General features: G+C 56.0%; 55 protein-coding genes (1 of these 55 running past the window's edge). 27 read left to right on the top strand and 28 right to left on the bottom strand.

The features are described from left to right. The 3 genes from EV680_RS04725 to EV680_RS04715 form a co-directional block, all read left to right on the top strand. Positions 1-1675, top strand: the 3' portion of a protein-coding gene (locus EV680_RS04725; RefSeq protein ID WP_207894289.1) for a GMC oxidoreductase. It extends 41 nt beyond the left edge of the window; only the last 1675 of its 1716 coding nucleotides appear in the window; its start codon lies beyond the left edge, outside the window; it ends in the stop codon at positions 1673-1675. After that, positions 1672-3072: a coniferyl aldehyde dehydrogenase gene (locus tag EV680_RS04720; RefSeq protein ID WP_132953590.1), complete on the top strand. Its 1401-nt coding sequence runs from the start codon at positions 1672-1674 to the stop codon at positions 3070-3072. Before EV680_RS04725 ends, EV680_RS04720 begins: the two co-directional genes overlap by 4 nt. 288 nt (positions 3073-3360) lie before the next feature. Then, positions 3361-3549 (top strand): hypothetical protein, encoded by a 189-nt coding sequence (locus tag EV680_RS04715; protein WP_132953589.1) that lies wholly within the window; start codon positions 3361-3363, stop codon positions 3547-3549. A gap of 158 nt (positions 3550-3707) precedes the next feature. Here EV680_RS04715 and EV680_RS04710 read toward each other — a convergent pair whose 3' ends face one another. The 4 genes from EV680_RS04710 to trpC form a co-directional block, all read right to left on the bottom strand. After that, positions 3708-6752, bottom strand: coding sequence for a valine--tRNA ligase (locus EV680_RS04710; protein WP_132953621.1), 3045 nt, complete (start codon positions 6750-6752; stop codon positions 3708-3710). A gap of 159 nt (positions 6753-6911) precedes the next feature. Further along, on the bottom strand, positions 6912-7196 hold the full coding sequence (locus EV680_RS04705; protein WP_132953588.1) for a helix-turn-helix domain-containing protein: 285 nt from the start codon (positions 7194-7196) through the stop codon (positions 6912-6914). Between the two features lie 280 nt (positions 7197-7476). After that, positions 7477-8253, bottom strand: coding sequence for a type I methionyl aminopeptidase (map, locus tag EV680_RS04700; protein WP_132953587.1), 777 nt, complete (start codon positions 8251-8253; stop codon positions 7477-7479). 277 nt (positions 8254-8530) lie between these two features. After that, entirely contained in the window at positions 8531-9313 is a 783-nt protein-coding gene (trpC, locus tag EV680_RS04695) for an indole-3-glycerol phosphate synthase TrpC (RefSeq protein WP_132953586.1), read from the bottom strand. Between the two features lie 452 nt (positions 9314-9765). On the opposite strand from trpC, the gene EV680_RS04690 reads away from it, so the two are divergent. Next, on the top strand, positions 9766-11949 hold the full coding sequence (locus tag EV680_RS04690) for a TonB-dependent receptor (RefSeq protein ID WP_132953585.1): 2184 nt from the start codon (positions 9766-9768) through the stop codon (positions 11947-11949). A 387-nt stretch (positions 11950-12336) separates the two neighbouring features. After that, complete coding sequence (locus EV680_RS04685; RefSeq protein WP_132953584.1) at positions 12337-13017, top strand: Fe2+-dependent dioxygenase; 681 nt, start codon at positions 12337-12339, stop codon at positions 13015-13017. Between the two features lie 243 nt (positions 13018-13260). Here the strand turns inward: EV680_RS04685 and EV680_RS04680 are convergent, their stop codons facing one another. The 8 genes from EV680_RS04680 to EV680_RS04645 form a co-directional block, all read right to left on the bottom strand. Further along, positions 13261-13866 (bottom strand): trimeric intracellular cation channel family protein, encoded by a 606-nt coding sequence (locus tag EV680_RS04680; protein ID WP_132953583.1) that lies wholly within the window; start codon positions 13864-13866, stop codon positions 13261-13263. Between the two features lie 147 nt (positions 13867-14013). After that, positions 14014-14967 carry a YheT family hydrolase gene (locus tag EV680_RS04675; protein ID WP_132953582.1) on the bottom strand — a complete coding sequence of 318 codons (954 nt, stop codon included), beginning with the start codon at positions 14965-14967 and terminating at the stop codon, positions 14014-14016. A gap of 303 nt (positions 14968-15270) precedes the next feature. Then, a complete protein-coding gene (locus tag EV680_RS04670; protein ID WP_132953581.1) occupies positions 15271-15918 on the bottom strand; it encodes a phosphatase PAP2 family protein in 648 nt (215 codons plus the stop codon). A 529-nt stretch (positions 15919-16447) separates the two neighbouring features. Beyond that, complete coding sequence (locus tag EV680_RS04665) at positions 16448-16951, bottom strand: GNAT family N-acetyltransferase (protein ID WP_132953580.1); 504 nt, start codon at positions 16949-16951, stop codon at positions 16448-16450. A 54-nt stretch (positions 16952-17005) separates the two neighbouring features. Beyond that, positions 17006-17551 carry an isochorismatase family protein gene (locus EV680_RS04660; protein ID WP_132953579.1) on the bottom strand — a complete coding sequence of 182 codons (546 nt, stop codon included), beginning with the start codon at positions 17549-17551 and terminating at the stop codon, positions 17006-17008. 326 nt (positions 17552-17877) lie between these two features. Continuing rightward, complete coding sequence (locus EV680_RS04655; RefSeq protein WP_132953578.1) at positions 17878-19113, bottom strand: transferrin-binding protein-like solute binding protein; 1236 nt, start codon at positions 19111-19113, stop codon at positions 17878-17880. A gap of 248 nt (positions 19114-19361) precedes the next feature. Then, positions 19362-20582, bottom strand: coding sequence for a bifunctional glutamate N-acetyltransferase/amino-acid acetyltransferase ArgJ (gene argJ, locus EV680_RS04650; protein WP_132953577.1), 1221 nt, complete (start codon positions 20580-20582; stop codon positions 19362-19364). After that, positions 20583-21983, bottom strand: a complete 1401-nt coding sequence (locus EV680_RS04645; protein WP_132953576.1) for a chloride channel protein — start codon at positions 21981-21983, stop codon at positions 20583-20585. Positions 21984-22400: 417 nt separating this feature from the next. On the opposite strand from EV680_RS04645, the gene dtd reads away from it, so the two are divergent. Then, on the top strand, positions 22401-22862 hold the full coding sequence (gene dtd / locus EV680_RS04640) for a D-aminoacyl-tRNA deacylase (protein WP_132953575.1): 462 nt from the start codon (positions 22401-22403) through the stop codon (positions 22860-22862). A 76-nt stretch (positions 22863-22938) separates the two neighbouring features. On the opposite strand, the gene EV680_RS04635 is transcribed toward dtd, so the two are convergent. The 3 genes from EV680_RS04635 to pmbA form a co-directional block, all read right to left on the bottom strand. Next, positions 22939-23430 carry a disulfide bond formation protein B gene (locus tag EV680_RS04635; RefSeq protein WP_132953620.1) on the bottom strand — a complete coding sequence of 164 codons (492 nt, stop codon included), beginning with the start codon at positions 23428-23430 and terminating at the stop codon, positions 22939-22941. Positions 23431-23474: 44 nt separating this feature from the next. Continuing rightward, complete coding sequence (locus EV680_RS04630; protein WP_132953574.1) at positions 23475-23795, bottom strand: hypothetical protein; 321 nt, start codon at positions 23793-23795, stop codon at positions 23475-23477. A gap of 600 nt (positions 23796-24395) precedes the next feature. Continuing rightward, positions 24396-25724 (bottom strand): metalloprotease PmbA, encoded by a 1329-nt coding sequence (gene pmbA, locus EV680_RS04625; protein ID WP_132953573.1) that lies wholly within the window; start codon positions 25722-25724, stop codon positions 24396-24398. Positions 25725-25839: 115 nt separating this feature from the next. On the opposite strand from pmbA, the gene EV680_RS04620 reads away from it, so the two are divergent. Together EV680_RS04620 and yjgA are read left to right on the top strand one after the other, a co-directional pair. Further along, positions 25840-26850 carry an NADP-dependent oxidoreductase gene (locus tag EV680_RS04620; protein ID WP_243650335.1) on the top strand — a complete coding sequence of 337 codons (1011 nt, stop codon included), beginning with the start codon at positions 25840-25842 and terminating at the stop codon, positions 26848-26850. Positions 26851-26958: 108 nt separating this feature from the next. Further along, on the top strand, positions 26959-27513 hold the full coding sequence (gene yjgA / locus EV680_RS04615) for a ribosome biogenesis factor YjgA (protein ID WP_132953572.1): 555 nt from the start codon (positions 26959-26961) through the stop codon (positions 27511-27513). A 188-nt stretch (positions 27514-27701) separates the two neighbouring features. On the opposite strand, the gene EV680_RS04610 is transcribed toward yjgA, so the two are convergent. The 3 genes from EV680_RS04610 to glnK all read right to left on the bottom strand — a co-directional run bounded on the left by EV680_RS04610 (position 27702) and on the right by glnK (position 29874). Next, on the bottom strand, positions 27702-27806 hold the full coding sequence (locus tag EV680_RS04610) for an ammonium transporter (RefSeq protein WP_132953571.1): 105 nt from the start codon (positions 27804-27806) through the stop codon (positions 27702-27704). Between the two features lie 374 nt (positions 27807-28180). Continuing rightward, positions 28181-29458: an ammonium transporter gene (locus EV680_RS04605; protein WP_424580111.1), complete on the bottom strand. Its 1278-nt coding sequence runs from the start codon at positions 29456-29458 to the stop codon at positions 28181-28183. 77 nt (positions 29459-29535) lie between these two features. Beyond that, positions 29536-29874, bottom strand: coding sequence for a P-II family nitrogen regulator (gene glnK, locus EV680_RS04600; protein ID WP_132953569.1), 339 nt, complete (start codon positions 29872-29874; stop codon positions 29536-29538). A 605-nt stretch (positions 29875-30479) separates the two neighbouring features. On the opposite strand from glnK, the gene EV680_RS04595 reads away from it, so the two are divergent. Next, a complete protein-coding gene (locus EV680_RS04595; RefSeq protein ID WP_132953568.1) occupies positions 30480-31325 on the top strand; it encodes a GNAT family N-acetyltransferase in 846 nt (281 codons plus the stop codon). A 78-nt stretch (positions 31326-31403) separates the two neighbouring features. On the opposite strand, the gene EV680_RS04590 is transcribed toward EV680_RS04595, so the two are convergent. Beyond that, on the bottom strand, positions 31404-31880 hold the full coding sequence (locus EV680_RS04590) for an FxsA family protein (protein WP_132953567.1): 477 nt from the start codon (positions 31878-31880) through the stop codon (positions 31404-31406). A gap of 218 nt (positions 31881-32098) precedes the next feature. On the opposite strand from EV680_RS04590, the gene EV680_RS04585 reads away from it, so the two are divergent. Then, positions 32099-32788 (top strand): peptidoglycan DD-metalloendopeptidase family protein, encoded by a 690-nt coding sequence (locus tag EV680_RS04585; protein ID WP_132953566.1) that lies wholly within the window; start codon positions 32099-32101, stop codon positions 32786-32788. An 84-nt stretch (positions 32789-32872) separates the two neighbouring features. On the opposite strand, the gene EV680_RS04580 is transcribed toward EV680_RS04585, so the two are convergent. Then, complete coding sequence (locus EV680_RS04580; RefSeq protein ID WP_132953565.1) at positions 32873-33112, bottom strand: TM2 domain-containing protein; 240 nt, start codon at positions 33110-33112, stop codon at positions 32873-32875. Here EV680_RS04580 and EV680_RS11915 point away from each other — a divergent pair. Then, positions 33111-33278, top strand: a complete 168-nt coding sequence (locus EV680_RS11915; protein WP_165870906.1) for a hypothetical protein — start codon at positions 33111-33113, stop codon at positions 33276-33278. The two genes, EV680_RS04580 and EV680_RS11915, sit on opposite strands and share 2 nt — an antisense overlap. 106 nt (positions 33279-33384) lie before the next feature. Here the strand turns inward: EV680_RS11915 and EV680_RS04575 are convergent, their stop codons facing one another. Then, positions 33385-33966: a 5-formyltetrahydrofolate cyclo-ligase gene (locus EV680_RS04575; RefSeq protein WP_132953564.1), complete on the bottom strand. Its 582-nt coding sequence runs from the start codon at positions 33964-33966 to the stop codon at positions 33385-33387. Positions 33967-34154: 188 nt separating this feature from the next. Here EV680_RS04575 and EV680_RS04570 point away from each other — a divergent pair, with 188 nt between their 5' ends. The 14 genes from EV680_RS04570 to lpxA all read left to right on the top strand — a co-directional run bounded on the left by EV680_RS04570 (position 34155) and on the right by lpxA (position 47660). Continuing rightward, positions 34155-34352 carry a hypothetical protein gene (locus EV680_RS04570; RefSeq protein WP_132953563.1) on the top strand — a complete coding sequence of 66 codons (198 nt, stop codon included), beginning with the start codon at positions 34155-34157 and terminating at the stop codon, positions 34350-34352. Positions 34353-34511: 159 nt separating this feature from the next. Beyond that, positions 34512-35246 (top strand): 30S ribosomal protein S2, encoded by a 735-nt coding sequence (gene rpsB, locus EV680_RS04565; RefSeq protein ID WP_132953562.1) that lies wholly within the window; start codon positions 34512-34514, stop codon positions 35244-35246. A gap of 118 nt (positions 35247-35364) precedes the next feature. After that, positions 35365-36240, top strand: a complete 876-nt coding sequence (gene tsf, locus EV680_RS04560; protein WP_132953561.1) for a translation elongation factor Ts — start codon at positions 35365-35367, stop codon at positions 36238-36240. A gap of 276 nt (positions 36241-36516) precedes the next feature. Next, a complete protein-coding gene (pyrH, locus tag EV680_RS04555) occupies positions 36517-37236 on the top strand; it encodes a UMP kinase (RefSeq protein WP_132953560.1) in 720 nt (239 codons plus the stop codon). A 237-nt stretch (positions 37237-37473) separates the two neighbouring features. Beyond that, entirely contained in the window at positions 37474-38031 is a 558-nt protein-coding gene (frr, locus tag EV680_RS04550) for a ribosome recycling factor (protein ID WP_132953559.1), read from the top strand. An 18-nt stretch (positions 38032-38049) separates the two neighbouring features. Beyond that, the gene (locus EV680_RS04545) at positions 38050-38793 is read left to right on the top strand and encodes an isoprenyl transferase (protein ID WP_132953558.1); all 744 of its coding nucleotides are present in this window, start codon (positions 38050-38052) and stop codon (positions 38791-38793) included. 3 nt (positions 38794-38796) lie between these two features. Next, positions 38797-39594: a phosphatidate cytidylyltransferase gene (locus EV680_RS04540; protein WP_132953557.1), complete on the top strand. Its 798-nt coding sequence runs from the start codon at positions 38797-38799 to the stop codon at positions 39592-39594. 138 nt (positions 39595-39732) lie between these two features. Next, positions 39733-40920 (top strand): 1-deoxy-D-xylulose-5-phosphate reductoisomerase, encoded by a 1188-nt coding sequence (gene ispC, locus EV680_RS04535; RefSeq protein WP_132953556.1) that lies wholly within the window; start codon positions 39733-39735, stop codon positions 40918-40920. 8 nt (positions 40921-40928) lie between these two features. Then, positions 40929-42266, top strand: a complete 1338-nt coding sequence (rseP, locus tag EV680_RS04530) for an RIP metalloprotease RseP (protein WP_424580110.1) — start codon at positions 40929-40931, stop codon at positions 42264-42266. Between the two features lie 7 nt (positions 42267-42273). After that, positions 42274-44682 (top strand): outer membrane protein assembly factor BamA, encoded by a 2409-nt coding sequence (bamA, locus tag EV680_RS04525; protein WP_132953554.1) that lies wholly within the window; start codon positions 42274-42276, stop codon positions 44680-44682. Positions 44683-44720: 38 nt separating this feature from the next. After that, entirely contained in the window at positions 44721-45233 is a 513-nt protein-coding gene (locus EV680_RS04520) for an OmpH/Skp family outer membrane protein (protein WP_132953553.1), read from the top strand. 59 nt (positions 45234-45292) lie between these two features. Next, the gene (gene lpxD, locus EV680_RS04515; protein ID WP_132953552.1) at positions 45293-46336 is read left to right on the top strand and encodes a UDP-3-O-(3-hydroxymyristoyl)glucosamine N-acyltransferase; all 1044 of its coding nucleotides are present in this window, start codon (positions 45293-45295) and stop codon (positions 46334-46336) included. Between the two features lie 4 nt (positions 46337-46340). After that, positions 46341-46796, top strand: coding sequence for a 3-hydroxyacyl-ACP dehydratase FabZ (gene fabZ, locus EV680_RS04510; RefSeq protein WP_132953551.1), 456 nt, complete (start codon positions 46341-46343; stop codon positions 46794-46796). Between the two features lie 87 nt (positions 46797-46883). After that, entirely contained in the window at positions 46884-47660 is a 777-nt protein-coding gene (gene lpxA / locus EV680_RS04505; protein ID WP_132953550.1) for an acyl-ACP--UDP-N-acetylglucosamine O-acyltransferase, read from the top strand. Positions 47661-48018: 358 nt separating this feature from the next. Here lpxA and EV680_RS04500 read toward each other — a convergent pair whose 3' ends face one another. From EV680_RS04500 to aldA, 3 genes are all read right to left on the bottom strand, one after another. Beyond that, positions 48019-48597 (bottom strand): DJ-1/PfpI family protein, encoded by a 579-nt coding sequence (locus tag EV680_RS04500; protein ID WP_132953549.1) that lies wholly within the window; start codon positions 48595-48597, stop codon positions 48019-48021. Between the two features lie 11 nt (positions 48598-48608). Then, complete coding sequence (locus EV680_RS04495; protein ID WP_165870905.1) at positions 48609-49031, bottom strand: copper resistance protein NlpE; 423 nt, start codon at positions 49029-49031, stop codon at positions 48609-48611. Between the two features lie 216 nt (positions 49032-49247). Beyond that, positions 49248-50690, bottom strand: coding sequence for an aldehyde dehydrogenase (gene aldA / locus EV680_RS04490; protein ID WP_132953547.1), 1443 nt, complete (start codon positions 50688-50690; stop codon positions 49248-49250). 223 nt (positions 50691-50913) lie between these two features. Between aldA and lpxB the strand changes: the two genes are divergently transcribed. After that, positions 50914-52095: a lipid-A-disaccharide synthase gene (gene lpxB, locus EV680_RS04485; RefSeq protein WP_132953546.1), complete on the top strand. Its 1182-nt coding sequence runs from the start codon at positions 50914-50916 to the stop codon at positions 52093-52095. Between the two features lie 327 nt (positions 52096-52422). Then, a complete protein-coding gene (rnhB, locus tag EV680_RS04480) occupies positions 52423-53013 on the top strand; it encodes a ribonuclease HII (protein WP_132953545.1) in 591 nt (196 codons plus the stop codon). A gap of 72 nt (positions 53014-53085) precedes the next feature. Here rnhB and EV680_RS04475 read toward each other — a convergent pair whose 3' ends face one another. The 4 genes from EV680_RS04475 to EV680_RS04460 all read right to left on the bottom strand — a co-directional run bounded on the left by EV680_RS04475 (position 53086) and on the right by EV680_RS04460 (position 56434). Further along, a complete protein-coding gene (locus EV680_RS04475; RefSeq protein WP_132953544.1) occupies positions 53086-54096 on the bottom strand; it encodes a quinone-dependent dihydroorotate dehydrogenase in 1011 nt (336 codons plus the stop codon). A gap of 141 nt (positions 54097-54237) precedes the next feature. Further along, the gene (locus EV680_RS04470; protein ID WP_132953543.1) at positions 54238-55230 is read right to left on the bottom strand and encodes a S49 family peptidase; all 993 of its coding nucleotides are present in this window, start codon (positions 55228-55230) and stop codon (positions 54238-54240) included. A 71-nt stretch (positions 55231-55301) separates the two neighbouring features. After that, positions 55302-55952: an HAD-IA family hydrolase gene (locus tag EV680_RS04465; protein ID WP_132953542.1), complete on the bottom strand. Its 651-nt coding sequence runs from the start codon at positions 55950-55952 to the stop codon at positions 55302-55304. Between the two features lie 92 nt (positions 55953-56044). Next, complete coding sequence (locus EV680_RS04460; RefSeq protein WP_243650334.1) at positions 56045-56434, bottom strand: DUF2846 domain-containing protein; 390 nt, start codon at positions 56432-56434, stop codon at positions 56045-56047. Between the last annotated feature and the right edge of the window lie 121 nt (positions 56435-56555).

The following is a 56555-nucleotide window of genomic DNA, read 5'->3' as shown; positions in this document are numbered from 1 at the left end:
TTTCAGACGGCCTGTGAAACCGCTAGGCCGTCTGAAAGCGTGTGAAAACAAGAAAATAGAGGCGGATATGGCTGCGTTTGACACCGATTATCTGATTATCGGCTCCGGCTTCGGCGGTAGCGTGTCGGCTTTGCGGCTGGCGCAAAAAGGCTACCGCGTGATGGTGGTGGAGCAGGGGCGCCGTTTCGCGCCGCGCGATATGCCTGAAAGCACCCGCAATTTGCGCCGTTTTCTGTGGCTGCCCTCGCTTTTTTGCCGCGGCTTTTTTTCGCTGCGGCTGTTTCGGCATATGTTGGTGCTGCACGGCAATGCGGTGGGCGGCGGCTCGGTGGTTTATGCCAACACCTTGCTCGTGCCGCCGGAAAAAGTGTGGCGCAGCGGCACTTGGGCGCTTTTGCGCGATTGGGCGGCTGAAATGCCCGAGCATTACCGCACGGCGGAAAAAATGCTCGGCGTAACCACCAATCCGCTGCTGGCCGATGCCGACCATATGCTGAAAAAATTGGCCGATGAAGCGGGCGTGGGCGGCAGCTTTTACCGCACCCGCGTGGCGGTGTATTTCGGTGCGGATGACGAGCATGCGCAGCCGCAGCAGCAGGGCGACCCTTATTTCGCAGGCCAAGGCCCTGCGCGTGCGCCCTGCATCGGCTGCGGCGGCTGCATGGTGGGCTGCCGCCACCGCGCCAAAAATTCGCTCGATTACAACTATCTTTATCTGGCTGAAAAGCTGGGCGTGCAAGTGTTGGCGGAAAGCCGCGTAAGCCGCATCGAGCCTTTGGACAAACAAGATAAGGGCCGCACCGGCTGGCGGGTGACGGTGCAGCCTTTCAAGCAGCCCGAGCAGCATTTCACCGCGCAAAATGTAATCGTGTCCGCCGGCAGCTTGGGCACGCAGGCTTTGTTGTTTGACATGAAAGAAAAAGGTGTGCTGCCCGATCTTTCGCCGGCTTTGGGGCGCAATGTGTTTACCAATGCCGAATCGCTGATCGGCGTGCGCTTTCCCGGCGGCAGCGCCGATTTTTCGCGCGGCATTGCCATCGGCTCGGGCATTCACTTAGCCGACGGCACCCACATCGAGGCCACGCGCTTTCCGGCCGGCTCCAATATCGCCAGCCTGCTGGGCACGCTGATGAACCACAGCCGCGCCGGCCGCATGAATCTGCGCCAATGGCTGGGCGCGTTTGCGCGCGGCTGGCTCACGCGCCCGCGGCAGATGTGGCAGGCTTTGCGCCCGAAGAATATGGCGCGCGAATCGCTGATTTTTTTGTGCATGCAAACCGCGCCGCAGCCTTTGAACATGGTGTGGCGCAGGCCGTGGTTTTGGCCGTGGCGCCGGCGGCTGGCCAGCGAAGGGGCGCGGATTCCGGCTTATATTCCTGCTGCCGGCGAATTTGCTTTTCAGGCGGCCCAAGCGCACGGCGGCAGCGCGTTTAGCTGCGTGGCCGATGTGTTTCTGAATATTCCGGCCACCGCCCACTGCATGGGCGGCGCGGCGCTGGCGGCTTCGCCCGAAGAGGGCGTGTGCGATGCGCAACATCGTGTGTTTGGCTATCAAAATCTTTATGTGATAGACGGCGCCAATATTTCCGCCAATCTGGGGGTGAACCCCAGCCTCACCATTGCCGCGCTGGCCGAAGCGGCCATCAGCCATATTCCGCCCAAGGAGTGTTTATGAAACCTGCCGATTTGTCCGATTGTTTCCAGCTGCTTCACGAGGCTTCGCGCCGCCATATCGAAGTGCCTTGGCCGCTGCGGCAGCAACGTTTGCAAAAGCTTGCCGATATGCTGCACACGCACCGCGAAGCCATTCAAGCGGCCATCAGCGCCGATTTCGGCCGGCGCAGCCGCCACGAAACCGATTTGCTGGAAATGGTGCCCACGCTCGAGGGCATCCGCCATGCGCTGCGCCACGGCAAGCGCTGGATGCGGCCGCGCAAGGCGGCGGTGGCGTGGCCTTTCTGGCCGGCGAAAAACCGCATTGTGCCGCAGCCTGTGGGCGTGGTGGGCGTGATTGCGCCGTGGAATTATCCGCTTTTTCTCAGCATCGGCCCTTTGGTCGGCGCCTTTGCCGCCGGCAACCGCGCCATGGTAAAAACTTCGGAGCATGCGCCCGCGTTCAGCCGCTGGCTGGCCGATACCGTGCCGCACTATTTTGCCGCCGATGAGCTGGCCATTGTGGAGGGCGGCGCGGATGTGGCTGCGGCTTTTGCCGCGCTGCCGTTTGACCATCTGCTTTTCACCGGCTCCACCGCCGTCGGCCGCTTGGTGATGCAGGCGGCGGCTGCCAACCTCACCCCGCTCACGCTGGAATTGGGCGGCAAATCGCCCACGCTGATTTTGGAAGATGCCGATTTGGATCAGGCGGTGGCGCGGGTGATGAGCGGCAAATGGGTAAACGCCGGCCAAACCTGCATTGCGCCCGATTATGTGCTGCTGCCCCAAGCGCTGCACGCGGCCTTTATCGAAAAAGCGCGCGCTTGGGTGGGCAGGCATTATCCCGATTTGGCCGCCAACCCCGACTACAGCCACATCATCAATGAAAACCAGCGCCGGCGTTTGCAAAGCCGGTTGGATGAAGCCGCGCGCGAGGGCGCGGCCGTGGTGCCGCTGGCCGGGCGCGGCGATGGTGGCGACAACTTGCTGGTGCCGCACCTGATCAGCGGCGCGCCCGAACACACGCTGCTGATGCAGGAAGAAATCTTCGGCCCCTTGCTGCCGCTGCTGCCTTATCCGTCGCTGGATGAGGCGCTGGCCTATATCGGCGCACGGCCGCGGCCGCTGGCTTTATATGTGTTCGGCAAAGATAAAGCGCAAATCGACAAAGTGTTGCAGCGCACCGTGTCCGGCGGCGTGAGCGTAAACGACACCTTGCTGCATGTGGCGCAGGAAGGCCTGCCTTTCGGCGGCATCGGCGCTTCGGGCATGGGCGCTTATCACGGGCGGGCGGGCTTTGAAACTTTTTCGCATCTCAAGCCCGTGTTTGTGCAAAGCCGCATCAACAGCATGGGGCTGCTGGCACCGCCTTACGGCAAGGTGTTTGAGCGGATTGTGGGGGTGTTGCTGAGGCGTTGATTTTTAAAGAGATTTTTGGATTAGAGTCGAACGAAACCGCGTGTAGAGGCCGTCTGAAAGCTTTCAGACGGCATCGCTTTATTTCCCGTGAAACAACACAGCGCGTAGGTCGGATTCTCGAATCCGACGCTTGTTCGCAGAACAAGATTTTTAGGGCTGCGGTAAATGTCGGATACGAGTATCCGACCTACAACCGTAATACCTGAGGCCGTCTGAAAAGCTTTCAGACGGCCTCAAGTGTTGCCAGACTCAGTCTTTCAATTTCAGCAAGTGTAGGTACGATTAGCTTTGTTAAAACAAAGCGTAATCGTACGCACGAAGCTTGCCCACACCCCCAAAAACCAAACAGCCCACGGGCCGTCTGAAACGTTGGGTTTGCAACCCAACCTACCCGCCGCATCACTTTTTTATGCATTCCACTATAGCGCACAGATGCCGTCTGAAAGCTTTCAGACGGCATCGTTTTATTTCCCGTGAAACAACACAGCGCGTAGGTCAGATTCTCGAATCCGACGCTTGTTCGCAGAACAAGATTTTTAGGGCTGCGGTAAATGTCGGATACGAGTATCCGACCTACAATGGCAATACTTGAGGCCGTCTGAAAAGCTTTCAGACGGCCTCAAGTATTGCCGGGCTCAGTCTTTCAATTTCAGCAGCTGGCTTTGCACTTTGGCCATTTTGTTTTCCAAATCGGCCAATTCGGCACGGTCTTTTTCCACCAAGTGCGCGGGTGCTTTGTCGGTGTAGCCGGGTTTGCCGAGCTTGGCTTCGAGCTTGTCGAGCGCTTTTTGCAATTTTTCGGCTTCTTTGCTCAAGCGTGCGCTTTCGGCGGCTTTGTTGATTTCCACTTTCAGCATCAGGCGCGCGTTTTGGCACACGGCCACGGGCGCATCGTCGGCTTCGGGCAGCTTCTCAACCAGCTTGGCTTCGGTGAGGCGCGCCATCATCGGCACATATTTGAGCAAGGCTTCCAGCTCGCTGCCGCCTTCGACAAACAAGGGCGCTTTCACGCTCGGCGCCAAGCCCATTTCGCCGCGCAGATTGCGCACGGCGCCGATTAAATCTTGCAGCGCGGCCATTTTGTCGAACGCGACGGGCACGATTTTTTCTTCGTCTGCCAGCGGCCAAGCGGCGAGCATCAGGCTGTCGGTGTGTTTGGCGTTGGCCAGTGGGGCGACGGTTTGCCACAGCTCTTCGGTGATAAAGGGCATAATCGGATGCAGCAGGCGCAAAATCACTTCGAGCACGCGCACGAGGGTGCGGCGGGTGGTGCGCTGCGTGGTGGGGCAGCCGGTTTGCAGCTGCACTTTGGCAAGCTCGATATACCAATCGCAAAAATCGTTCCACACGAATTCATACAGCGTTTGCGCTGCCAAATCGAAGCGGTAGGTGTCGAAGGCTTCGGCGGTGGCCGCTTCGGTTTGTTGCAGGCGGCCGATAATCCATTGGTCGACAAAAGTGTAGGCCAATGGCTGGGTTTCGTCTTGGCCGCAGTCTTTATCTTCCACGTTCATCAGCACGAAATTGGTGGCGTTCCACAATTTGTTGCAGAAATTGCGGTAGCCCTCGGCGCGTTTGAAATCGAAGTTGATGCTGCGCCCCAAGCTGGCGTAGCTGGCCATGGTGAAGCGCAGCGCATCGGTGCCGAACACGGGAATGCCTTCGGGGAATAATTTTTCGGTGGCTTTTTTCACTTGCGGCGCACGCTCGGGGCGGCGCAGGCCGGTGGTGCGCTTCACCAGCAGGGCTTCTAAGTCGATGCCGTCGATTAAATCCACCGGGTCGATCACATTGCCCTCGGATTTGGACATTTTTTTGCCTTCGTGGTCGCGCACCATGCCGTGGATATACACGTCTTTAAACGGCACTTTCCCGGTGAAATGGGTGGTCATCATAATCATGCGCGCCACCCAGAAGAAGATGATTTCGTAGCCGGTAACGAGCACATTGCTTGGCAAAAAGGCTTTCAAATCATCGGTTTCAGACGGCCAACCCAAAGTGGAGAAGGGCACGAGTGCGGAGGAGAACCAAGTGTCGAGCACGTCTTCATCGCGGGTGAGCTTAATGCCTTGGCTTTGGGCTCGTTGAATCAAGGCTTGCACTTCCGCTTCATGGGCTTTCAGATAGCCTTCGGCGTTGGAATAATGGGTTTCGCCGGCCAATGGCTCAGCCGGCATTTGAGTGCGGCCTGCTTTTTCGGCCATGCGCCAAAAATCGGACATCAGGGCAAACACCTGGTCATCGATTTTGCCTTGGTTTTGTTGGGCGATATACAGCTCGGAAAAAGCTTGGTAGTAGGCATGAAATGCTGTTTTTGCGACATAGCAGTTGCCGTTTTCATCATACCAAGCGGGAATTTGATGCCCCCACCACAATTGGCGCGAAATGCACCAATCTTGGATATTGTTCATCCATTGGTTATAAGTGTTAACCCAATTTTCGGGGATGAATTTCACCGCGCCGCTGTCAACCGCGTGTTTGGCTTTTTGCGCCAGGCTCATGCCTTTGAATTCGCTGTCGGGCTCACCGCCATTGGGCGTGGCGCTCATGGCCACGAACCATTGGCTGGTGAGCATGGGCTCAATCACCGAGCCGGTGCGGTCGCCTTTGGGCGTCATCAGCGTGTGCGGTTTGGTGTCGGCCAATAAGCCTTGCGCTTCGAGGTCGGCCAGCATTTGTTTGCGCGCGGCGAAGCGGTCGAGGCCGGCGTAAGCGGCGGGCAGGGCAAAGCCGGCTTGCGCTTCGCCTTTGAAGTTGAACACTTCGGCTTCAGCCAATACTTTGGCTTCTAAATCAAATACATTAATCAGGCGGGTGTCGTGGCGTTTGCCCACTTCATAGTCGTTGAAATCGTGTGCGGGCGTGATTTTCACGCAGCCGGTGCCGAAATCTTTTTCCACATATTCATCGGCAATCACGGGAATGCGGCGGCCGGTGAGCGGCAACAGCAATTCTTGGCCGATCAAGCCGGCATAGCGCTCATCTTCAGGATTCACCGCCACGGCCACGTCGCCGAGCAGGGTTTCGGGGCGGGTGGTGGCCACAATCACCGCTTCGGCGGGGTTGCCGGCCAGCGGATAGCGGATATGCCACATATGGCCTTGCTCTTCCACGCTTTCCACTTCCAAATCAGACACCGCCGTGCCCAGCACCGGATCCCAGTTCACCAATCGTTTGCCGCGATAAATCAAGCCTTGCTCAAACAGGCGCACAAACACTTCGGTCACCACTTCGGCGCGGGTGTCGTCCATGGTGAAATATTCGCGCGTCCAATCGGCCGAGCAGCCCATGCGGCGCATTTGCTCGGTAATCGTGCCGCCGGATACGTTTTTCCACGCCCACACTTTTTCCAAAAAGCCTGCGCGGCCTAAATCATGGCGCGACACGCCTTCTTCGGCCAACTGGCGCTCCACCACGATTTGGGTGGCGATGCCGGCATGGTCGGTGCCCGGAATCCAAGCGGTGTTGCAGCCTTTCATGCGGTAATAGCGGGTGAGGCCGTCCATAATGGTTTGGTTGAAGGCGTGGCCCATGTGCAGCGTGCCGGTTACATTCGGCGGCGGCAGTTGGATAGAGAATGAAGGCTTGCCCAAATCCATGTGCGGCTGGAAATGGCCGGCGGCTTCCCAGGCTCGATAGTGTTTGGTTTCGATTTCGGCGGGATTGTATTTGTTTAGCATGATGTTTGGCGTGTTGCTGGGTGAATAAGTTTGAATCGTGGGATTATAGCGCAATCGCCGTCTGAAACCTATGCCGGATGCTTTCAGACGGCCTGAAAACCAAGCGGAAGCTGCCCGTTTGCACTCAGGCAGACGGGCAGCTTGCATAAGCGCAAAGGCTTATTTTGCTTTGGCTTCTTTTTTCAAAGAGGCATAAAGCTCGGGTTGGCGTTCTTTCAACAGCGTGGCGATGGTTAAATCTTCACGGTTGACTTTGGCCAGGTCCACATTTTCGATATGCACCAAACGGAGCAGCTCACGCACGGGCTTGGGCATGTTGCGGCCAGACTCGTAGCGGGAGCCACCCGATTGGGTAACACCGATTCGGCTCCAAAAATCCATTTGGTTCAAGCCGAGTTTTTTGCGGATGTCGCGAATGTTTTCGATTTGCTCGAACGATTTCATTAAATTTCCTTCTTTTCTTATTTGAGTTTAAAGCCAGAATAGTTTCAGCCAACTTTAATACCGTTAACGATAATAACATATATGATATATTATTAACTGCAGGTAGTAAAGTATAAGACTTTAGACAGGAGATGCAATAGAAGTTTGATATTTTTTTTCTAGCGTTAACATTCATATTGACTATGGGGCGTCTCTTAGCTTTAATTTATTTAGAATCAAAAGGTTTTAACGATAAATAGAGCAATTCATCTAAATTCATTAATGTTTGATTTAGGCTAAATTAAGGCTTGCCGGAGGCCGGGCTCACCGTCAGTATTTCGCAACTTTCGGCAGTAACCAGCACTTCATGCTCCCATTGCGCCGAGAGCGAACGGTCTTTTGTCACCACGGTCCAGCCGTCGGGCAGGATGCGCAAATGGCGTTTTCCTTGGTTGATCATCGGCTCAATGGTGAAAATCATGCCCGGCTCCAGCACCAGCCCCTGGCCTTTGCGGCCATAATGCAACACTTGCGGCTCTTCGTGAAAGCCGCGGCCGATGCCGTGGCCGCAAAATTCCTGCACCACCGAATAGCCGGCATTTTCGGCAACCTGCTGGCAGGCATAGCCGATGTCGCCCAAAGTGGCGCCCGGCTTCACAGCGGCAATGCCGGCCATCATGCTTTGGTGGGTAACGTCGATCAGCCGCTGCGCCTGCGGGCTGATGTTGCCCACGGCAAACATGCGGCTTGAATCGCCGTGAAAGCCGTCTTTTTTGATGGTAACGTCGATGTTGACAATGTCGCCGTTTTTCAAGGGCTTGTCGTCGGGAATGCCGTGGCAGATCACATGGTTTACCGAAGTGCAGCACGATTTCGGATAGGGCGGGTTGCCATAATTGAGCGGGGCGGGATAGCCGCCTTGCACGTTGACGTGGTAATCGTAAATCAGTTTGTCTAATTCGTTGGTGGTGACGCCGGGTTTGACGAATTGTCCGATATAGTCGAGCGCTTCGGCGGCCAGGCGGCCGAGCACGCGCATTTGTTCGATTTCTTCGGCGTTTTTGATGATGACGGCCATGGGATTATCCTTGTGTGTTCAGACGGCCTGTTTCAGCGCAAGGCCGTCTGAATAAAATCAACATAGAGATGAGAATCAAATTCAACATGCGGCATTTTTGCGGAAAAACAAGCTTGAAACAAGCTATCTGGTTGTTTGTATAAGAGTTTATTTATCGATATGAAAGGCCGTCTGAATGTTTCAGACGGCCTTTCATGCAATCGGGCTTAGGACAGCCTAAGCGCGCCTTGGCATCAAAATGCCGGCAAAATCCCTACGCCGGCGTTTCAGAGCCTTCTTAAAACAGGCTTTTCACCGCCGCTTCGATGTTGTCGGCGCGCATAAAGGTTTCACCGATTAAAAAAGTGTGCACGCCGTGGTTTTGCATAAAAGCCACATCGGCTTTGCCGGTGATGCCGCTTTCGGTGACCACGGTTTTGCCGCCAAGCTCGGGCAGCAGATCCAGCGTTTGCTGCAACGACACGTCGAATGTGCGCAGGTTGCGGTTGTTTACGCCCACAAGCTTCGTGGTGAGCTTGCGGCATTTGGCCAATTCGCTTTGATCGTGCAATTCCAGCAACACCGTCATGCCCAATTCGTGCGCGGTGCGCTCCAACGCTTCGAGCTGCGCCGCTTCCAGCGCGGCGGCAATCAGCAAAATGGCATCTGCGCCCCAAGCGCGCGCCTGATACACCTGATAATCGTCAATCATAAAATCTTTGCGCAACACCGGCAGCGCCACCGCCGCTTTCACTTGCTGCAAATATTCGGGCGCGCCCTGGAAATAAGGCGCATCGGTGAGCACCGACAAGCAGGCCGCGCCGGCGCGCTCATAAGCAAGCGCGATTTCCACCGGGTTGAAATCGGCGCGGATCAGGCCTTTGCTGGGGCTGGCTTTTTTCACTTCGGCAATCACAGCCGGCTGCGCGGCGGCATGCTTGGCGTGAATCGCAGCGAGAAAATCGCGGGCGGGCGCGGCAGCCGCAACTTGCCGCTTGATTTCATCAAGCGGCACAGCGGCTTTGGCAGCGGCCACTTCTTCGGCTTTGGTGGCGAGGATTTTATTCAGAATATCGGTCATGGGGCGGTGGTGGGCGCAAACGGGAAAGGCTGATTATACGGCTTATGGCGGTGCGACGAAAGAGTGGAGAGGCCGTCTGAAATAGATTTTAAAAATAAATATATCTATCATAATTCTTTTATTTTCAATGAATATAAATGATATTAATTTGTGTTTGATATAGATTTGTATTATCCTTGTTAAGGTTTGCGGGTTTTCGTAAATAAAACCTTGGCTCATGGGCAGAAAAGCAAATGCAGGCCGGCTGAAAAGTGATGGATGGCCTCTGTAAATATGCCGGATAGCCGGCAGGGGGCAGCCGGTTTGTGCAGCTCTTTGGCGGCATGCCCATTCAAAACAGTAATACGTAGCTCAAAAATCAGATAACCGGGCGGCTAAGGCAGCCGGGCTATGGTTAAAACGGGCATCACACATCATTCAAGCAACACATCAAAACAAGGAGCAAAACAGATATGGCTGAAAAGAAGTCGGCAGGCGTGATTAAGCAGGCACGCAAACACAGCAAAATGGTGGGCGCAGGCCTTTTGGCTGCGGCCATGAGCCCGGCCTTGATGGCGGCGGAAAGTAAAGCTGAATTGGAAGCGGTAGAGGTGCGCGGCAGCCAGCTGATCCGCAGCGGCTATAAAGCACCCAACACCACCATCGGCAAGCGCGAGCAAGATGTGCAGAATATTCCGCAAAGCGCTACCGTGATCAACCAGCAAGTGATGCAAGACCAAGCCACCACCGATTTGAAAGACGCGCTGCGCAATGCCGGCATCACTTTTCAGGCGGGCGAAGGCGGTCAAACCGAAGTGCCGATTATCCGCGGCATGCATGCGGGCGGCGATGTGTTTGACGACGGCTTGCGCGGCTCGGCTGCCCAATTCAATGCCGACACTTACAACACCGAGCGCGTGGAAGTGCTCAAAGGCAGTGCGGCAGCTTTGTTTGGGCGCGGTGCAGCCGGCGGCGTGATTAACCAGGTGAGCAAATCGCCTTATGCCGGTCGCGGCGGCGAAGTGGCCGTGGGCTTGGGCACACAAGGCTTCAAGCGCGCCACCGCTGATGTGAATTATGCCTTTAACGACGACATCGCCGTGCGCATCAACGCCATGGGCGAAAATGTGGAATCGCGCCGCAAGCCGGTGGAAAAAAAGCGCTGGGGCATTGCGCCTTCGGTGATTTTCGGCATGACGGGCGACACGCAATTGGAGCTCTCTTACAAACACGATGATGAAAACAACGTGCCCGATTTCGGCGTGCCTTATGTAAATACCGGTGCCAACACCCGCACCGCAGCGGTGGAGGCGATTGATCAATTTTTCGGCTACAACACCGATTTTGAAGACATCAAACGCGATGCCTTCACAGCCAAGCTGGATCACCAATTCAACGAAAACATGAAAATCAGCAACACCACGCGCTACAGCCGCACCCGCTACGACATGATGGGCATTCCGCCGCGGCTCAATGCCAACGGTTTGGTCGCGCGCGGCCTGAGCGGCAATGCGGTGAAAGTGGTGGATTACGATGCCAACACGTGGACCAACCACACCGATTTCAATATGAAATTCGACACCGGCCGCTTGAAACATGATGTGTTGGTGAATGCTGAGCTCACGCGCGAAAAACGCAAAAACTTCAGCCACACTTATAGCTTTTTCAATGCCGACGGCACGCCCGCGCCCACCACCAACCCCATTGGCTTCCACCACGGCAAGCCCACGGAAAACTTTTACTGGACGCGCACCAACCCAGATCCGAGCGTGCTCACCACGCACACCGTGGGCATGGGCGTGAGCGATATTGTGGAAATCACGCCGCAGTGGACTGCCATTGCCGGAGTGCGCTTCAACCACATCAAAACCGAAAATGCGCCATCAGGCGGCGGCAGCAAAACATCGCGCACCGACAATGTGTGGACATATAACGGCAGCGTGATTTGGACACCGGTGGAGGGCCATAATGCCTACCTGACCTACAGCACCGCCGTGACCCCCGTGGCTTATCGTGTGACCGGCCAAAACGACTCGCTCGACCCCTCGCAGCTCGTGGCCGAGCCGGAAGAAACCCGCACCATCGAATTGGGCACCAAACACGCCTTTTTTGATGACGCGCTTACCGTAAACGCCGCCTTGTTCCACACCAAAAAAACCCAGCAATACTACCGCGATGCCGGCTTTATCGACCACATCAAAGTGTATGGCCTCGATATGGAAGTGGCCGGCCGCATCACCGACAAACTTAATTTAATCGGCAACCTTGTGTGGGCCAACGGCAAAATGAGCGCCGATGCCGGCAACCCCAACGTGGCGCAGCTTGACGGCTATTTCCCCGAGGCTGCCGCCAAATTCACGGCCAACGTGTGGGGCAACTACCGCATCACTGAAAACGTGAATGCCGGCCTGGGCGTGCGCTATGTGGGCGACCGCTACACCCACATGCCTTCGCGCGGCGGCAACCCGGTGATGGTGCAAAAACTGCCTTCCTACACCGCCGTGGATGCCATGCTCAATTACGAAACCCGCAGCTATCGCGCCCAGCTGAATGTTAACAATTTGTTCGACAAGAAATATTTCTCTACCGGCCACCGCCAGCAAGCGATTCCGGGCGACCGTCGCGCATCGATTGTGACATTTGCTTATAAGTTTTAACGTGTGAAAAGGCCGTCTGAAACCTTTCAGACGGCCTTTTTCCGAATGATACCCATTCGAAAAAATAAGATAACAAGGCGGCGAGCCGAAGACAGTACACCTATAGATGCGGCAATTAATTATTGAATATTCACATCCTCTTACCCGCAGCAGAAACCTGTTCCCTCTCCCGTGGGAGAGGGCTAGGGAGAGGGCAACAAGCCAAAGGCTTGTTTGCCGGTATCTGAAAATGTTCAATATTAAATTGCTGAATCAATAGTGCGGCAAGGCGAGCCAACGCAGTTAGGTTATTTTTTCGAATGGGTATGAGTTGCCATGGTTTAATTTTCAGGCGGAAAATTGAACCATGGTTGCTTCAAACCATTTTCATCACAATGAGAGCCGCTTATGTTATTGCATATCGAAAACGTATTCAGCGCCGAAGAGCTGGCACAGGCGCAAACCATTTTGGCCGAAGCGCCGTGGGCTGACGGCAAAATCACCGCCGGCAGCCAATCGGGGCAGGTGAAAAATAATTTGCAGCTGCCGCAGCACAGCGAAGCGGCGCAGACCTTGTCGCAAATGGTGAAAAACGCCGTGTTGCGCAACAGCGAATTCTTCTCTGCCGTGTTGCCGAAAAACGTGTTTCCTCCGCTGATTAATTGCTACCGTGAAGGGCAGAATTTCGGCAACCACATCGACAATGCCGTGCGCATGGATCCTTTCACCCAACAATGGGTGCGCACGGATGTGTCGAGCACGCTTTTTCTCAACGCCCCCGAAGAATACGATGGCGGCGAATTGGTGATTGAAGACAATTACGGCAGCCACAGCGTGAAACTGGCCGCCGGCGATATGGTGGTGTATCCCGCCACCAGCCTGCACCGTGTGATGCCGGTTACGCGCGGGCAGCGGCTGGCCAGCTTTTTCTGGACGCAATCGATGATACCCTCCGACGAAAAACGCACCCTGCTTTTCGATATGGATCGCGCCATCTCCACCCTGCGCGCCGAGCATGGCGACACCGAAGCGCTGGTGGTGCTCACCGGCACTTATCACAATTTATTGCGCCAATGGGCAGAGGTGTAAACCGGTTGCCGGAAAACATGAGGCCGTCTGAATATTTTCTTTCAAACGGCCTTTTTAATGCATAAGCTATTGTTTTTTTTATTTTTCAAAAACAAGCGTTCTCGAAAACCAATCATCGGGCGCATAGGGTGTGTGCCGCAGGCACGCACGCGTTTTTCATTCGACAACCAGGCCGTCTGAAAGAAAATGTTCAGACGGCCTTTCGGTTTTCAATCATATTGATGCAAACGCATGCGGGCGTGTTTAAAACCGAGGCAGCCGCCAAGCCACGCGGTGCGCCCACAGCCTGAGCGCGTAGCCGCCCCACAGCAGAATATTGAGTGTGAAAAGGTTTACCCAGCCGGCCGCATCGAGCAGATAAAGCGCCAGGCCGATAATCACCGACACCGTGCCGTAAAAATCTTTGCGCAAAATCATCGGAATATCGTTTACCAATGTGTCGCGCACAATGCCGCCGCCCACGGCGGTAACAAAGCCCAGCATCACCACGCCGAAAAGGTTTAAATCATACATCAGCCCCACTTGCGCGCCGGTGATGGTGAAAGCCACCAGCCCGAGCGAATCGGCCAGCAAAAAAGAAGCCGCCAGCGTTTTGCCGCGCTGGTTTTGCAGCTTGAAAAGCCAAGCGGCCACCAGCGTGAGGGCGATGGTGATGATGGCCGAATGTTGGGTGAACACCAGCGGCACGCGCCCCACCAGCACATCGCGCATCATGCCGCCGCCGATGGCGGTGAGCAGCGCCACAATCAGCACGCCGAGCAAATCCAGCCGCTTACGCACGCCCACCAGATAGCCGGACACGGCAAAAGCGGCGGTGCCGATAATGTGGATGATGTCGGTGGTGTTCACAAATAATCCTGTTGGCTGAAGTTTTGCGCATTATAGGGAAATCGGCTGTAAACGCAAACATGATGCCGAGGCCGTCTGAAACCGCGTAGGTACGATTAGCGCAGCGTAATCGTACGCATGAAACTAAAGTTTCAGACGGCCTGTGGTTTACGCGCCCACCGCACCGAAATAAGCCAGCAGCGTTTGCGGCAGCCAATTTAAATGGCCGCGCCCGTGCCCGCTCACAAAGCCGACATGGCCGCCGTGCGCCGGTTGCAGCAGGGTGACGGCTTTGGACACTTCTTTTTCAGAGAGCAGTGCTTCGGGCGGCAGGAAAGGGTCGTTCACCGCATTGAGCAGCAGCGTGGGCGTGGCAATGGCGCCCAATAGCGGTTTGCAGGAGGCGCGGCGGTAATAGTCGGCGGCATTTTGAAAGCCGTGCAGCGGCGCGGTGAAAGCGTTGTCGAAATCAGACAGCGTTTTGCAGCGGCTGAGCGCTTCGGTGTGGAAATCAAACGCGCGCGCTTTGGGAATCAGCGTGTTGAGGAAATAGCGGGTGTAGAGCAGGCGGGTGGCGCCTTTGTCGAAACGGGTGCCGGCGGCGGTGAGATCGACCGGCGCCGACACCACGGCCGCGGCGCGGGGCAGGGCGCGGCTGCCTTGTTCGCCCAGATATTTGGCCAACGCATTGCCGCCGAGCGACACGCCGGCGGCATACACCGTGCTGTAGCGCGCAGACAGCGTTTGCAGCATAAATTCGATTTCGCGGCTGTCGCCCGAGTGGTAATACACCGGCGCGGTGTTGGCCACGCCGCCGCAGCCGCGAAAATGCGCCACCACGCCGTGCCAGCCGTGTGCGGCCACCGCATGCATCAGCGCGGCGGCATAATGGCTGCGGCTGCTGCCTTCCAAACCGTGAAACAGCACCAGCAGCGGCGCATCGGCGCGGGGGCTGTCGATAAAATCATAAGCCACCAGCGTTTGGCCGGTGCTGTCGGGCAAAAGCTCGCGTCGATAAGCCGGCGGCGTCGGTTGCAGCGATTTGGCATAAAGGGTTTCGATATTGCCGCCGCGCAGCCAGCGCGGGGTGTGTAAAGGGGGAAGGGTGGATATGATTGGCATGGTGGTTGGTTAAGGCTTTGATTTAATTGAGTGATGATTGCTTGGTGATATGGTGGAATGCATAAAAAAGTGATACAGCGGGTAGGTTGGGTTGTAAACCCAACAAATCTACAAGCCGTCTGAAACCTTGGTTTACCAACCCAACCTGCGCTGTGTAGAGTGCAGTTTTGTGCCACTTTTTCTTGCATTTCAATATGGTTGGCAACCTTCATCGGTGCCTGTTTGATAATATCATAATATGGCAACAGGCCGTCTGAAAAAAGATTCAGACGGCCTGTTTTCCCGACGGCAAGCCCGGTGGCATCACGCGTGCGGCAGCCGCCGATACATCACAATATGCAGCCCCAGCACGGTGCTCATGCCGGTGATCCAGCCCACCAGCACATCGGTAGGATAATGCACGCCCAGCACAATGCGCGATAAACCCATCAGCAGGGCAAAAGCGGCCGCGGCGGCGATAATCAGGCCGCGGTGCGGCGATTGCCAATAAACCAGCACCACCACCGTGGCCAGCGCGGCGGCAAACGTGCTGTGGCCGCTGGGAAACGATGCGCCGGTTTCCTGGATAATGCGCGGCCAAAATTCGGGGCGCGCTCGATTGAAAAACTGCTTGGCCACAAACATCACCGCCGTGGGCAGCGCCGTGCCCAGCAGGATAAACACCGCCCAGCTGCGGTGGCGGCGCAGGTAATGCCAAGCGGCAAAAAGCATGGAGAGCACCACGGCCACGGGCGTGCTGCCGATATAGTGCAGCGCCACTGCAAGCGGCGTGAAAGCCGGGCCGATATGGGTGTGCACCCACATCATCAGCGGCTGCTCGAAAGCAAAACGCTCTTGCGCCAACACTTCTTCGGCAATTTCACCGGCAATCAAAAGCGGAATCACAATGCCGAGAAAAAGCACGGCCAAGCGCTCGGGCGCGGGCAGATAGCGGCGGATAAAAGAGAGCATGGCAAATCAGGCGTGAAAAAAGCGGATATTATACCAAACCCTGAAATAAGATAAGCGCCCCGCCGCGACGGGCTGCCGCCGAGCGGGGAGGCCATACAGTGAAATGCAAGAAAAAGTGATATAAAACTACGCACTATAACAGGTAGCTTGGGTTGATAAACCCAACGTTTCAGACGGCCTGTGGCTTGTTGGGTTTTCAACCCAACCTACCCGTTGTGTCACTTTTTCCTACACTCCACTATATGTTCGGCCTCGCGGCCAAATGTCGGATTCGAGAATCCGACCTACAAAGGCTACGCGCTATAACAGGTAGGTTGGGTTGCCAAACCCAACGTTTCAGACGGCCTGTGGCTTGTTGGGTTTTCAACCCAACCTACCCGTTGTGTCACTTTTTTTTGCATTCCACTATAGCAGCGGTTCAAACCCGCAAACCCTCGTTATACCATCATTGCATGATATGCCGAGGCCGTCTGAAAGGTTTCAGACGGCCTCGCTTGTGTTTGCCGGCAAAAAGGTTAATCTGCGCGGCTCAGGCCACCACTCGTTTGCCCAAAATCACAATATCCGCTTCCTGTGTTTCCAAATCGCACACCCGCGGCAGGCGGCCCCATTCTTGGAAGCCCAGCGTGTGAAACAGGCGGATGCTGGCGTGGTTGTGGCCGAAAATCACCGCCAAAATATTGCGTATGCCCAGCGAGGGCGCTTGCTCGAGCATATATTGCAGCAAGATTTTGCCCACGCCCACGCCGCGCATATCGTGGCGCACATACACGCTGATTTCCACGCTGATGTGGTAGGCCGGGCGCGCGTAATAATCGCTGAAGCAGCCCCAGGCGAGCACTTCGCCATCGGCATTGCCCAGCACATATAAAGGCCGCGCGCCGGTGTGGGCATCAAACCAGGCTTGGCGCTCGGCCACGCTCACGGGCTTCAAATCGGCGGTTGATTGGCGGCTGGCCACCGTGCTGTTGTAAATCTCGACGATGGCGGCCAAATCGTGCGCTTGGGCGCGGTTTATGGTGTAGGGATGCATGGTTTTTCCTGCACAACACAGGCCGTCTGAAAGATTTTCAGACGGCCTGCGGGCTTATTGAATCAATTTCGACACGGTTTTAAAAGCGGGGTGTTTGGCATCGGCCAGCAATTGAAACAGCACGCTTTCCACATTCGACACCACCGCACCCGCCGCCGCCATTTGCGCCAGCGCATTGGCTTTGTTGGCCGGGTCGCGCGAAGTGGTGCATTCTTGCGCCACATACACGCCCAAGCCTTCCGCGCGCAAATCCAGCACCGTTTGCAGCATGCACACATGTGCTTCAGCGCCCACCAAAATCACATTTTGCGCACCTAGGCGCTTGATTTCGGCGGCCACTTCATCGGTAAGGGCGGAAAAGCGCGTTTTTTCAAACAGCGGCACCGCATCGCCCAACAAAAGTTTGATGGCTGCCACGGTGTGGCCTAAGCCTTTGGGATATTGCTCGGTAATCACAATCGGCACATCCAGCGCCTGCAAGCCTTGCAGCAACACACGGCTGCGCTCGATAGCCGCATCGGCATGATGCAGCGCAGGCACCAGCCGCTCTTGGATATCTACCACGATGCACACGGTGTTGTCGGGGGTTAAACGGTTCATATTTTCTCACTTTGCCAAATGGTTTTTATGGTTTCATACCCATTCTAAAAAATAACCTTACAAAATAAAAGCAGTTCGGCAACATCATCCGCGTAGGTCGGATTCTTGAATCCGACATTTGGCCAACGGCCAAAGCGATGTGCGTGCCTTGTTCTGCGAACAAGTGTCGGATTCGAGAATCCGACCTACAGGCTGCCTGTTTGTATATTATTTTTTGAATGGGTATCAGAGCCTCCTTAATATAGCGGATTGCGCCGCCGGCTGACAAGCACAGTAAAAGCAGGCCGTCTGAAAAGCTTTCAGACGGCCTGTGTGATGATGCGGGATTATTGCTTGCTGGCGCCGAAGCTGCCCTTAAAGGTGGGGAAATCCCATATTCCTGCTGCTCGGCCGCTGAACACGCCTGAAAGCTCTTGTGCCTGCGGGCCGTAAAAACCACCTTCTGTATATACGCCTACATTGTAATTGCTTGATTTATCAAAATAAGCTGTGTCTCCGCTGAAGGTGTTGCCGTTGATCTTGGCTTTGAATTCCACCGACGACATATAGTCTTCTTTATCCGCTTTCAAATTGCCGGAAAGGGTTTTGGCGCCGAAATCCACGTTAAAGCGGGCATCATAGCGGCTCGGTGCAAAGGAAGTCGGGGATGAGCCATAAGAAACCAAAGCATAGCCGCGATAAACAGCCTTGCCTTCAACCGGCATAGCGTCTTTCCCGGCCAGTTCGGTGGGTTGGCCGTGGGCGAAAAAGTATTCTCTGCCGACATAATCGCGATCATCATCCGGCGGATAAAAATACACCCAACCATAGCGCGCATAGTTTAAATGTTTGCTCGCCACGGTTTTTTGAATAGGCTCGCCATCGCGGTTGCGCCGCCAGTTGTAATACATTTTGCTGTGGTCGGTGACCGCTTTATTTTCATCATCTTTGGGATCAATGCGCCTATAATCCGGCCCGGCCATGCCGGCAACACAGCCTTGTCCGCTGAAATAGCAGGCGGGAATCAGCGTGATTTTTTCGCCGTCAAGCAGCACGGTGTTGATGTTGTCGGATTGCAGGGGTTTGTGGCGCTGCTCATATTTTACATCGGAGGATTCCACACTCTCCCATTCCTTGTCGACAAGTGTGCGCAACAAATTGCCCTGCACATCGGAAAGATCCGGATCGGGTGCGGGTGTGGGATCGGTTGGTGTCGGATTGGCATTGCCGGCACCGGGGCCAGTGGGGATGTCGTTGCCATTGCCGTTGCCGGGGTTGGTCGGGGTGGTAGAGCCATTGCCGCCATCAGTCGGCGAAGTGCCGATATTGCCGCCGCCCGTGCCCGGATTGGCATTGCCGGCACCGGGGCCGGTGGGGATGTCGTTGCCGCTGCCGTTGCCGGGATTGGTCGGAGTGGTGTTGCCGTTGCCGTTGCCGCCACCACCGGGTGATGTGCCGATATTGCCGCCGCCCGTGCCCGGGTTGGCATTGCCGGCAACGCCGGGGCTGCTGCTGCCAGAGCTGGAGCAGGCGGCCAGCGATAAGGCGGCAAGGCAGGATGCGAGTAAGTTTAATGGTTTCATTTGGTTTCTCCCGATAGCAATAATTTCAGAGGTAAGTTTATGTTTTTAATGCCGATACGTTATTGCAAACCGCATGGCAATATTATATTTAAAGTAAATGCTCTGCAATGGTTTTGTAGGGCTTGGTTAAGGTGTGTCATTCAGGGTTTTATGTTTGGCAATGATTCGGCAGGTTTTGCCGCCCGATAATGAAACAGGCCGTCTGAAAGCTTTCAGACGGCCTGTCGGTGGGTTTGCCGATTTATGGCTTATGAGCGGTAATCCGCATTAATCGCCACATATTCTTTCGATAAATCGCAGGTATACACGGTGGCGCCGTGGCTGCCGCGCTGCAAATCCACGCGCACGGTGATTTCGGCGGGCGCCATCACGGCCTGGCCGGCGGCTTCGGTGTAGCTCGCGGCGCGGCCGCCGTGCTCGGCCACCAGCACATCGCCCAGGTAAAGGCGCACTTTGTCGGTGTCCAGATGCGGCACGCCCGAGTAGCCGATGGCGGCGAGAATGCGGCCGAGATTGGGGTCGCTGGCGAAAAAGGCGGTTTTCACCAGCGGCGAGTGGGCGATGGCATAGGCCACTTGGCGTGCTTCGGCGCGGCTCTCGGCATTTTCCACTTGGATGGTGATGAATTTGGTGGCGCCTTCGCCATCGCGCACAATGGCCTGCGCCAGTTCGAGCGCGAGGCTGCCGAGCATGGCTTTGAGCTGTTCATAGCGCGGGTCGGCAATATTGTCGATTTCGTTTTGGCCGCTTTTGCCGGTGGCCACTACCACGAAGCTGTCGTTGGTGCTGGTGTCGCCGTCTACGGTGATGCTGTTAAACGATAAATCGGCGATTTCCTGCGTGATCATTTGCAGCACCGGCTGCGACACTTTGGCATCGGTAACGATAAAGCCGAGCATGGTGGCCATATTCGGGTGAATCATGCCGGCGCCTTTGGCAATGCCGGTGGCGCGCACGGTGTGGTTTTGGCCGATTTTGGCCTCGCGGCTGGCGGCTTTGGGCACGGTGTCGGTGGTCATGATGGCGCGGGCGGCATCGCTCCAATGCGCGGCTTTCACGCCGGGCAGGGCGCGGATGATTTTTTGCGCCGGCAAGGGCTCGAGAATCACGCCGGTGGAAAAGGGCAGCACCTGCTCGATGTCGCAGCCCACTTGCGCGGCCACGGCTTCGCACACCGCCAGCGCATCTTCGCGGCCTTGTGCGCCGGTGCCGGCATTGGCGTTGCCCGTGTTGATCACCAGCGCGCGGATGCCGTTTTCATTGGTTAAATGCTGTTTGGCAATGTGCACCGGCGCGGCGCAGAAGCGGTTTTGGGTAAACACCGCGCCCACGCTGTTGGCCTTGTTGAGCACAATCAGCGTTAAATCGTTGTGGTCGGGCTTTTTCACACCGGCCTGGCCGATAAACACCTGTGCGCCGTCCACAGTTAAAATTTCCGCCGCTTCTTTTTCTCGCAAATTCACTGCCATTTACTGCTCCTTTTTCTCTGCGCGGGCAAGCTTGGCCTGCTCCGCATATTCTTCCTGCACCCGCTGCCGAAAGCGCGCCGCCGCCGCATGGTAAAACGGCTTGGGTGAAAATTGGCGCGACACCTGAGATGCAAAAATAGCACCAATCAAGAGCCAAAACAACAAATTCTGCCCGCCGGTCATCTCCATCACAATCACACTGGCAGTGAGCGGCGATTGGGTGGCTGCCGCCAAAAAAGCCGCCATGCAGATCAGCACCAACACATTGGCGCCGGTTTCTAGGCTGGCAAATTGGGCAATCTGCTGGCCTATCATCGCGCCCACGCTGAGTGCCGGCGTGAAAATGCCGCCGGGAATGCCCGCCCAATAAGACAACACCGTGGCCGCCCATTTGGCCAGCGCCACGCCCGGCGGCGCTTCATACATGCGCCGCAGCGCGCCCGAAGCCTCGTGATAGCCGGTGCCGAAAGTCTGCCCCTGATAAACCGTGCCGATGGCCGCCAGCAACAGGCCGATAATGCCCGCCAGCAAAAGCGGATGGCGCCGCATCCAGCTGCGCCAGCGCTCCGGCGCCGCCCAAACCGCACCTTTATAGAGAAAACGGGCAAACAAACCGCCGGCCACGCCGCACACCAGCGCACACAACAACACCCACACCAGCATATTCGGCAGCGCCTCGCCGTGAAAGCCCGAAAAATAAGGGTTGTTGCCCTGCACCGCCACCTGGATAAAGCCCGCAGCCAACACGCCGATAAAAATCTGCCGCTCCCAGCGCAGCATCACCCCGCGCCCCAGCTCTTCAATCGCAAACACCACCCCTGCCAAAGGCGCATTAAACGCCGCCGCCAAGCCGCCCGCCGCACCGGCGGCGAGCAAATCGTTTTCCTGCAAGCCCTTAAAAGCCAGATTGTGTTTTTTGCACCACGAGCCCCAAGCCAGCATCACCGCCGCGCCCACCTGCACCGAAGGCCCTTCGCGCCCGATCGACGCCCCCGCGAGCATGCCCAAAAACGTGAGCGGAATTTTCAGCATCGTTTGCCCCAGCTGCACCAGCCGCGTTTTCTGCGCCCCGTAAGGCAGCGAGAGCGCAGCGAGCACCTGCGGAATGCCGCTGCCCGACGTGTAGGGCGCAAAACGGCGCGTGAGCCACACAATCAGCGGCAGCCCCAAAGGCAGCGCGAGCCAGGCATACCAAGGATATTGCTGCACCCAGTGTGCATTTTGCTCCAACGCCCAATCGGCCATTTTGGCAAACACCAGCGAAGTGAGCGCCACCAGCGCCGCACCGGCCAGCAAAAAAGCAAATGCCGCCGTTTTGCGCGACAAACGCTGCGTTTGCACCAGCTTGTGCGCCAGCTTTCGGCCGAAGCGCCGGCCCGCGTTTGAAAAAGAAGATTTCATTGTGTTTATTCCATGAAAACCGTGCCGTTTTCAGACGGCCTGATTTATGGAGGCTCTGAATCACTCATGATAACGGCTTTTACCGCCCTTTTTACGCCATGCCGCGTTGGGATTTTGAGGAAATAGAACCTCTATAGCTTCAAAAAAACGCCTTGCCCCGCATCAAAATGCCGGCAAAATCCATGCACCAGAGTTGTTCAGAGCCTCCTTCTATTCGGTAAATCCGCAGCAAAAGCAATGATGCAGGCCGTCTGAAAGCATTTGCCAAACATTCAGACCCAAGCCGCACAAGCGCTATTATGAACAGATTTTGCCCAACGATAAACCGCCGCCGCGCCGCCGATGCCAATGGCTTGCCAAACCCCGCGCCGCTGCCTACACTGGCGCTTTCATTACTTTTCTTTATTGGGAAACCCAATGCGTGCCGTTATCCAAAAAGTGAGCCGCGCCCACGTTGATGTGCTGGCCGGCCAAAACCGCGAGCGCAGCGGCCAAATCGAAGCCGGCCTGATGGTGCTGCTGGGCGTGTGCCATGCCGACACCGAAGCCGATGCCCGCTATATCGCCGACAAAATCGCCGGTCTGCGCATTTTCGAAGATGAAGCCGGCAAACTCAACCGCTCCGTGCAAGACATCGGCGGCGCCGTGCTGCTGGTGTCGCAATTCACCCTTTACGCCGATGCCCGCAACGGCCGCCGCCCCTCATTGAGCCAAGCCGCCCGCCCTGAAGCGGCCGAGCCCTTATACGAAACCGTGGCCGGGCTGCTGCGCCGCCACGGCCTTAACGTGGAAACCGGCCGCTTCCAAGCGCATATGCAAATCGATTTGTGCAACGACGGCCCGGTCACGCTCTTGCTTGATTCGCAAAAATTGTTTTAGTTTGCTTAAAAAACACAGGCCGTCTGAAAGGTTTCAGACGGCCTGTGGCTTATCATCAATAATATTTGATATTTACTTAGAGCTTGCGGCTTTTCCACCACACGCCCCACACCAGCAGCAACACAAAGCCGAAATAAAGCACGCTCCACACCGGCAGCGCCACGCCGAGGAAATAATCGGGCACGGCGCAATCGCCAAAGCCGCGCACCACCGGCTCCCATAAATCAAACAGCGGCCAGTCGCGCAGGCGGAAGGTCCAGGGCGCGCCGCAAGCCGGCGCCATGCCCGGCGGCAGGCTTTGCAGCCACAATTGATACACCGCCACGCCCGCGCCATACAGCGCAGGAATGCTTACCAGCAAAGCGCTTATGCTGCGGCCGGCGCGGCTGCGTTGGGCGGAAAACGCGGCCAAGAGCGCCACCACGCCCACCGCAATCACCGACACCCGCTGCAAAATGCACAGCACGCAAGGGTTTAAGCCCAGCACATATTGCGAGAAAAAAGAGCCGATGGCGGTGAGCACCGATAAGCCCACGATGCCCCACAGGGTTTTGCGGAAAAGATTCATAATTGAGCGGTTCACAGCTTTGCCTAGGGTTTGTTCACATTTCATCACGCGGCAATCTTTTGGCTCAAAAACGCGCCTGCTGCGTTGAAAATGCTCGCAAGGTGTTCAACCTTGCTGTGCTTTTCGCCTTGCAGCCACGCTTTTGCGCTCAAAATCTTACTCGCGGATGAATTGTGAATAGACCCTAGCGGCAAGGCCGTCTGAAATAAAATAACAAAGAAACAGGCAGTATAAAAGCTTGCCCCGCCTGCTGCCAGCTTTTCGGCAAGAAAATCTGATTTGGCACAAGATGGCGCAACAAGATGCAGGCCGTTTGAACATTCAGACGGCCTTGACGCATGGAAAACCAAGCTTTCAGTTGCCATCTTGTTTTTGAACAAGCATCGGATTCAAGAGTTTGATCTGCATTTAAAGAAAGGCCGAGGCCTTTGAAAAATACCTTTTCCGTCGCTCCTGCGTAGGCAGGAGCCCGGCCTGAAGCGCAGTTTCAGTTGTCGCTCAGGTAGCCACCATCAATACGGAATAATCAAGTATTTGATTTAATATATAGTGAAATACTTAAAAAAGTGCCACAACGGGTAGGTTGGGTTGCAAACCCAACAAAACCTGCAAACCATAAGAAACGTTGGGTTTGCAACCCAACCTACGCCGCTGTGACTTGCTATAGATCCAGATCCGGCAATTAAAACTTGAAGATTTTAAAAATACAACCTATTGAAAATAATAGAATTTAATAAATAAAAGTTTCAATTTTTAATTGCCGTTTCTATAGGTTGTATAAGTTTTTCATTCATTCCACTATAGAATTTATTATTTTGTGAAATATGTGAGGCAAGCAAAGCGCTGCTTTGCACCGGGCATCCGCCTGCGCGGCTGCGTCAGATATTGGGTTTTGCAAAAGTTTCAGGCCGTCTGAAAACTTTTTCAGACGGCCTTTTTTTCTTTAAATGATGGCAAACCCGCGCTCAAGCGCCGGCCACGGTCATTTCTTCCACCAGCACCGAGCCCACTTTGTGCGCCGAGCGTTTGAGCGCATCATCGGCCACGCCGGCGATATGGCGATACATATCCTGCAAGCGGCCGGCGATGGTGATTTCTTGCACCGGATAAGCGATCACGCCGTTTTCCACCCAAAAGCCGGCCGCGCCGCGTGAATAATCGCCGGTGAGCATGTTTACGCCTTGCCCCATCAATTCTGTAACCAAAAGGCCGCTGCCCATTTGCCGCAGCAAATCGGCCTGGGTGGCGCAGGTGTGGTTGAGGTGCAGGTTGTGGGCGCCGCCGGCGTTGGCGGTGGTGCGCATGCCGAGCTTGCGGGCGCTGTAGCTGCTGAGAAAATAGCCTTGCACGCGGCCGCCTTCAATCACAAAGCGCGGTGCGGTGGCCACGCCTTCGGCATCGAAATAAGTGCTGCCCAGCGCGCGCGCGATATGCGGCTCTTCGCGCAAATGTAGAAATTCGGGCAGAATCTGCGTGCCGAGGCTGTCGGTTAGAAAGCTGCTTTGCCGATAGAGTGCGCCGCCGGAGAGGCCGCCGACCAAATGGCCGATCAGGCCGCCGGCCACGGTGGCGTCAAACAGCACCGGATAATTGCCGGTGGGCAGGCTTCTGCCGCCCAAGCGGCGCACGGTGCGCTCGGCGGCGGTGCGGCCGATGGCTTCGGGCGTGTCTAAATCGGTGTGGCTGCGGGCGAGGTCATACCAATAATCGCGCTGCATGCCGCCATCATCTGCGGCCACCACGCTGCACGACATGCTGTGGCGTGAGCCTTGCGCGTGGTGCAAAAAGCCGTGGCTGTTGCCATACACATATTGGTAATGGCCGGCATGCACGCCGGCGCCTTCTGAATTTTCAATGCGCGCATCGGCGTCAAGCGCGGCTTGCTCGCATTGTTGCGCCAAGGCGATGGCCGCTTCGGTGGAAAGCGGCCATTCGTGATAGGTGTCCAAATCGCCGAATTCGGTGGCCATCAGCTCGGCATCGGCTAATCCTGCGCAATCGTCGGCGGCGGTGTAGCGGGCGATATCTAGCGCGGCGCGCACGGTGTCGGCCAAGGCTTGCTGAGAAAAATCGGCGGTGCTGGCGCGGCCTTTGCGTTGCCCCACATACACGGTGATGTCGAGCGATTTGTCTTGCTGGTATTCGATTTGCTCGATTTCGCCCAGCCGCACCTGCACATCTTGCCCCACTGATTCGCTCAAATCGGCTTCGGCGGCGGTGGCGCCGCCTTGTTCGGCCAGCCGGAGCGCTTGTTTGCAAAGTGCGGCCAGCTCGTTTTTCTGATGATTAAACATGAATATTCCCAGCGTGTGATTGCGCTTATTTTAACTGCTTTCCTGCGGCGGCGGCAAAAATGTGGCTATCGGCGTTATAATCTTTGTCCAATTATTTTTTCGATGGAGCTTCGCCATGACTACCATGAAAGCCATGCTGATTGAGCGCTACGGTAAACAACAGCCCTTGCGCTTGGCTGATGTGCCCGTGCCCGCAATCGGCGAACACGAAATTTTGGCCGAAATCCACGCCGCCAGCGTGAATCCGGTGGATTTCAAAATCCGCGACGGCAAGCTCAAATTGCTGCTGCATTTCGATATGCCGCTGATTTTGGGCAACGATTTTGCCGGCGTGGTGCGCGCCGTGGGCAGCAAAGTGCAGCGCTTCAAAGTGGGCGACGCGGTTTACGGGCGGCCGCGCAAAAGCAATATCGGCACCTTTGCCCAATTTATCGCGGCGCATGAAGACGACATCGCCCCCAAGCCTGCCAACCTTTCATTTGAAGAAGCCGCATCGGTGCCGCTGGTGGGGCTCACCGCTTATCAGGCTTTGCACGATTTGATGCATTTGCAGGCGGGGCAGAAAATTCTGATTCAGGCCGGCGCCGGCGGCGTGGGCACGTTTGCCATTCAGCTGGCCAAAAGCATGGGCGCTTATGTGGCCACCACTGCCGGCGAAGCGGGTGCGCCGTTGGTGCAGTCGCTGGGTGCAGACCGCATCATCAATTACCATCTCGAAAATTTCGCCCAAGTGCTGCATGATTATGATGCCGTGCTCGACACCTTGGGCGGAGAAGCGCTGTTGCAATCTTTTCAAGTGCTGAAGCCCGGCGGCATGGTGGTGTCGGTGTCGGGCATACCCGATGGCCGTTTTGCCCGCGAAAACGGGCTGGGTATGTTCAAAACCCTGCTGCTGAGCCTGGCTTCGGCCAAAATCACCCGCCGGGCGCACCAAAGCGGGGCGGCTTACCGCTTTTTGTTTATGCACCCCAGCGGCGAGCAATTGCGCCGCATCACAACCTTGATTGAAACGGGCAAAATCGTGCCGGTTCTCGATCGCGTGTTTCCCTTTGCCCAAGCCCAACAAGCGCTCGATTATGCCCAGAGCGGGCGCGCCAAGGGCAAGATTGTGGTGAAAATCAAATAAATGCCCGCAAACAAAGCTTGAGGCCGTCTGAAAAAGCTTTCAGACGGCCTCAAAAATATCAGGCTTGCTGTGTTAAAATAAGCGCCATCACTCCAACGGAATATCAATATGAGCGAACAAAATCCGCAAGAATGGGTGAGCAAAACCCGCATGAAAAAGCAGATGAACGATTTGCAGGATTTGGGCGTGCAGCTCACCCGCCTATCGGCCGACACGCTGAAAAAAATCGGCCTGCCCGAAGATTTGCTCGAAGCGCTGCTGGCGCACAAAAAAATCACCGCCAATGGCGCGCTCAAGCGCCAAACTCAATACATCGGCCGCCTGATGCGCGACATCGACCCCGCCCCGATCGAAGCCTATCTGGCCAAGCTGCGCGGCGACAACACCGCCCACAACGCCTTGATGCAGCGCATCGAGCAGGCGCGCGAGCGCTTGATTGAGCATGATGACGCGCTCACTGCCTTTATCGCCGAATATCCGCAAGCCGACGCCGGCGCTTTGCGCACCTTAATCCGCAACACCCGCAAAGAGCGCGAGCTGGGCAAGCCGCCGAAAAATTTCCGCGCGCTGTTTCAAGCGCTGCGCGAGATTATGGACTACACCCCCAATGAGCTGCCCACGCCTTTTGTGGCCGATAATGCTTTTGACACCGATGAAGATTGATGTTTAGTTTAAAAAAAACAAGCCTTTATCATTTCATTCATCATCAAAAGGCCGTCTGAAAAAGTTTCAGACGGCCTTTTGATGATTTTCTTTATTGCGCTGATTGATCCGAGCCGGGCTTCTACCCATTCAAAAAAGTAAGCTAACAAGGCGAGACAACGAAGTTAGGTTACTTTTTTGGATTGGTATTATTCCACGCGCTCGCCGTGCACATTCAAATCAAGCCCTTCGCGTTCCACATCTTTTTCCACACGCAAGCCGCCGCAAATGGCCGACACCGCTTTCAAAATCACAAAAGCCCGCAGGCCGTCTGAAACGTTGGGTTTGGCAATTCAATCTATTTCTGATGAAGATTGATTTTTATATTAATAAACAATGTTTTATACCAATTCGAAAAAATAATATACAAACAGGCAGCCTGTAGGTCGGATTCTCGAATCCGACACTTGTTCGCAGAACAAGGCACGCACATCGCTTTGGCCGTTGGCCAAACGTCGGATTCAAGAATCCGACCTACGCGGATGATGCCGCCGAACTGCTTTTATTTTGCAAGGTTATTTTTTCGAATTGGTATTATCATTTAATTTATCATCAAAAGGCCGTCTGAAAAAGTTTCAGACGGCCTTTTGATGATTTTCTTCATTGCGCTGATTTATCCGAGCCGGGCTTATTCCACGCGCTCGCCGTGCACATTCAAATCAAGCCCTTCGCGTTCCACATCTTTTTCCACACGCAAGCCGCCGCAAATGGCCGACACCGCTTTCAAAATCACAAAAGTGGCCACACCGCTATACACCACGGTGGTAAGCGCATCTTTCACCTGGGTAAACAATTGCGCGCCCACGGTGGCATCGCCGCCGAAAATCTGGTTGCTGAAAAAAATGCCGGTGAGAATCGCGCCGATGAGGCCGCCGAAGCCGTGAATGCCGAACGCATCGAGCGAATCATCGTAGCCCAGTTTGCGCTTCAGAATCACCGAAGCCCAGAATGCGCCCGCAGCCGTGAGCACGCCGATGGCCAGCGCACCTTGCGGGCCCACAAAGCCGGCTGCCGGGGTGATGCCCACCAAGCCCGCCACCGCGCCTGAAGCTAAGCCCAAGGCGGAAGGGCGGTGGCCGGAAATTTTTTCGCACGCCAGCCAAGTGAGTGCGGCAGCGGCGGCAGCGATTTGAGTAACTGCCATGGCCATGCCGGCAGAAGCATCGGCCGCCACCGCAGAGCCTGCGTTAAAGCCGAACCAGCCCACCCACAGCATGGCCGCGCCCATCAAGGTGAGCGCCATATTGTGCGGCGGCATGGCTTCTTTGCCGTAGCCGATGCGTTTGCCCAGCACAATGGCCGCCACCAGCCCGGCCACACCGGCGTTGATGTGCACCACGGTGCCGCCGGCATAATCGAGCACGCCGCCTTCACCCATAAAGCCGCCGCCCCACACCCAATGCGCGGTGGGCACATACACCAGCAGCACCCACAAGCCCGAAAAAAGCATCATGGCCGAATATTTCATGCGCTCGGCAAAGGCGCCGGTGATGATGGCGGTGGAAATAATGGCAAATGTCATTTGGAAAAACATAAACACCGTTTCGGGAATGCTGCCCGCATTAGGCGACACCGTGCCGATTTTTTTGTGCAAATCCAGCCCCATGCCGCTTAAAAACACACGGTCGAGGCCGCCGATAAAGGCATTGCCGGGTGTGAAGGCGAGCGAATAGCCGATTGCCATCCACAACACGCTCACCAAGGCGGCGGCAGAAAAGCTGTGCATCATAGTGGAGAGCAGGTTTTTCTTGCGCACCATGCCGCCGTAAAAGAGCGCGAGGCCCGGCAGCGTCATAAACAAAACCAGCGCGGCAGAGGTCATCACCCAGGCCGTATCGCCCGAGTTGATTGCGCTCAAAGGTTTCCACCAATCATCGGTGCCGGCGGCCATAGCGGCGGCCGGCATAATCAGAAATGCGGCGCTGAACAGGCGTTGGATATTTTTCATCGCGGTTTTCCTTTTCTTGTATTTTTGAAATTAAGTTACACGGCAACATCGCCGGTTTCGCCGGTGCGGATGCGGATAACCTGGTCAACCGGACTGATGAAAATTTTACCGTCGCCCACTTTTCCGGTGCGCGCTGTTTCGATAATCACCTCAATCACGCGCTCGATCTGATCATCGGAGAGCACGATGTCAATCTGGATTTTCGGCAAAAAATCGACGGCATATTCAGCGCCACGATACACTTCGGTGTGGCCTTTTTGGCGGCCGAAGCCTTTTACCTCGGTAACGGTCATCCCTTGAATACCTATGTCGCTCAAAGCTTCGCGAACATCATCGAGCTTAAACGGCTTAATCATGGCGGTTACTTTTTTCATGATGCTTCCTTTTTGGAATGTCAACAATCGATTAAAAAATGCACAGGCTCAACCTTACTGATAAAGCCACCGGTTCGCAATAGGATTGTTGACAATTTGGTAGGGTAAAAATTAAATTAGCAGCAATCTGCGTTAAATTCCGCCGGCCTTGTCTGTAAATTTATTTCCCATGCTTGATGCAAGCCAATTTATTCTTAAAAATAATAAAATGTTGATATTTTATTGAGAAAATTGGTTTTCAGACGGCCTGATTGGCGCGAAAATAGCGGCATGGCCACTTGAAAATAGCCGGCGATGAATGTGGGGAAATTTTTAAAATGAAATAAAGCAACAGCCAAAAGCCGCAGGCTGCACAATATTTTGGAGCAGGCGCGGCATCGGGTATAATTCGGCTGATTCAAGCGGCCGTTGCCTGAGAAATGCTGGCAAAGCGCATATGGCAAAGCGCATATGGCGTGCCGCATGGCGCAGGCAGTGCAGCCACAGGCGGCTCTGATGCGATTGTGCAGCCCTGTGTTTTGATATTTTTGATATGATATATAGAACTGTTTGCGCACCATCGCCCGGGCGCTCAGTCGTTCAACCTTACCTTTAGAGAAGCGCTCATGTTAGTTTGCAACCCTTATGAAATCGTGATTCACGGCACCACCAGCAAGGGCAAAACCTTCCGCCCCAGCGATTGGGCCGAGCGTTTGTGCGGCATTTTGTCTTCATTCGACAAAGGCAACCGGCTGGCCTACCACCAATGGGTGCGGCCCATGCTGGTGGATAAGGTGCGCTGTGTGGCGGTGGATAAAAAGCTCGAAGAAATCAACCCGGCCATGTTCCGCTTTTTGATGGATTTCGCTGCCGACAATGATTTGCGCGTAATGGATTGCAAAGCGCTATTGGATGAGCGCAGCGAGCAGGCTGAGGCGGCGGCCGAGTCGAAAGTGTCGCTGGCGCAGGCGATTGAAGAGAAGCAGAGCGCCGAAGAGCAGGCCGCGCGCCAAGAGGCCGGCGTGCCCGCCGGCAGCGTGCTGCGTGAGATTGAAGCCGGTGAAACGGCCGTGGCGTTTGGCGCATTGAGCGTGCTGCGCCCCATGCTCACTGATGTCAACCGCTTTGTCGAGCAAGTGAATAATCTGCAACGCAGCCAAGGCTACCGTTTGCTGGGCATTTTCGAAGAAGGCAAAACCAATGCCGTGGCTGTGTGCGGTTTCCGTGAAGAAATCAATTTGGTGAGCGGCCGCCATATCCATATCGATGATGTGGTCACCATTCCGCAAAGCCGCGGCAAAGGTTATGCCGCGCGCCTGTTGGCAGAAGTGCGCCGCATCGCCGAGGCGGCAGGCATTCAGCAGATTCACATCGATTCCAATGTGGGCAGCGATCGCACCCAGGCGCACCGGCTTTATTTTGAAAACGGCTATGAAATCAGTGCGCACCATTTTGTGCACAAGCTCGATTGATTTGAGTAATGGTTTGGAACACGGAAACAGGCCGTCTGAAAACTTTTCAGACGGCCTGTTTCAATCGGGCAGGATGATTTAATCGCGCTTGTGTTCGATATAGTCGGGCTGTTTCGGCGCCGGTTTTTCCTCCGGCTCCACCGTAAATTCGCCCTCGATAATGTCGCCCTCATCGTTGCGGCGCGGCTGGCGGAAAGTGCCTTGCGCGGTAAACATGCCGCCGGTTTCGGCAATCGGCCGGCCTTTAATGGGCAAAAGCAGAATCAGCGCAATCAGCAGCGACACAAAGCCCGGGCTCATCAGCAATAATGCGGCCACGGTGTAGCGTATCGGCCATAAAAGCTGATACATCGACACCTCGCCGCCGCTGCGCATGGCCGCGCCGGCGAGCAAAATGCCCGACAAACCGGTGTTGCGCAGCATCATCACGCCGGCAATAAAGCTGACAATCATCAAAAGCAGCGTGATGCCGCCGCCCAGCCAGTCGGCCACCCACACGATAGACATGATTTCCAGAAAAATCAGCACCAAAAAGCCGATACCGAAAAAGCGCATAATGGTTAATCCTTTTATTTTTTTGAATTTCGAGCCGTAAACATAATGCCCGCCGCGCCTGCTTTCAAGCGCGGCGGGTGTGAAAACGGGTAAATTGCCCGCGCATCGTGCGCGCGCCGCCGCGCCGGGTGTGGCGTAAAAAAAGGTAAAGCTGCTGCAATCGGCGGCGTTTGGCTGTCGGACACGGGTCAGGATTTGTTATTCTTATCTTCATGAACATGAAATATTCCGTTTTTTCTTTGAAAGCCGTTGTGCTGGCCGCCGCCGTGGGCATATTGAGCGCCTGCGCCGGCAGCGCATCCACAGGCCCCGTGCCCGAAGGCTACTACCGCGTGCAGCCGGGCGACAATCTCTACCGCATCGGCCTGCGCTTCGGTCAAAGTGTGAACACGCTGGCGCGTTGGAACAATCTGCGCGACACCTCGCAAATCGAAGTGGGACAGGTATTGCGTGTGCGCAGCGGCAGCAGTAGCAGCGCCAGTCGCAGCACGAGCAGCAGCGGCAGCCGCACAGCCACCACCGTAGCGCCGGTGAATCGTTTGAATATGCAATGGCCGGTGGCAGAGGGCAGCCGCAATATTATCGCCAACTACAACGGCACCACCAATAAAGGCATCGACATCGGCGGCACGCGCGGCGAGCCGGTGAAGGCGGCGGCCGCGGGCAAAGTGCTTTATGTGGGCGAGGGCGTGCGCGGCTATGGCAAGCTGATTTTAATCAACCACAACAGCAGCACGCTCACCGCTTATGCACACAACGACGCGCTGCATGTGCAAAAAGACCAAGCCGTGCGCGCCGGCCAAACCATCGCCACCATGGGCAGCAGCGACAGCGATCGCGTAAAGCTGCATTTCGAAGTGCGCATCAACGGCAAAGCGGTGAATCCGATGCCGTATCTCAACCGCTGAGTGAAGCCGATTTGCGGTGAAAACCAAAGGCCGTCTGAAACATAAATCGTTCAGACGGCCTTTTTTATGCTTGCGAATTGTGCATCAAACCACAATCGCGCCCAATGAATCTGTGGGTTTGAAAGCCGCCAAAATGCCCTCGATGATGCCGATCACGCCGGGGATAAACGTCCAGCTGAACAGAAAATAAATAATGCCCATCCACACGCGGCCGGCGCAGAATTTATGCACACCAAACGAGCCGAACAAAAGCGCCATGGCCACATAAAGCGCCTTGTTGCAGGTGTGCGGATAAGACGCGGCGTAAGAAACAACCGATTGCATGGATTTTCCTTTTGCATGGATTAAAGTAACGGCGCTTAAATGGCGCGAAATGGCGCAAATTAAAGCGAAAGCCTTGGTAAAAATAGGCAAACCGTTTCAGACGGCCTGCTTGATGTTGGGATATGGTCGTCTGAAAACGTCGGCACTGGAGCCGTTCACAACCTAATCTCGCGGCAATCTTTTGGTTCATAAAGTGTGCCCGCTGCGTTTTCCGCCTTGCAAACGCACTTTTGCGCTCAAAATCTGACGCGCAGATGAAAAGTGGGCAGACCCTAAAAACGGCGCCAACCGTGTTCGCACACAAAGCCATCGAGCCGCATATCGTGTGCTTCGCGCGGCAGCCTGCCGTTGTGGCGCTGGCAGGCAAAACCCACGCCGATTTTGTGCGGCTGCAAGCGGTGGCGGGTGGCGGCGAGCGAGGCATCATAATAGCCGCCGCCTTGGCCGAGCCGGTAGCCTTCGTTGTCGATGCCCACCAAGGGCAGCAGCAGCGTGTTGAGGCGGTGGGCGCGGATTTTTTCACCGTGAAATTGCGGTATTTTCAGACGGCCACGCGCACGTTCGGCCTGCGCGGCATCGGCGCAATAAGGCGTAAACCATAATCTGAGCCTGCCCGGCTCGATATAAGGCAGATAAACGCGCGCGCCGCGTTGCAAGGCCGTTTGAATAAAATCATCGAGCCGCAATTCGCTGCCGATGGGCCAATACACGCCGATGCGCGCGCCGCGTTTGATGTGGCGGAACAAATGGCGCTGGATGCGGCGCGTGGCGCGTCGGCGCTCATCGCGGCCGAGCTGTTGGCGTGCGCGGCGCAAGGTGCGGCGCAGGGCGGATTTGTCGGTAGGAATATCCATCAGGCAGAGGGCGGCAAGGCGGCAGGCCGCTTGCCGTGTGGTGGCTCGGGCTTCAAGTTTAGCCTGCTGCTTCGGGCAAGTCTATGCTGTGCATGCCTTGTCCGAAGGGCGGGGGCAGCGGATAATGCCGACAGGCCGTCTGAAATCAAACCTTCTGAAATCAAACCTTCATCAAAATAAGGGAAACTATGTGGCACATCATCGCCATCGGCTATTTATTCGTTACCGTGATGTTTGCCGCCGCGCAGCCCAGCGTGGCGCGGGCGCTGATTTATCTGGTGTTTTGGTCGGTGCTGCCCAGCCTGTTTGTGTTTTGGGTGGTGAAAACGCGGCGGCGCAACCGGCGGCTGCGGGCGCAGGAAAAGCAAGCGGAAGATGCAGAATAAAGCTTTTCACGCGCCCGGATATCTTATATAATGCCGCAGCTTTCATTTTTTGAAAGCCTTTTTATTTATCGAAACGCTCGCACTTGGCGCCAAAGGGTGCTTATGAATCAATAAGTTCTATGCGCTTGAGTGTCTGCTTTAACCCTTTAAGGAAACAAAATGTCACAAGTTACCATGCGTCAAATGCTGGAAGCCGGCGTACACTTCGGCCATCAAACCCGCTACTGGAACCCGAAAATGGAGCAATACATTTTCGGCGCGCGCAACAAAATCCATATCGTCAACCTGGAAAAAACCCTGCCGCTGTTTCAAGAAGCGCAAGACGTGGTTCGCCGCTTGGTTGCCAATAAAGGCACCGTATTGTTTGTGGGCACCAAACGCCAAGCCCGCGAAATCATCCGCGAAGAAGCCAGCCGCGCCGGCATGCCTTTTGTTGATCACCGCTGGTTGGGCGGTATGCTCACCAACTACAAAACCGTTAAGCAATCCATCAAGCGCTTGGAAGAGAAATCTGCCATTCTGGAAAACGCTGACGAGAGCGGCTTCAACAAAAAAGAAATCCTCGACATGCAGCGCGATGTGGAAAAACTGGAGCGCTCGCTGGGCGGTATTAAAGAAATGAAAGGCCTGCCGGACGCGATTTTCGTAATCGACACCGGTTACCAAAAAGGCACTTTGGTTGAAGCCGAAAAACTGGGCATCCCCGTGATTGCCGTGGTGGACACCAACAACAGCCCCGACGGCGTGAAATACGTGATTCCGGGCAACGACGATTCAGCCAAAGCCATCCGTCTCTACTGCCGCGGCATCGCCGATGCGGTGTTGGAAGGCAAAAACCAATCGCTGCAAGAAACCGTTCAAGCTGCCCAAGCTGCTGAACAAACTGCCGAATAAGGCAATCAAGGGGCAGCAGCCCCTTTTTTCAGGCTGTGTTGAAACCTTTTCAGACGGCCTGTTTCCCTATTTTTCATGCGGCGCACCGCCGCATGCCGACAATATCTTAGGAGTGAAAATGTCTGCAATTACCGCAAAAATGGTGGGCGACCTGCGCGCCGCCACCGGCCTGGGCATGATGGAATGCAAAAAAGCCCTGGTTGAAGCCGATGGCAACATGGAAAAAGCCGAAGAAATCCTGCGCATCAAATCCGGCGCCAAAGCCGGCAAATTGGCCGGCCGCACCGCCGCCGAAGGCGTGCTGGCTTATGCCATCGAAGGCAATGTGGGCGCATTGGTTGAAGTAAACTGCGAAACCGACTTTGTGGCCAAAGACGAAAGCTTTCTGGCCTTTGCCCAAGCCGCAGCGCAAGCCGTGGTGGCCGGCAACCCTGCCGATGTGGCCGCTTTGGGCGAAGTGAAAACCGCCGATGGCGAAACCGTTGAAGCCGTGCGCAAAGCCGTGATTGCCAAATTGGGCGAAAACATCAGCGTGCGCCGTTTCGAGCGCATCGAAACCGCCAACAACTTGACCGCCTACATCCACGGCGCTGCCGCCGGCGAAGGCGTGTTGGTTGAATTCAAAGGCGCGGAAGACGTGGCCCGCAAAGTGGGCATGCACATCGTGGCCGCCAAGCCGCAATGCGTGTCTGCCGACCAGGTTGACCAAGAGCTGATTGAAAAAGAGCGCCACATCTACACCGAGCAGGCCAACGCTTCGGGCAAACCTGCCGAAATCGTGGCCAAAATGGTAGATGGCCGCATCAACAAATATCTGGCTGAAATCACCCTCAACGGCCAAGCATTTGTGATCAATCCCGACCAAACCGTGGCGCAATTCCTGAAAGAGAATAATGCCGAAGTGGTGCATTTTGTGCGCTATAAAGTGGGCGACGGCATCGAAAAAGCCGTGGTGGATTATGCAGCCGAAGTGGCCGCTGCCGCCAAGGTGTAATACCCCGTGAAAAAAAGCACTCAGATTCAGTTTTGAATCGGGGTGCTTTTTTTTGAGGGTAAAGGGATGAATGGCGGGCTCAAGCCGGCCATCTGCTATATGCGGCGGCCGTTCGGCAAGATTAGCAATCTTTAACCCAAAGGCGGCGTACAATAACCCGCATTTGCCGTTTTATCCCATCGTCAACACACGGCACATTTAATGATTTTACGATAGGCCGTCTGAAAGCTTCAGACGGCCTGCATCAGCCAACCGCAACGAAAGCAAAGGTATTCCATGACACAGCAAACCAAATACAAACGCGTTTTATTGAAACTTTCCGGCGAAGCGCTGATGGGCAAAGATGCCTTCGGCATTAACCGCGACACCATTATGCAGATTGTCGGCCAGGTGAAAGAAGTGGTGGACATGGGCGTGCAGGTGGGCGTGGTGATCGGCGGCGGCAATATTTTCCGCGGCGTGGCCACACAGGCGCAAGGCATGGACAGAGCCACCGCCGATTATATGGGCATGATGGCCACTGTGATGAATGCGTTGGCATTGAAAGACGCCTTTGAATCGCTGGGCATCAAAGCGCGCGTGCAATCGGCGCTGAGCATGCAGCAAATCGCCGAAACTTATGCGCGTCCGAAAGCGATTCAATATCTGGAAGAGGGCAAAGTGGTGATTTTCGCCGCCGGCACGGGCAACCCCTTCTTCACCACCGACACCGCCGCCTCGCTGCGCGGTGCGGAAATGAATTGCGACATTATGCTCAAAGCCACCAATGTCGACGGTGTGTACACCGCCGACCCGAAAAAAGACCCCTCCGCCACCCGCTATCAAACCATCACCTTTGATGAAGCCCTGAGTAAAAACCTGAAAGTGATGGATGCCACCGCGTTTGCCCTTTGTCGCGAGCAAAAGCTCAATATCGTGGTGTTCGGCATCGCCAAAGAAGGCGCGCTCAAGCGTGTGGTGGTGGGCGAAGACGAAGGCACGCTGGTGCATTATTAAGCCTGATGCCGTGCGGCAGCTGCATCTTTCGCCTGTGTGAAATTCATTGTCAGCCGCCCGCATCCACGGTACTATGCGGCTTTACTGAGCTTCAGGCCGTCTGAAACGTTTCAGACGGCCTGTGGATCTGTTGATATTTTGCCTCTATATAATGTTCAAAATCTCACCCGCAGATAAAATGCGAGCAGATCCCAAACCTATTTACCGATAAACGATTAGTCTGGAAGAAACCGCCCTATGATTAACGATATTCAAAAATCTGCCGACAGCAAAATGCAGCGCTCGCTGGAAGTGTTGAAAGAAAACCTTGCCAAAGTGCGCACCGGCCGCGCCCACACCGGCCTGCTCGATCAGGTTGACGTGGAATATTACGGCAGCCCCGTGCCGGTGAGCCAAGTGGCCAACGTTACCCTGATTGATGCGCGCACCATCGGCGTGAAGCCGTTTGAGAGCAATATGGCCGGCGCAATTGAAAAAGCCATCCGCGATTCCAATCTCGGCCTCAATCCCTCTTCTATGGGCGATTTGATCCGCGTGCCCATGCCCATGCTCACCGAAGAGCGCCGCCGCGACTTGATCAAAGTGGTGCGCGCCGAAGCCGAAGAAGGCCGCGTGGCCATCCGCAATGTGCGCCGCGATGCCAACAATGATTTCAAACGCCTGCTGAAAGACAAAGAAATTTCAGAAGACGATGCACGCCGCGGCGAAGAGCAGATTCAAAAGCTCACCGATAAATACGTGGCCGAAGCCGACAAGCTTTTGGCCAATAAAGAAGAAGACCTGATGGCGATTTAAGCCGCAGGAGCCATGCGTATGAAAAGCAGCACGCAAACCATATTGGCCCACACCAACATTCCGCGCCATATTGCTGTGATTATGGACGGCAACGGGCGCTGGGCAAAAAAGCGCTTTATGCCCCGCGTGATGGGGCATAAAAAAGGGCTCAATGCGCTCGAAAATATGGTGAAACGCTGCGCCGGCTTAGGCGTGCAATACCTTACCGTGTTTGCCTTTTCCACTGAAAACTGGCGCCGGCCGGAAGAAGAAGTGTCGTTTTTGATGGGGCTTTTTCTGCAGGCGCTGCAAAAGCAGGTGGCGGCCTTGCACGACAACAATATGCGCTTGCGCGTGATTGGCGACCGCAGCCGCTTCAGCGCCGAAATCCGCCGCGGCATCGAAGCGGCCGAAGCACTCACCGAGGGCAACAGCGGCTTCACGCTTTCCATTGCCGCCGATTACGGCGGCCGCTGGGATATGTTGCAGGCGGCCAATAAGCTGGCAGCCGAGGGCGAGGCCATCACCGAAGAGGGCATGATGCGCCATCTGATGCTGGGCGATGCACCCGAGCCGGATTTGTTTATCCGCACCGGCGGCGAAAAACGCATCAGCAATTTCTTATTGTGGCAGCTTGCCTATGCCGAGCTTTATTTCACCGACACGCTGTGGCCTGACTTTGACGATGCCGCCATCGATGCGGCCATCGGTTCTTTCCAAACCCGCGAGCGCCGTTTCGGGCGCACCTCTGAGCAGCTGCCGCCCGAGCAGCAGCGGGGCTGACCTATGTTGAAACAAAGAATCATCACTGCTTTAATCTTGCTGCCGCTGATGCTGGGTATGCTTTTTTACGCATCCGACGCCTTGTGGGCGCTGTTTGCCGGCCTGATTGCCTTGTTGGCGCTGTGGGAATACGGCCGTATGTGCGGCTTCACAAGCGCGCAAAACCACCGTTATCTGGCCTTTACCGCGCTTTTCGGCGTGGTGGCCTATGCCGGCGGCTGGCAGCTGCCGCCCATTGCCTGGCTGGCGGTGTTGGTGTTTTGGCTGGTGGGCATGCCTTTGTGGTTGGTGAAAAAATGGCCGCTCTCACCCGATTGGAAAGGCTACAGCATCGGCTGGCTGCTGATGGTGCCGTTTTGGTTTGCCTTGGTTGGATTGCGGCCGAGCGCGGAAGAAGCCACTTCGTTGCTGGCGATTATGGGCTTGGTGTGGATTGCCGATATTTTTGCCTATTTCAGCGGCAGGGCATTCGGCAAACACAAGCTCGCGCCCGCCATCAGCCCCGGCAAAAGCTGGGAAGGCGCGGTGGGCGGCGCGGTGTGTGTGATGCTCTATATGGCGCTGGTGTGGCGCGCCGGCTGGCTCTCGTTTGATGTGAGCTGGTATGGTGCGATCTTGATCGGCTTGGTGTTGACCGTGGTGAGCGTGTGCGGCGATTTGCTGGAAAGCTGGCTCAAGCGTGCCGCCGGCATCAAAGACAGCAGCAATCTTTTGCCCGGCCACGGCGGCGTGTTTGACCGCACCGACAGCCTGATTGCGGTATTGAGCGTGTATGCGGCCATCCGCGTGCTGTTTGGCTAGGCGGGCTTCAAGCGGCGTTAATGATATAAAACAAGGCCGTCTGAAACCCTATCGGTTATGATACAAAATTAATCTCTATTTTCAGGCCGTCTGAAAGGGCGCTGCATGTTTCAGACGGCCTGTGTGAAGACGCAGCATATGAGTCAACAAGTTTTAACCATTTTGGGCAGCACCGGCAGCATAGGCGTGAGCACGCTCGATGTGGTGGCGCGCCATCCGGAAAAATTCCGCATTTTTGCGCTGGCCGGCCACACGCAGGTGGCCAAGCTGGCGGCGCAATGCGTGCAATTTCAGCCGCAATATGCGGTGGTGGCCGATGAGGGCCACGCCGAAGCATTGGCCAAAATGTTGGCAGCAAGCGCCTGCCGCACCGAAGTGTTGCACGGCGAGCAAGCGCTGATTGATGTGGCATCGGCAGCGGAAGTGAGCGGCGTGATGGCGGCGATTGTCGGCGCGGCCGGGCTGCCCTCGGCGCTGGCGGCGGCCAAGGCCGGTAAAACCATTTATCTGGCCAACAAAGAAACCTTGGTGGTGGCCGGTGCATTGTTTATGCAGGCTGCTGCAGCCGGCGGCGCCAAAGTGCTGCCGGTAGACAGCGAACACAATGCCATTTATCAGGTGCTGCCCCATGATTATCAAGGCCGTCTGAACGCGCACGGCATCGAATCGATTGTCCTCACGGCTTCGGGCGGCCCGTTTCTCAGCACCGATTTGGCCGAATTTGCCGGCATCACCCCCGCGCAGGCGGTGAAGCATCCCAATTGGACCATGGGGCAGAAAATTTCCGTGGATTCGGCCACCATGATGAACAAAGGCCTGGAGCTGATTGAAGCGCATTGGCTGTTTAATTGCCCGCCGGAAAAATTAGAGGTGGTGATTCACCCGCAAAGCGTGATACACAGCATGGTGCGCTACCGCGACGGCTCGGTGCTGGCGCAAATGGGCAAGCCCGATATGCGCACACCGATTGCTTATTGCCTGGGGTTGCCCGAGCGCATCGAATCGGGCGTGGGCGCGCTGGATTTTAGCAGCTTGAGCGGCCTCACTTTCTGCGAGCCCGATTTCAGCCGCTTTCCCTGCCTGAAGCTCGCTTACGATGCCATGCAGGCCGGCGGCGGCGCAGCTTGCGTGCTCAATGCCGCCAACGAAGAAGCCGTGGCCGCCTTTTTGGCCGGCCGCATCCGCTTTACCGACATTGGGCGCGTGGTGGCCGAGAGCCTGGATAAAAACGTTTCAGACGGCCTGCACGATATCGGCGGCCTGCTGGCGCAAGATGCGCAAACGCGCAGCCATGCGCAACAATATATCGCCGCTTTGCGCGGCTAGGAGTGGTTTTGACAATTTTAGCGTTTATCGTTGCCATTTTGATTTTGGTGAGCCTGCACGAATTCGGCCACTATATCGTGGCGCGCTTGTTTGGTGTGAAAGTGGTGCGTTTTTCCGTCGGCTTCGGCAAGCCTTTTTATAAGAAAAAGCGCGGCGACACGGAATGGTGTCTTGCGCCGATTCCGCTGGGCGGCTATGTGAAAATGGTCGATACCCGCGAGGGCAACGTGGCTGAGGCCGATTTACCCTATGCGTTCGACAAACAGCATCCGGCCAAGCGCATCGCCATTGTGGCCGCCGGCCCGCTCACCAATCTGGCGCTGGCGGTGTTGCTCTACGGCCTGAGCTTTTCGTTTGGTGTGACCGAAGTCCGCCCGTTTGTGGGCACAGTAGAGCCGTCCAGCATTGCCGCGCGCGCCGGTTTCGAACCGGGTGATAAAATCGTGGCGGTCAATCGTGTGCCGGTGGCCGATTGGGGCGAGGCGCAAACCGAGATGGTGCTCAATCTCGATGCAGGCAAAGTGGATGTGGCCGTGCAAACCGAGGGCGGGCAAAACGCCGTGCGCGTGATTGATGTGGCGGGCACGCCGGCGGCCGATAATGTGGCCAAGCAAAACGGCAATATCGGCTTGTGGCCGTTTAAGTTGCTCAATCAAGTCGGCCTGGTGGTGGAAGGCAGTCCGGCGGCGCGCGCCGGCCTTGAGAAAGGCGACAAACTTTTAAGCGCCGATGGCCGGTCGATTGATTCGTGGGCAGAATGGGCGGCGCTTTTCCGCCAAAGCCCGGGGCAGAAGCTGGCCATTGCTTATGAGCGCAACGGCCAAACCGGCTACACCGATTTGCGCCCCGATTCGGAAGAATTGCGCGATGGCAACCTGATTGGCAAGGTGGGCATTGCCGCCGAGCGCGACACCGCTTGGAGCGAGCAAATCAGCCATCGTTACACCCCGAGCGTGCCGCAGGCTTTTGCCATGGGCTGGGATAAAATGGTGAATTATTCGGCGCTGACGGTGAAATTTTTCGGCAGGCTGATTACCGGGCAGGCATCGATGAGCCATATTTCGGGCCCGATTACCATTGCCGACGTGGCCGGCCGCTCTGCCGCCATGGGTTTACAGAGTTATCTGGAATTTTTAGCGCTAATCAGTGTCAGTTTAGGCGTGCTGAATTTATTGCCCATCCCCGTGCTGGATGGCGGTCACTTGGTGTATTATACCGCCGAGTGGATACGCGGAAAGCCTTTGAGCGAGCGCATACAGGCCATCGGCCTGCGCTTAGGCGTTGCGGCCATGCTGATGTTGATGCTGGTGGCCTTCTTTAACGATATAACCCGATTGTTTGGATAAAGACTTTATGAAACTGAAACAACTCACCGCAACTTTGATGATGCTGAGCCTCTCGCCGCTGGCGTTGGCCGACTTTACCATTCAGGATATCCGCGTAGAAGGCCTGCAACGCACCGAGCCGAGCACCGTGTTCAGCTACCTGCCGGTAAAAGTGGGCGACACCTTCACCGATGCACGCGGCGAAGAAATCATCAAAAATCTTTATGCCACCGGCTTTTTCGACGATGTGCGGGTGGAAACCTTGGGCGACCAAGTGCTGCTCACCGTGGTGGAGCGCCCCACCATCAGCAGCATCAACATCACCGGCGCGAAAATGCTGCAAAGCAGCGTGATTCTGCAAAACTTCAATTCTTTCGGCTTGGGGCAATCGCAATCGTTTAACCAAGCCACGCTCAACCAGGCCGTGGCCGGCCTGAAGCAGGAATACATTAGCCGCGGCAAGCAATCGGTGCAGATAACGCCTGAAGTGACCCGGTTGGCGCGCAACCGCGTGGCCATCGACATCAAAATCGACGAAGGCGCCAGCACCAAAATCACCGACATCCAATTTGAAGGCAACGAGCATTATTCCGACCGCAAATTGCGCAACCAAATGTCGCTCAGCGAAGGCGGCATGTGGACTTGGCTTACCAAAAGCAATCAGTTTAACGAGCAGAAATTCTCGCAAGACATGGCGCGGGTGAGTGAGTTTTATCAAAACAACGGCTATTTCGATTTCCGCATTCTCGACACCGATATTCAAACCAACGACGAAAAAACCAAGCAAACCATCACCGTAAAGGTGCATGAGGGCGAGCGCTACCGCTGGGGCAAAGTGAGCATCGAGGGCGATACCCGCGAAGTGCCGAAGCAGAATCTGGAAAAGCTGCTCACCATGAAAGAAGGCCGCTGGTATGAGCGCGAACGCATGGTCAACAGCCTGCAAGCCATTCAGACGGCCATGGGCAGCGCCGGCTATGCCTTTAGTGAAGTGAATGTGCAGCCTGTGCCCAACCCGCAAACCCGCGTGGTGGATTTTGTGCTGCATGTGGATCCGGGCCGCAAAGTTTATGTGAACGAAATCCACATCAGCGGCAACAACAAAACCAGCGATGAAGTGATCCGCCGCGAATTGCGCCAGATGGAATCGGCGCCGTATGACACAGGCAAATTGCAGCGCTCGAAAGAGCGCGTGGAGCTCTTGGGCTATTTCGACAATGTGCAATTTGATGCCAAGCCGGTGGCCGGCACGCCCGACCAGGTGGATTTGGACATGACGCTGCAAGAGCGCTCCACCGGCTCGCTTGATTTGAGCGCCGGCTGGGTGCAAGACACCGGCTTGGTGATGGCGGTGGCGGTGGCGCAAGACAATTTGTTCGGCACCGGCAAATCGCTGGCGGCCCGCGTGTCGCGCAGCAAAACCAGCCAAAATGCTTCTTTATCGTTTACCGACCCCTATTTCACGCCCGATGGCGTGAGCTTGGGCTACGATATTTACGGCCGCGTGTATGATCCGCGCAAAGCCACTTCCAGCACGCAGCAATACAAAACCACCACATTGGGCGGCGGCCTGCGCATGGGCGTGCCGGTAACGGAATACGACCGCGTGAATTTCGGCCTGGGTGCCGAACATATGGCGGTGAATATTTATAATGGTGCGCCCAAGCGCTATCGCGACTTTATTGAAGAACACGGCAGTTTTAATGATCCTTCGTGCGCTTCGGACGGCAACACCAACGATTGCAGCGGCAAATTCAAAGGCTGGATTTACAAAGGCAGCATCGGCTGGGGCCGCAACAAAACCGACAGCGCCATGTGGCCTACCCGCGGCTACATCACCGGGGTAAACAGCGAAATCGGTCTGCCCGGCAGCAAGCTGCAATACTACAGCCTCACCCACAACCAAACGTGGTTTTTCCCGTTGAGTAAAGATTTCACCCTGATGCTGGGCGGCGAAGTGGGCTATGCCAACAGCTATGGCAAAACCAACGAGCTGCCGTTTTTCGAAAACTTCTACGGCGGCGGTTTGGGCTCGGTGCGCGGCTACGAAAACGGCACGCTCGGCCCCAAAGTGTATGACGATGATGGCGACGTGATCAGCTATGGCGGCAATAAAAAAGCCAATGTGTCGGCCGAATTGCTGTTTCCGATGCCGGGCGTGAAAGATGCCCGCACCGTGCGCCTGAGCGCGTTTGCCGATGCCGGCAGCGTGTGGGACGGTAAAACCTATACCAGCGCAGACAGCGATAACGGCGTGAGCATTTATGGCGGCAACCATAAATCCTCTTTCAAAGAAGAGTTGCGTTATTCTGCCGGCATGGCCGTGACTTGGCTCTCGCCCTTGGGGCCGATGAAATTCAGCTATGCTTACCCCATCAACAAGAAAAAAGGCGATGAGATCCAGCGCTTCCAGTTCCAGCTGGGCACCACGTTTTAAGCCTGCTGCAAGAGGGCAGGCATAAGAGAGCAAACTATATGAGTAAACCTTCCCGTTTTATCCGCTTGAGCGCCGCCGCTTTATTGGGCTGCGGCCTGCTCGGCTCCGCGTTTGCCGCCGACAACCTGCAAAAGCTCGGCTTTATCAACACCGAGCGCGTGTATATGGAGTCGCGGCAGGCGCAAGGCATACAGAAATCGCTGGAAAAAGAATTCAGCGGCCGCCAAAAAGCGCTGCAAAAGCTGCTGAGCGATGCCGAGAATACCAACCGGCAAGTGGTGTCGGGCAAATTGCAGGGTGCCGAGCAAGATGCAGCGGTGCAGCGGCTGGCCGAAATAGAGCGCCAATACCGCCTGCAGCAGGCCAAGCTTGCCGAAGAGTATAATCTGCGCCGCAACGAAGAATTTGCCGCTTTGCAGCAAAGCGCCAACCGCGTGATTGTGGATTTGGCCAAAAAAGAAGGCTACGACCTGATTATCCAAGATGCTATTTATGTCAACAGCCGCTTCGACATTACCGACAGCGTGATTAAAGCCCTCAATGCGCAATAACAAGCGCCACTTTCCATCATCTATCATCTCAGTTTGATGATTCAGACGGCCTCAACCCTATGAACCGACAAACCCATACCTTATCGCAAATCACCGCCGCGCTGGGCGGCCAATGGCAGGGCGAAGACATTTCCGTAGCCGCCGTGCAGCCGCTGGCCGATGCCACGGCCGACCACATCAGCTTTTTAGCCAACCCCAAATATAAAGCCGAAGTGGCCGAAAGCAGCGCCGGTGCGGTGATTGTCAGCCCCAAGCTGGCAGCCGAATTTCTCGGTCGCAACCTGATTGTGGCCGACGACCCTTATCTTTATTTCGCCAAAGTAGCGCGCTTGTTTTCGCCGCGGCAACAAGCCGTGGCCGGTGTGCACCCCACTGCCGTGATTGAAGCCACCGCGCGCGTGCCGGCCGGCTGCGAAATCGGCGCGCATGTGTATATCGGCGGCCACACCGTGCTCGGCGAGGGCTGCCGCATTCTTGCCGGCGCGGTGGTGGAGCACGATTGTGTGCTGGGCGATGAAGTGGTGCTGCACCCCAACAGCGTGATCTATCACGGCTGCACCTTGGGCGACCGGGTGGAAATCCACGGCGGCAGCGTCATCGGTGCCGACGGCTTCGGCTTGGCTTTTGCCGGCGATTCATGGTTTAAAATTCCGCAAACCGGCGGCGTAAGGCTGGGTGATGATGTGGAAATCGGCGCCAACAGCATGATAGATCGCGGCGCCATGGCCGATACTGTGGTGGGCAAGGGCACCAAAATCGACAATCAGGTGCAAATCGGCCACAACTGCCACATCGGCGAACACACCGTGATTGCCGCTTGCGCCGGCATTTCGGGCAGCACCAAAATCGGCTCTTATTGCATTATCGGCGGCGCGGCCATGTTTGTCGGCCACATCGAAATTGCCGATAAAACCACCATAGGCGGCGGCACCGCCGTGACCCATTCGATTAAAGAGCCCGGCCATTACGCCACCTGCTATCCGCTGCAAACCCACAAAGAATGGGCGCGCAATGCCGTGCATGTGCGCCACCTGAGCGAGATGGCCAAAAAAATCAAACAACTGGAGCAGCAGCTCGACACGCTGCAATCTAACAAGGACTAAACCCATGAACATCACATTACCCATCGAAGCCAAAGACATCCAAAAGCTGATTCCCCACCGCTATCCGTTTTTGCTGCTCGACCGCATCACTGCGTTTGAAAGCATGAAACGCCTCACCGCCATTAAAAATGTGAGCATGAACGAGCCGCATTTCCAAGGCCACTTTCCTGATTTTCCGGTGATGCCCGGCGTGTTGATTATTGAAGCGCTGGCGCAAGCCTGCGGCACTTTGGCAATTTTGAGCGAGGGCGGGCGCAACCCCGAAGAAATCTATTTCTTTGCCGGCATCGACAATGCCCGTTTCAAGCGCCAGGTGATTCCGGGCGACCAATTGGTGTTTGAGGTTGAATTATTGGCCAACAAACGCGGCATCGGCAAATTCAAAGCCGTGGCCACTGTGGACGGGCAAGTGGCGGTGGAAGCCGAAATCATGTGTGCCAAACGTGCCGTTGAATTGTAATGCGCCAGGCCGTCTGAAAGCGCAGCCTGCCGCTGCGCTTTCAGACGGCCTCGAATCTTTGTTATGCAGCCTTATAAAGGAGCGCCCATGAGCCTTATTCATTCCACCGCCGTGATCGATGCCAAAGCCGAGCTCGACAGCAGTGTTAAAGTCGGCCCCTACACCATTATCGGCCCGAATGTGCAAATCGGTGCCGGCAGCGAAATCGGCCCACACACCGTGATAGATGGCCACACCACCATCGGCGAAAACAATAAAATTTTCCAATTCGCTTCGCTCGGTGCACAGCCGCAAGACAAAAAATACCGCAACGAGCCCACCCGCCTGATTATCGGCAACGGCAACACCATCCGCGAATTCACCACCTTCAACACCGGCACCGTTACCGGCTTGGGCGAAACCCGCATCGGCGATGACAACTGGATTATGGCTTATGTGCATCTGGCGCACGACTGCGTGGTGGGCAGCCACACCATTTTTGCCAACAACGCTTCCTTGGCCGGCCATGTCAACATCGGCGATTATGTGGTGTTGGGCGGCTACACGCTGGTGTTTCAATTTTGCAATATCGGCGATTACGCCATGACTGCCTTTGCCGCCGGCGTGCATAAAGACGTGCCGCCTTATTTCATGGCATCGGGCTACCGCGCCGAGCCTGCCGGCCTCAACAGCGAAGGCATGCGCCGCAACGGCTTTGCGCCCGAGCAAATCGCCAAAGTGAAAGAAGTGTATAAAATCATCTACCGCAGCGGCCTGAGCCTGGATGAAGCCAAAGAACAAGTGCTGGCCATGAGCGATACCGCACCGGAATTGGCGGTGTTTAAAGATTTCTTCGCACTTTCCTCGCGCGGGATTATCCGTTGATGGGATGTGGTGATACAGGCCGTCTGAAAGGTTTCAGACGGCCTTTTACTTTGTACAGACCCGTGGAACTTATGCGCATGATTACGCCGCAAAAGCGCGGCGTGTGCGCCTATAGTGAAATGCAAGAAAAAGTGACACGAACTGCATTCTGAAACAGCGTAGGTTGGGTTGATAAACCCAACGTTTCAGACGGCTTGTGGATTTGTTGGGTTTTCAACCCAACCTACCCGCTGTGTCACTTTTTTATGCATTCCACTATACGGTGGACGTAGGTACGATTAGCTTTGTGAAAACAAAGCGTAATCGTACGTATGGCAAACAAAGGCCGTCTGAAACCTTTTTTCAGACGGCCTTTACATCAAATGCTTATTTTTGCGCCCAAGGCGGCCGCGAATTGCGCCAGCCAAGCCGGGTGTGCCGGCCAGGCGGGCGCGGTAATCAAGTGGCCGTCGGTAACGGCTTCGGTGATGCCGATGTCGGCATATTCGCCGCCGGCGGCGCGCACGTCGGGCGCGCAAGCCGGATAAGCGGAGCAGGTTTTGCCGCGCAACACGCCGGCGGCGGCCAGCAGTTGCGCACCGTGGCACACGGCGGCGATGGGTTTTTCATCGGAATCGAAATCGCGCACGATGGCAATCACGCGCTCGTTGAGGCGCAGGTATTCGGGCGCGCGGCCGCCGGGAATCACGAGGCCGATGTAATCATCGGGGTTGACCTTGTTAAAATCGTAATTGAGGGTGAAGTTGTGGCCTCTTTTTTCGCTATAGGTTTGCTCGCCTTCGAAATCGTGCACGGCGGTGGCGATATAGTCGCCGGCCTGTTTGTCGGGGCAAACGGCGTGCACGGTGTAGCCTAAGGCGCTTAAAAATTGAAACGGCACCATGGTTTCATAGTCTTCGGCAAAATCGCCGGCCAGCATCAGAATGTTTTTACTCATTGTGCGGCTCCTTAATGTGTTTTCTGCAAGATATAGGCTTCGGCCAATGCGCCTTCTACGCGGCGGCCATCGGCATCCAAGGCAATCAGGTGGTTTTCACCCACAAAATAGCTGCGCCCGTCGCGATAGAGGGTGACGGTGTCGCCGGCCGGGTTCCAGCTGAAGGTGCCGCGCCCTTCGAATGCGGTTTGCGGGTTGCCCAGATAGGTTTCGCGCAAATCATAGCTGCCGTTGTCGCGCAGGATGAGCTCGGTGCGGATGCCGCTGCACGAGGCGCAGGGCAGCGTGCCTTGGTAAGTGCCGGCCCAATCGAGCGAAATCCGGGCGTTGTGCATATCGGGCGCAACGGGGGCGGTGGGCGCGCTTGGTGCGGCGCAGGCGGCCAGCGCCCAAGCGGCCGCCAGCGGGTAAAAGAGGGTTTTGAAGCGGCTCATGGTGGGTTTCCTTTGCTTTTGGAAAAGTGTTTGGACATTCATTCGCTATATAAGCGTTGAAGCGCTCAGGCCGTCTGATACCAATCCAAAAAATAACCTAACTTCGTTGTCTCGCCTTGCCGTACTATCTGTACTGTCTGCGGCTCGCCGCCTTGTTAGCTTACTTTTTTGAATTGGTATGAATCATTCGGCAGGCTTTCAGACGGCCTTGGCTGATTAAATATCGGTTTCCAGATACACCACTTGGGTTTGCAGATATTCTTCCAGGCCGTGTTTGCCGTCGGCACCGCCGATGCCCGATTGTTTCCAGCCGGCGTGAAAGCCCTGCATGGCTTCGAAGTTTTCGCGATTGAGATAGGTTTCGCCGAATTGCAGGCGGCGGATGACGTAAAAAGCTTCGTTGAGGTTGGTGGTGTAGACCGAGCTGGTGAGGCCGAAGGCGCTGTCGTTGGCCAGCGCAATCACTTGGTCGAGCGTGTCAAATATGGCGATGGGCAGCACGGGGCCGAAGGTTTCTTCCTGCATGATGTCCATGCTGTTGTCGACATTGGTGAGCACGGTGGGCTCGAAGAAATAGCCTTTGCCCGGCGCACGATTGCCGCCGCACACTAAGTTGGCACCTTGCGCCACGGCGCGCTGCACTTTCTCGGCCACGGCCTCAACGGCGCGCGCTTCAATCAGCGGCCCCATTTCCAGCGCGCCTTCGGCCGCTTCGGCCGGGTTGCCGTAGCGCACGGCCTGCATGGCGGCGGTGATTTTTTCAACAAAGGCCGCGTGGATGCTGCTGTGCACATACACACGCTCGGCGCAGTTGCAGATTTGGCCGCTGTTGCCCACGCGCGAGGCGAGAATGGCTTTCACCGCCAAATCAATATCGGCATCTTTGAGCACAATCGCCGGTGCTTTGCCGCCCAATTCGAGCGACACTTTGGTGATGTTGGCCGCCGCCGCTTCCATCACTTGACGGCCGGCCGCCACCGAGCCGGTGAGGCTCACCATATCCACTTGCGGGTGGGCGGCCAGCGCTTGGCCGATTTCGGCACCCGCGCCGTTAACCACGTTGAACACGCCGGCGGGCAGGCCGCTTTCATGCACGATTTCGGCGAAAATATGGCAGTTTATCGGGGTGATGCTGCTGGGCTTGATCACGATGGTGTTGCCGGCCAAAAGCGCCGGCCCCATTTTGCGGGCAATCAGGAAAAAGGGAAAATTCCACGGCAAAATGCCGGCAATCACGCCCAGCGGGCGCTTAAACAGAAAAATGTTTTCGCGCGGCCGGTCGCTCTGGATGATTTCACCCTCGTAGCGGCGCGCCCATTCGGCCTGATAATCGAGGTAATCGGCGGTAAACATCACTTCCACCCGCGCCAAATCTTTGGTTTTGCCGCCTTCGGCCACAATGGTGTCGGTGAGCGCATCGGCGCGTGCGCGGATGCCGGCGGCGATTTTGCGCAGATAAGCGCCGCGTTCCACCGCAGGCAGGCGCTCCCACGCGGGTTGGGCGGCGCGAGCGGCGGCCACGGCGCGATCCACATCTGCGCCGCTGCCCTTGGGCTCTTGTGCAATCGCTTCTTCCGTGGCGGGGTTGAGCACATCGCGCCATTGGCCGGTGAAGCCGGTTTCAAACGCGCCGTTGATATACATGGCTAATTTTTTCATTTCTCCGCTCGCTTTCTGTTTGTTATCGGGTGTAGCAGCTTTTAGTGTAACCGCATCGGCTGTGTGCGGCAAGCTATTGAGCTATTTGGGAAATATGGTTTTCAGACGGCCTGTGCCGGCGCATTGGCACAGGCCGTCTGAATATGCATAAGGCAGCAGGCCGCGCAGAATTTGGGTACAATGAGCGGCTGGATAAAACGCTCAACCCATCTAAGTAAAAAAAATGACTGCTCCCCACACCACGGCCGGGCAAGGCCCCCTTATCGCGCTGTGTGCCGGCGAGGCTTCGGGCGATTTGCTCGGCGCCCACCTGATGGCCGCCATCAAACAACGCTGCCCGAATGCCCGCTTTATCGGCATCGGTGGGCCGCGCATGCTGGCAGAGGGCATAGAGAGCCTTTATGAGCAGGAAAAATTGGCCGTGCGCGGCTTTGCCGAAGTGGTGAAGCGGTTGCCCGAAATTCTGCGCATCCGCCGCGGCTTGGTGCGCGAATTGAAGCGCATCCGCCCCGATGTGTTTGTGGGCATTGATGCACCCGATTTTAATTTGGGCGTGGCCGAAAAGCTGAAAAAAGCCGGCATTGCCACCCTGCATTATGTGAGCCCTTCGGTGTGGGCGTGGCGGCGCGAGCGGGTCAACACCATTGTGCATCAGGTGAATAAAGTGTTGTGCCTGTTTCCGATGGAAGCGACGCTTTACCGCGAAGCGGGCGGGCAGGCCGAATTTGTCGGCCACCCGATGGCGCAAACGCTGCCGTTGGATGCCGATCAGAAAGCCGCGCGGCTGAAGATGAAAATCGATTTGTGGGAAACCGTGTTCACCCTGATGCCCGGCAGCCGCGTGAGCGAAATCGATTATATGGCGCCGCTTTTTTTTCGCACCGCCAAATTGTTGCTGCAACGCTACCCGAGCGCCCGATTTTTGCTGCCCGTGGCCACTTCCGCCACGCGCATACGTTTGCTAGAAATATTATCGCGCGATGAATTCCGCGGCCTGCCGTTGCAATTAATGAGCGCGCATGCCGATTTGGCCTGCACCGCCGCCGATGTGGTGCTCGTAACCAGTGGCACCGCCACGCTGGAAGTGGCGTTGTGCAAGCGGCCGATGGTGATCAGCTATAAAATTTCACCGCTCACTTATGCTTATGTGAGGCGCAAAATCAAAGTGCCACATGTGGGGCTGCCGAATATATTGCTCGAAAAAGGCGCCGTGCCCGAGCTGCTGCAAGGCCGCGCCACCCCGAAAAAGCTCGCCGCCGCTGTGGCCGAATGGTATGAATCGCCGCAAGACACCACTGATTTGAAGCAGGATTTCCACAATCTGCACCTTTTGCTGAAAAAAGACACCGCCGCGCTGGCCGCGCAAGCTGTGTTGGCTGAGGCCGGTGTGGTTCAGGCCGTCTGAAAGCTTTCATAACAATTCTAAAAAATAACCCGGCTGCGTTGGCTTGCCTTGAATGCGGAAAATAAAACGATGCCGTCTGAAAAAGAGGGTTCAGGCGGCGTTTGTGTGCCATGCGTACGATTACGCTTTGTTTTGACAAAGCTAATCGCACCTACGGCAGCTATAGTGGAATGCAAGAAAAAGTGACACAAAACTACGCACTATAACAGGTAGGTTGGGTTGCCAAGCCCAACGTTTCAGATGGCCTGCTGCTTGAAACCGGCGATTCATTGATCAAACTTTTATCTCAAACTTTTACCGCTCTGCAATCAAAAAAGGAAACCCGCCATGAGCATTTTTCTCAACGCCGGTGTAGATGAAGCCGGGCGCGGCCCTTTGGTGGGCAGCGTGTTTGCCGCTGCGGTGATTTTACCGGCGCAATACGATTTGCCCGGCCTCACTGATTCGAAAAAGCTCAGCGAAAAAAAGCGCGATGCGCTGGCGGCGGCGGTGAAGGCGCAGGCGCTGGCTTGGTGCGTGGCCTCGGCCGGTGTGGATGAAATTGCCGAATTGAATATTCTGCACGCCACCATGCTGGCCATGCGCCGCGCCGTGCAGGGCTTGGCGGTACGGCCGCACAAAGTGTGGATAGACGGCAACCGAGTGCCGAGAGATTTGGGCGTGGCGGCGGAAGCGGTGGTGAAGGGCGACAGCAAAATCATTGAAATTTCCGCTGCTTCGGTGCTGGCGAAAACCGCGCGTGATGCAGAAATGTATGCGCTGGCCGAGCGCTATCCGCAATACGGCTTCGATAAGCACAAAGGCTACGGCACCGCCGCGCATCTGGCCGCTTTGCAGCAATTCGGCGTGTTGGCCGAGCACCGATGCGATTTCGCGCCGGTGCGCAACTTGCTGGCGCAAGGGCGTTTGTTTGAATGATGGATTTGAAAAACGTTGCCATATCAAAAGGCCGTCTGAAATTTTTGTTTCAGACGGCCTTTTCAATAGCGTTTAGGCATCGGCGCAGGCGCGCAGGCATTCTTTCACCAGCGCGGGTCCGCGATAGATGAGGCCGCTGTAAACCTGCACGGCGGCGGCGCCCATGTGCAGCTTGGCGGCGGCATCTGCACCGCTGAGTATGCCGCCCACGCCGATCACGGGCAGCCTGCCTTCAAGCTCGGCGAGCAGCTGCTTGAGCACGCGGTTGCTGGCTTCGCGCACGGGCGCGCCGCTCAGGCCGCCTTGCTCGCCGGCGAGCGGGTGATGGCCGAGGGCGGATTTGTCGATGGTGGTGTTGGTGGCGATGATGCCGTCGATTTCGGTTTGTATGGCGGCGTGGGCAATGTCGGCCACTTGCTGCTCGTTGAGATCCGGGGCGATTTTCACCGCCAGCGGCACATAGCGGCCGTGGGCGGCGGCCAGATGCGCCTGTTTGTTTTTCAGGGCGCTCAAGAGTGCGTTCAATTCATCGCCGCCTTGCAGCGTGCGCAGGTTTTGGGTGTTGGGCGAGGAAATATTCACGGTGATGTAGCCGGCGTGGGTATAGGCTTTTTCCAGGCAAATTAAATAATCGTCGGCGGCGTTTTCGATGGGCGTGGTGGCGTTTTTGCCGATGTTGATGCCCAAAATGCCGTTGAAGCGGCTTTTTTCGATATTCTGAATCATGGCGTCGATGCCCTGATTGTTGAAGCCCATGCGGTTGATCACGGCTTGGTGCTCGGGCACGCGAAAGAGGCGCGGCTTGGGGTTGCCCGCTTGCGCTTTGGGGGTGACGGTGCCGATTTCGATAAACCCGAAGCCCAGCGCAGCCAAGGCGTCGATGTATTGGCCGTTTTTATCGAGCCCGGCGGCCAGGCCGACGGGGTTGGGCAGGCTCAAGCCCATCAGGGCGGCGGGGCAGGTGTGGTGTGCCACTTTTTGCAGCAGGCCGAGCCGGTAGGCGCGCGCGAGGCCGTCGAGGGTGAAATGGTGGGCTTGTTCGGCATCGAGCTTGAACAGCAGCGGGCGGAGCAGGGCATACATAGGATGAGGCCGTCTGAAAAAATAAGGGGGATTTTATACCAAACCCCAAAAATAACCTAACGGCGTTGCCGGCAGATGAAAAGAAACGCAGGCCGTCTGAAAAGAAAAGGTTTCAGACGGCCTGCGTTTGATGCGCTGCGTTTACCAAGGTTTGTCGAGCGTTTCCTGCACTTTGGCTTCCACTTCGGCGCGCAAACGGCGGCCAAGCAGGCTGCTGAGGCGGTCTTCAGGGGTGTAGTCCACCAATTCGGGCGCTTTGATCACATCGCGCGCCACGCTGTAGACGTTGCCGTAATCATCAATCAAGCCCACTTGTTTGGCTTCGTTGCCGGTGTAGATGCGGCCGCTGAAAATATCGGGCGTTTTCTGCTCGCTGATGCGCTCACCGCGGCCCAGCTTCACGGCTTTGATGAATTCTTGGTGGATGTCGGCGAGCATTTTTTCCCAAATAGCTTGCTGCTCGGGCGTTTCGGGAGTGAATGGGTCGCCCATGCCCTTGTTGCTGCCGGCGGTTTTCAGACGGCGCTTGATGCCGACTTTGTCCATCAGGCCGGTGAAATCGAAGCCGCCGCCAATCACGCCGATGCTGCCGACGATGCTGGAGGGGTCGGCATAGATTTTATCGGCCGCTGCAGCAATGTAATAGCAGCCTGAAGCGCACATGTCTTCGGCCACCACATAAAGCGGAATGTCTTGGTGCTCGGCTTTCAGACGGCGTATTTCGTTAAAGGCGATGTTGGATACCACCGGCGAGCCGCCGGGGCTGTTGGCGCGGATGATGATGCCGCGCACATTGCTGTTGGCATAAGCGTTGCCCAAACCTTCGCGCAACATCGCCACTTGGTCGGTGTAGGGGTCGCCGATGGTGCCGCTCAGGTTGATAACGGCGGTGTGGCGATTGCCCATGCCGGCGATTTCGGTGGGCGTGCCGCAGCTGCGCATGTTTACCAACACCGATAAGAAAAGCAACACGCCCACGCCGCGCCAGATATTGCGCCAAAGGCGGGCACGGCGCTGCTCCTTATGGGCTTCGAGCAGCACATCGCGCAAAGTGTGTTGCGCCCAGGCTTCGTTGCCGGCGGTGTCGGTGGCGCTCGGCAGGGAATCGCCTTCGCGGCGGATACGGTATCGCATGGTGGTTTCCGAAAATGATAAGCGGCTTATTGTAGGCGCTTTATGGCCGTCTGAAAAGGAAAGGTGCGCGTTTAAAGCGTGCGCAAAAAAGCGGGCAATTCATTCAGATTGTTTAACACAGCCAAGCAGGGTGCGCTTTGCAATTGGGCGGCGCTGTGTGCACCGGTGGCCACCGCCACGGCGCGCGCACGGGCATTGGCGGCCATTTCGAGGTCAAACGTGGTGTCGCCCACCACCAAAGCTTCAGACGGCCTCAAGCCCACCGCGTCACACAATTCCAGCACCATATCGGGCGCGGGCTTCGATGGGCATTCGCTGGCGCAGCGGGTGGCGAGCCAATAATCGGCGGTGCCGGTTTGCGCAATGGCGCCGTCCAGCCCGCTGCGGCCTTTACCGGTGGCCACAGCGAGCCAATAGCCTTGCTGCTTGAGCGTTTCGAGGCAGGGAAGGGCGCTGTCGAACAGGCGCATATTGTGATTATTGGGATTCAGATAGTGGCCGGCATAAGTGCGCATGATTTTTTCACGCGTTTCTTCGCCCAAATTCGGCGCGAGCGATTCGACAATGCGCGCCAGGCTGTAGCCGATAAACGGGCGGATTTCATCGGCGGCAGGCGAATCCAATCCGTGCTCTTCAAAAGCGGCCTGCATGGTGGCGATAATCGGTGCGGTGGTGTCGGCGAGCGTGCCGTCCCAGTCGAAGATAATGAGTTTCGGAGGCATGATTTTCCTTTCAGACGGCCTTGATTTGGGAATATGGATTTTGAAATTATAAAACCCATCTGTGAAAACAGATGGGTTTTATTTGAAAAACTTTATTTGCTGCAATTGCCGTTGGTGGCCATTTTGAGTTTTGCTACGGCTTCTTTGCCTTGTTGCTCAGAAACTTGTTCCAAATTTGCACCGCCAACGAATGCGCCCAATTTAATATATTGGCGGATAAAATAATTCTGGCCCGCTTCGGTGGTTAATAATAATTTGTTGGGAGAAAATTCCGACTCTGTGGATATCTCATGCTCTCCGCTGGGAATTTGGGTGAAAAAGAACACATGAGGAGCGGACTCGCCCAAGCAATTGCCATCAACCCAAATATCTTTTTTCAGCGCGCCACCCAAAGTGCTGTCTCGATACACATAGAGACCGGACATGCCTTCTGCCGGCGCACGGAATTCTTGTGCTTGAGCAGATTCTTCAGGGTTTGCCATATTTACAGATGCGCAACCGCTCAGCGCTAGGGCGTCCTGACAATTACTTGTCATAAAGGCAGCCATAGCATAATACAAGCTAAAGCAACTACGCTTTCATAATGCCTTTTCAAACGATCGT

The organism is Uruburuella suis (assembly GCF_004341385.1).
In the GTDB taxonomy this organism is placed as follows: domain Bacteria; phylum Pseudomonadota; class Gammaproteobacteria; order Burkholderiales; family Neisseriaceae; genus Neisseria; species Neisseria suis.
This window is presented reverse-complemented; position numbering and strand designations above follow the sequence as displayed.

Excerpts from the sequence above, each read along its gene's own strand:
- EV680_RS04470 (WP_132953543.1), bottom strand. The coding sequence starts at position 55,230 with ATGCGATACCGTATCCGCCGCGAAGGCGATTCCCTGCCGAGCGCCACC.
- lpxB (WP_132953546.1), top strand. The coding sequence starts at position 50,914 with ATGACTGCTCCCCACACCACGGCCGGGCAAGGCCCCCTTATCGCGCTG.
- argJ (WP_132953577.1), bottom strand. The coding sequence starts at position 20,582 with ATGGCAGTGAATTTGCGAGAAAAAGAAGCGGCGGAAATTTTAACTGTG.
- pmbA (WP_132953573.1), bottom strand. The coding sequence starts at position 25,724 with ATGTTTAATCATCAGAAAAACGAGCTGGCCGCACTTTGCAAACAAGCG.
- EV680_RS04705 (WP_132953588.1), bottom strand. The coding sequence starts at position 7,196 with ATGAAATCGTTCGAGCAAATCGAAAACATTCGCGACATCCGCAAAAAA.
- EV680_RS04710 (WP_132953621.1), bottom strand. The coding sequence starts at position 6,752 with ATGCTAAACAAATACAATCCCGCCGAAATCGAAACCAAACACTATCGA.
- EV680_RS04670 (WP_132953581.1), bottom strand. The coding sequence starts at position 15,918 with ATGCTCTCTTTTATCCGCCGCTATCTGCCCGCGCCCGAGCGCTTGGCC.
- EV680_RS04675 (WP_132953582.1), bottom strand. The coding sequence starts at position 14,967 with ATGCCAATCATATCCACCCTTCCCCCTTTACACACCCCGCGCTGGCTG.
- EV680_RS04630 (WP_132953574.1), bottom strand. The coding sequence starts at position 23,795 with ATGGCAACTGAAAGCTTGGTTTTCCATGCGTCAAGGCCGTCTGAATGT.
- glnK (WP_132953569.1), bottom strand. The coding sequence starts at position 29,874 with ATGAAAAAAGTAACCGCCATGATTAAGCCGTTTAAGCTCGATGATGTT.
- rpsB (WP_132953562.1), top strand. The coding sequence starts at position 34,512 with ATGTCACAAGTTACCATGCGTCAAATGCTGGAAGCCGGCGTACACTTC.
- aldA (WP_132953547.1), bottom strand. The coding sequence starts at position 50,690 with ATGAAAAAATTAGCCATGTATATCAACGGCGCGTTTGAAACCGGCTTC.
- EV680_RS04645 (WP_132953576.1), bottom strand. The coding sequence starts at position 21,983 with ATGAAATCTTCTTTTTCAAACGCGGGCCGGCGCTTCGGCCGAAAGCTG.
- EV680_RS04465 (WP_132953542.1), bottom strand. The coding sequence starts at position 55,952 with ATGCCTCCGAAACTCATTATCTTCGACTGGGACGGCACGCTCGCCGAC.
- EV680_RS04500 (WP_132953549.1), bottom strand. The coding sequence starts at position 48,597 with ATGAGTAAAAACATTCTGATGCTGGCCGGCGATTTTGCCGAAGACTAT.
- EV680_RS04660 (WP_132953579.1), bottom strand. The coding sequence starts at position 17,551 with ATGAACCGTTTAACCCCCGACAACACCGTGTGCATCGTGGTAGATATC.
- EV680_RS04605 (WP_424580111.1), bottom strand. The coding sequence starts at position 29,458 with ATGCCGGCCGCCGCTATGGCCGCCGGCACCGATGATTGGTGGAAACCT.
- EV680_RS04475 (WP_132953544.1), bottom strand. The coding sequence starts at position 54,096 with ATGTATGCCCTGCTCCGCCCGCTGCTGTTCAAGCTCGATGCCGAACAA.
- EV680_RS04620 (WP_243650335.1), top strand. The coding sequence starts at position 25,840 with ATGACTACCATGAAAGCCATGCTGATTGAGCGCTACGGTAAACAACAG.
- EV680_RS04495 (WP_165870905.1), bottom strand. The coding sequence starts at position 49,031 with ATGAGCCGCTTCAAAACCCTCTTTTACCCGCTGGCGGCCGCTTGGGCG.
- EV680_RS04685 (WP_132953584.1), top strand. The coding sequence starts at position 12,337 with ATGTTATTGCATATCGAAAACGTATTCAGCGCCGAAGAGCTGGCACAG.
- rnhB (WP_132953545.1), top strand. The coding sequence starts at position 52,423 with ATGAGCATTTTTCTCAACGCCGGTGTAGATGAAGCCGGGCGCGGCCCT.
- dtd (WP_132953575.1), top strand. The coding sequence starts at position 22,401 with ATGCGTGCCGTTATCCAAAAAGTGAGCCGCGCCCACGTTGATGTGCTG.
- lpxA (WP_132953550.1), top strand. The coding sequence starts at position 46,884 with ATGAGCCTTATTCATTCCACCGCCGTGATCGATGCCAAAGCCGAGCTC.
- trpC (WP_132953586.1), bottom strand. The coding sequence starts at position 9,313 with ATGACCGATATTCTGAATAAAATCCTCGCCACCAAAGCCGAAGAAGTG.
- EV680_RS04520 (WP_132953553.1), top strand. The coding sequence starts at position 44,721 with ATGAGTAAACCTTCCCGTTTTATCCGCTTGAGCGCCGCCGCTTTATTG.
- fabZ (WP_132953551.1), top strand. The coding sequence starts at position 46,341 with ATGAACATCACATTACCCATCGAAGCCAAAGACATCCAAAAGCTGATT.
- EV680_RS04665 (WP_132953580.1), bottom strand. The coding sequence starts at position 16,951 with ATGCATCCCTACACCATAAACCGCGCCCAAGCGCACGATTTGGCCGCC.
- yjgA (WP_132953572.1), top strand. The coding sequence starts at position 26,959 with ATGAGCGAACAAAATCCGCAAGAATGGGTGAGCAAAACCCGCATGAAA.
- bamA (WP_132953554.1), top strand. The coding sequence starts at position 42,274 with ATGAAACTGAAACAACTCACCGCAACTTTGATGATGCTGAGCCTCTCG.
- EV680_RS04575 (WP_132953564.1), bottom strand. The coding sequence starts at position 33,966 with ATGGATATTCCTACCGACAAATCCGCCCTGCGCCGCACCTTGCGCCGC.
- EV680_RS04720 (WP_132953590.1), top strand. The coding sequence starts at position 1,672 with ATGAAACCTGCCGATTTGTCCGATTGTTTCCAGCTGCTTCACGAGGCT.
- EV680_RS04460 (WP_243650334.1), bottom strand. The coding sequence starts at position 56,434 with ATGGCAAACCCTGAAGAATCTGCTCAAGCACAAGAATTCCGTGCGCCG.
- pyrH (WP_132953560.1), top strand. The coding sequence starts at position 36,517 with ATGACACAGCAAACCAAATACAAACGCGTTTTATTGAAACTTTCCGGC.
- EV680_RS04570 (WP_132953563.1), top strand. The coding sequence starts at position 34,155 with ATGTGGCACATCATCGCCATCGGCTATTTATTCGTTACCGTGATGTTT.
- EV680_RS04595 (WP_132953568.1), top strand. The coding sequence starts at position 30,480 with ATGTTAGTTTGCAACCCTTATGAAATCGTGATTCACGGCACCACCAGC.
- lpxD (WP_132953552.1), top strand. The coding sequence starts at position 45,293 with ATGAACCGACAAACCCATACCTTATCGCAAATCACCGCCGCGCTGGGC.
- EV680_RS04540 (WP_132953557.1), top strand. The coding sequence starts at position 38,797 with ATGTTGAAACAAAGAATCATCACTGCTTTAATCTTGCTGCCGCTGATG.
- EV680_RS04585 (WP_132953566.1), top strand. The coding sequence starts at position 32,099 with ATGAAATATTCCGTTTTTTCTTTGAAAGCCGTTGTGCTGGCCGCCGCC.
- EV680_RS04690 (WP_132953585.1), top strand. The coding sequence starts at position 9,766 with ATGGCTGAAAAGAAGTCGGCAGGCGTGATTAAGCAGGCACGCAAACAC.
- EV680_RS04635 (WP_132953620.1), bottom strand. The coding sequence starts at position 23,430 with ATGAATCTTTTCCGCAAAACCCTGTGGGGCATCGTGGGCTTATCGGTG.
- tsf (WP_132953561.1), top strand. The coding sequence starts at position 35,365 with ATGTCTGCAATTACCGCAAAAATGGTGGGCGACCTGCGCGCCGCCACC.
- EV680_RS11915 (WP_165870906.1), top strand. The coding sequence starts at position 33,111 with ATGGATTTTCCTTTTGCATGGATTAAAGTAACGGCGCTTAAATGGCGC.
- EV680_RS04545 (WP_132953558.1), top strand. The coding sequence starts at position 38,050 with ATGAAAAGCAGCACGCAAACCATATTGGCCCACACCAACATTCCGCGC.
- EV680_RS04655 (WP_132953578.1), bottom strand. The coding sequence starts at position 19,113 with ATGAAACCATTAAACTTACTCGCATCCTGCCTTGCCGCCTTATCGCTG.
- EV680_RS04590 (WP_132953567.1), bottom strand. The coding sequence starts at position 31,880 with ATGCGCTTTTTCGGTATCGGCTTTTTGGTGCTGATTTTTCTGGAAATC.
- map (WP_132953587.1), bottom strand. The coding sequence starts at position 8,253 with ATGGCCGTCATCATCAAAAACGCCGAAGAAATCGAACAAATGCGCGTG.
- EV680_RS04580 (WP_132953565.1), bottom strand. The coding sequence starts at position 33,112 with ATGCAATCGGTTGTTTCTTACGCCGCGTCTTATCCGCACACCTGCAAC.
- ispC (WP_132953556.1), top strand. The coding sequence starts at position 39,733 with ATGAGTCAACAAGTTTTAACCATTTTGGGCAGCACCGGCAGCATAGGC.
- frr (WP_132953559.1), top strand. The coding sequence starts at position 37,474 with ATGATTAACGATATTCAAAAATCTGCCGACAGCAAAATGCAGCGCTCG.